Genomic DNA, 57,671 nt, shown 5'->3' with positions numbered 1-57,671 from the left:
CTGGCAGCGCTGGGTACGGCGCTTTTTTTACGTGGAAGGTGATGCGCGATGAATGAAGTTCCAGCCAACCCCCTGGCTTGGGTCAACGGCAGCGATGCCCCGGAAAAGAGCGCAGTCGACCTGGGTTTCATGGCCTTGAGTGACTGTGCCCCAGTCGTGGTGGCCGCCACCCAGGGCTTCGCCCAACCCTATGGCCTGACCCTGAACCTCAAGCGCCAGACGTCCTGGGCCAACCTGCGGGACAAGCTGGTCAGTGGTGAAATCGATGCCGCCCACAGCCTCTACGGCCTGATCTACGCCGTGCACCTGGGGATCGGCGGCGTCGCGCCGACCGACATGGCCGTGCTGATGGGCCTGAACCAGAACGGCCAGAGCATCAACCTGTCCCATGGCTTGCAGGCCCAGGGCGTGACCAGTCCTGAGGCACTGGAACAGCACGTGCACCAAACTCGCCCGAAACTGACCTTCGCCCAGACCTTCCCCACCGGCACCCATGCCATGTGGCTTTATTACTGGCTCGCCGCCCAGGGCATCCATCCCTTGTCGGATGTCGACAGCGTCGTGGTGCCGCCGCCGCAAATGATCGCGCACCTGCAAGCCGGACGTATCGACGGTTTTTGCGTCGGTGAACCCTGGTGCGCCAGCGCGGTGAAGCAGAACCTGGGTTTTACCCTTGCGACCACCCAGACCATCTGGCCCGATCACCCGGAAAAAGTCCTGGGCTGCACCCGCGCATTCGTCGAGCAGTACCCCAATACCGCCCGGGCCCTGGTGATGGCGATCCTCGAAGCCAGCCGCTTCATCGAACAAAGCAGCGAAAACCGTCGCAGCACCGCACAACTGTTGAGCGCGCCCGAATACCTCGACGCGCCACTGGACTGCATCGAGCCGCGCTTGCTGGGGATCTATGCCGATGGCTTGGGCAACAGTTGGCAGGATCCCCACGCCATGCGCTTCCACGGCAATGGCGAGGTGAACCTGCCGTACCTGTCCGACGGCATGTGGTTCATGACCCAGTTCCGTCGCTGGGGCCTGTTGCGCGAAGACCCGGATTACCTGGCCGTGGCCCAGGACGTCCAGCAGCTCAAGCTGTACCGTGAAGCCGCTGGCGCACTGGGCATCGCGTCCCCGCGCCAGGACATGCGCAGCAGCCAGTTGATCGATGGCACCACCTGGGACGGTTCGGACCCGGCCAAGTATGCCCGCAGCTTCAAACTGCACGCCTTGAGCGATGCGGCTCCCCTTTTCGCCAGCCGCTGACAGGAGCCTCGACCATGCTGCGTATCCTGCTGATCAACGACACCGCGAAAAAAGTCGGCCGCCTCAAAGCCGCCCTGATTGAAGCCGGATTCGAAGTCATCGATGAATCCGGATTGACCATCGACCTGCCGGCGCGCGTCGAAACGGTGCGTCCGGACGTGATCCTGATCGATACCGAGTCACCCGGACGGGATGTCATGGAGCAAGTGGTGCTGGTCAGCCGCGACCAACCACGACCGATCGTCATGTTTACCGACGAGCACGACCCGGACGTGATGCGTCAGGCGATCAAGTCGGGCGTCAGCGCCTACATCGTCGAAGGCATCCACGCCGCACGCCTGCAACCGATCCTCGACGTGGCCATGGCCCGCTTCGAAAGCGACCAGGCCCTGCGCGCCCAGCTCCTGGCCCGCGACCAGCAACTGGCCGAGCGCAAGCGCATCGAACTGGCCAAGGGCATGTTGATGAAGATGAAGGAATGCAACGAGGAGCAGGCCTACACCCTGATGCGCCGCCAGGCCATGAGCCGCCAGCAGAAGCTGATCCAGGTGGCGGAGCAGATCATTGCCATGAATGAGCTGCTGGGCTGAAAGCCTTGTAGCGCCTGCCTTACCGCCCTACTGATGATCGTTCCCACGCTCTGCGTTGGAATGCATCCTGTGACGTTCTGCGTCACCTTGTGAAGCGGAACGCGGAGCGTCCCTGGCGCGGCATTCCCGCGCAGAGCGTAGGAATGATCGTGACAGACTTGGCACAGATCTCGCTTAAGCAAACCCACAGGTAACCAACGGCGGTTGCCCCACCTACGACAAAGACGTCGCACACCCTCCTTGCCTCTCTGGCGATCCGGGTTGCGGCGTTTTTTTGTTTTGGCCCCTCGGGGCCGGTGGTGCGACCACAGGCGGCGCACTGCTCAAAGCACTGACTCATTTCTCGAGACTTTTACAGCTGAGGTGCGCGATGAATTCAAGCTTCTGGAAATCCGGCCATACCCCGACACTGTTCGCGGCCTTCCTCTACTTCGACCTGAGCTTCATGGTCTGGTACCTGCTCGGTCCACTGGCGGTACAGATCTCTGCCGACCTGCACCTGACCACCCAGCAACGCGGCCTGATGGTCGCGACGCCGATCCTGGCTGGCGCCGTACTGCGGTTGTTCATGGGCCTGCTGGCCGATCGGATTTCGCCGAAGACTGCTGGCATGGTGGGCCAGGTGATTGTGATCGGTGCGCTGTTCTGCGCCTGGAAACTGGGCATCCACAGCTACGAGCAAGCGTTGTTGCTAGGCCTGTTCCTGGGCGTGGCCGGCGCGTCGTTCGCCGTGGCCTTGCCGCTGGCGTCCCAGTGGTATCCACCACAGCATCAGGGCAAGGCCATGGGTATTGCCGGTGCCGGTAACTCGGGCACCGTGCTCGCGGCGCTGATCGCTCCGGTCATGGCGGTGGCCTTCGGCTGGAGCAACGTGTTCGGCTTCGCGCTGATCCCCCTGGTGCTGACCCTGGTGCTCTTCGCCTGGTTGGCCAAGAACGCCCCCGAGCGGCCAAAAGCCAAATCCATGGCCGACTACCTCAAGGCCCTGGGCGACCGCGACAGCTGGTGGTTCATGTTCTTCTACAGCGTGACCTTCGGCGGCTTCATCGGCCTGGCCAGCGCCCTGCCCGGCTACTTCAACGACCAATATGGCCTGAGCCCGGTCACCGCTGGCTACTACACCGCCGCCTGCGTCTTCGGTGGCAGCCTGATGCGTCCATTGGGCGGCGCCCTGGCGGACCGTTTCGGCGGCATCCGCACCTTGCTGGGCATGTACACCGTCGCGGCCGTCTGCATCGCCGCAGTGGGCTTCAACCTGCCGAGCTCCTACGCCGCCCTGGCCCTGTTCGTCTGCACCATGCTCGGTTTGGGTGCAGGCAACGGCGCGGTGTTCCAACTGGTGCCACAACGCTTCCGTCGCGAGATCGGCGTGATGACCGGGCTGATCGGCATGGCCGGCGGCATCGGCGGCTTCGCCCTGGCGGCGGGCATGGGCGCGATCAAGCAGAGCACCGGCAGCTATCAACTGGCACTGTGGTTGTTTGCCAGCCTCGGTGTCCTGGCCTGGTTCGGCCTGCACGGCGTCAAGCGCCGTTGGAGGACCACTTGGGGTTCGGCCGCCGTCACTGCGGCTCGGGTATAAATAGCCTCCATGAGCCTGCAACTGAGTTTCGCCGAAGCCAGTGCCATCGGCCCGCGGGAGGAAAACCAGGACGCCCTGCGCCTGGTCACCCCCGCCCCGGCCCTGGCCGCCAGCAAGGGATACCTGTTCGCCATCGCCGACGGCGTGAGCCAATGCGCCGATGGCGGGCTGGCCGCCCGTTCGACCTTGCAGGCCCTGGCCCTGGATTACTACTCCACGCCACAGACCTGGGGCGTGGCCCAGGCATTGGACCGGTTGCTGTTGGCGCAGAATCGCTGGCTGCAAGCCAACGGTGGCGGACAGCCGCTGCTCACCACCGTCAGCGCCCTGGTCCTGCGGGGTCGGCGCTTCACCCTCGCTCATGTCGGCGATTGCCGGGTTTACCGCTGGCACGCCGATCATCTGCAACGGGTCAGCGAAGACCACGTCTGGGAACAACAGGGCATGCAGCATGTGCTCAAGCGTGCCCTGGGCCTGGACCAACACCTGATCCTCGACTTTCTTGACGGCGAACTGCGCATCGACGAAACCTTCGTGCTGCTCAGCGACGGCGTCTGGGCAGTGCTGGGCGACACGGCCATTGCCGGCATTCTTCGGGATCAACCGGACCTGGACGTCGCCGCCCAGACCCTGGTCAACGCCGCGCACCTGGCCGGCAGCCAGGACAACGCCAGTGCCTTGCTGGTGCGGGTCGATGCGGTGGGCGAAGCGAGCATCGGCGATGCGCTGATCCAGTTGCAGCAATGGCCCCTGCCGCCTGCGCTGAAACCGGGCCAGGTGTTCGAGGGCTGGCAGATCGAAAGCCTGCTCGGCCACAGCCAGCAATCGTTGCTCTACCGGGTACACGATGGTCAGGGCCAACCTTGGCTGCTGAAAACCCTGCCCGCGCAACTACGGGACGATAGCCGCGCGGGGCAGGCGTTGCTCTCGGAGGAGTGGTTTCTCAAGCGCGTCGCCGGGCGGCAGTTTCCCGAGGTCCATGGCGTTCCCCAGCGTCAGCATTTGTACTACGTGATGCGTGAATATCCGGGCGCGACCCTGGCCGAGCTGTTCAACCAGGGCGGGCCACTGCCTCTGGCCCAGTGGCTGGACCTGGCGCAGCGGCTGGTACGGGCAGTAGGCCTGTTGCATCGAAGGCAGATCTACCACCGCGACATCAAGCCGGAAAACCTGCACCTGGGGGATGACGGGGAATTGCGTTTGCTGGATTTCGGCCTGGCCTACTGCCCGGGCCTGTCCGAGGACCAGGCCAACGTCCTGCCCGGCACGCCCAGCTACATTGCCCCGGAAGCCTTCGCCGGCACCGCACCGACGGCGCAACAGGACTTGTACTCGGTCGGCGTGACCTTGTACTTCCTGCTGACCGGGCATTATCCCTACGGCGAAATCGAAGCCTTCCAACGCCCGCGCTTTGGCGTACCGGTCAGTGCCAGTCGCTATCGACCGGACTTGGCCGAATGGCTCGGGCAAAGCCTGGAACGCGCCGTCGCCGCAGACCCGGAGCAACGCTTTGAAACCGCCGAAGAGTGGTTGTTGCTGCTGGAGCAGGGTGAACGCCGCAGCTTGAACGTCAGGCCCCGGCCACTGCTGGAGCGCGAGCCGCTGAAGGTCTGGCGGACCTTGGCGCTGGTGTCCCTGGTGGTGAACATCGTGCTGCTGTTTTTGGTGTTTCACTCATAACAACCGTGGCGAGGGAGCTTGCTCCCGCTGGGGCGCGCAGCGACCCTAGAACCCGGCGACACGGTGGATCAGGTTGATTGAGTGAGCTTGAGAGGGGGGGCTGCTGCGCAGCCCAGCGGGAGCAAGCTCCCTCGCCACATAAAATGCCTCGTCGCTCGACAACGCTCCATTACCGGGCAACACGCTTTGATTCGGTGCAATAAATCCCCTTCTCTCTCGTTCACCCGGTCTTTCCCCCCAATAAACCCGCACCTTCAAGCCACTTGGCACAACCACTGCATAACCTCTCTCACCATACATAAAGCAACGCCTCCAACGATGAAGGCGGTGCTTCCCGAGAGAACGGGACCAGGACAAAGGCGTCCTCGCTAGCTTGCTAGCGGGACGCCTTTTTTTGTTTTCGTAAAAATTGCCGAGCCAGTCCGATCACCGTGATAAAGCGGACCTGAGCTTGCGGAGAACCCTGATGAAAAAACTCAAACTGGTAATGATCGGCAACGGCATGGCCGGGGTTCGAACCCTCGAGGAACTGCTCAAGCTGAGCAACGAGCTGTACGACATCACAGTGTTCGGCGCCGAGCCACACACCAACTACAACCGCATCCTGCTCTCGCCGGTGCTGGCCGGTGAGCAGACGTTCGAGGAGATCGTGCTCAACGACCTGAGCTGGTACCTGGACAACAACATCAAGCTGCTGCTCAACCGCAAGGTGGTGGAGATCGATCGGGTCAAGCGCCGGGTTATCGCCGAAGACGGCAGCGAAGCCGAATACGACCGCCTGCTGATCGCCACCGGCTCCACGCCTTTCATCCTGCCGATTCCCGGCAACACCCTGGACGGCGTGATCGGCTACCGCGACATCGCCGACACCCAGGCGATGATCGACACCGCCAAGACTCACAAGCACGCCGTGGTCATCGGCGGCGGCCTGCTCGGCCTGGAAGCCGCCAATGGCTTGAAGCTACGGGGCATGGACGTGACCGTGGTGCACCTGGGCGAATGGCTGCTGGAACGGCAACTGGACAAGACCAGCGGCCAATTGCTGCAGACCGCCCTGGAAAACCGGGGCTTGAAATTCCGCCTCAGCGAGCAGACCCAGGCCTTGCACGACGCCGGCAATGGCCGGGTCGGCTCGGTGCAGTTCAAGAACGGCGACATCATCCCCGCCGACCTGGTGGTGATGGCCGCCGGCATCCGGCCCAATACCGAATTGGCGGAAAAATCCGGCATCCCCTGCAACCGCGGGATCCTGGTCAACGACACGATGCAAACCTACGACCCGCGCATCTACGCCATCGGTGAATGCGCCAGCCACCGTGGCACCGCTTACGGCCTGGTGGCGCCGTTGTTCGAACAGGCCAAGGTCTGCGCCAACCACCTCGCACAACTGGGCTTCGCCACCTACAAGGGTTCAGTGACCTCGACCAAACTCAAAGTCACCGGCATCGACCTGTTCTCCGCCGGGGACTTCATGGGCGGCGAAGGCACCGAGACCATCACCCTCTCCGACCCGATCGGTGGCGTCTACAAAAAGCTGGTGATCAAGGATGACGTGCTGGTCGGCGCCTGCCTGTACGGCGATACCGCAGATGGCGGCTGGTACTTTCGCCAGATCCGTGAGAACCACGCCATCAGCGAGATCCGCGATCACCTGATGTTTGGCGAGAACGCCTTGGGCGACGTCGGTCACCAAGGCCAGGACAAAGCCATGAGCATGGCCGACAGCGCCGAAGTCTGCGGTTGCAATGGCGTGTGCAAGGGCACCATCGTCAAGGCGATCCAGGAACACGGGCTGTTCAGCGTCGATGACGTGAAGAAACACACCAAGGCCGCCAGCTCCTGCGGTTCCTGCGCCGGCCTGGTAGAGCAGATCCTGATCAACACCGTCGGCGGCGCGGCGGACGTCAAGCCGAAAAGCGAAAAAGCCATCTGCGGTTGCAGCGACCTCAACCACGGCCAGATCCGCCAGGCGATCCGCGACCAGCACCTGCTGACCATCGCCGGGGCCATGAGCTACCTGAACTGGCGGACCCCGAACGGCTGCGCCACCTGCCGCCCGGCACTGAACTACTACCTGATCTCCACCTGGCCCGGCGAAGCCCAGGACGACCCGCAGTCGCGCCTGATCAACGAACGCGCCCACGCCAACATCCAGAAAGACGGCACCTACTCGGTCGTGCCGCGGATGTGGGGCGGCGTGACCAATCCTTCGGAACTGCGGCGCATCGCCGACGTGGCCGACAAATACAACGTACCCATGGTCAAGGTCACCGGCGGCCAGCGCATCGACCTGCTGGGCATCAAGAAGCAGGACCTGCCCGGCGTGTGGAAAGACCTCGACATGCCGTCCGGCCACGCCTACGGCAAATCCATCCGCACCGTGAAAACCTGCGTGGGCAGCGAGTTCTGCCGCTTTGGCACGCAAAACTCGACCCAACTGGGTATCGAACTGGAGCACGACCTGTTCAACATGTGGTCGCCCCACAAGGTCAAGCTGGCCGTTTCCGGTTGCCCGCGCAACTGCTCGGAAGCCGGCATCAAGGACGTCGGCATCATCGGTGTCGACTCCGGCTGGGAGATGTACATCGGTGGCAACGGCGGGATCAAGACCGAGGTCGCCGAGTTTTTCGTCAAGCTCAAGACCGCCGAGGAAGTGCGTGAATACAACGGTGCCTTCCTGCAGCTGTACCGCGAAGAAGCCTTCTACCTCGAACGCACCGTGCACTACATGCAGCGGGTCGGCATGGAGCACATCAAGAAAGCCGTGCTTGAGGACCCGGAACGGCGCAAAGCCCTCCATGAACGCCTGAAGTTTTCCCTGTCGCTGGAACAGGACCCTTGGAAACAGCGCCTGGAACAACCCCAGCTGAAGAAAGAGTTCGAGGTCATCCCCGTGAAAAACCTGGAGGTGCCGGCATGAACTGGCTGGATATCTGCGCACTGGAAGAGATCAATATCCTGGGTTCGCGCATCATCAATGGCCCGAAAGGCGATATCGCAATTTTTCGGACCAGCGACGATGAAGTCTTCGCCCTCGATGACCGTTGCCCGCACAAGGGTGGCCCGCTGTCCCAAGGCTTGGTCTATGGCAAGCGCGTGGCCTGCCCGCTGCACAACTGGCAGATCGACTTGGAAACCGGCCAGGCCCAGGCCCCGGACGTGGGCTGCGCCCATCATCATTCGGCGCGGGTCGAGAACGGTCGGGTGATGCTGGCCCTGCGGGACGCAAGCTGATGAACCGCCAGATCACTGCCTCGACCTGCTGTTATTGCGGGGTCGGTTGCGGCGTCCTGATCGAGCATGACGTCGAGCGCATCCTCGGCGTCAGCGGCGATCCCGCCCATCCGGCCAACTTTGGCAAACTGTGCAGCAAGGGCTCCACCCTGCACCTGACCGGCGACCTCGCCGCTCGCGCCCTCTATCCCGAGTTGCGCCTGGGCAAAGGCCTGGCCCGGGCCCGCAGCGACTGGGACAGCGCCCTGGATCACGCCGCCAGCGTCTTCGCCGAGACCATCGCCGAGCACGGCCCGGACAGCGTGGCGTTCTACATCTCCGGGCAACTGCTGACCGAGGACTACTACGCCTTCAACAAGCTCGCCCGGGCATTGGTCGGCACCAATAACATCGACAGCAATTCGCGGCTGTGCATGTCCTCCGCCGTGGTGGGCTACAAGCGCAGCCTCGGCGCCGACGCCCCGCCCTGCAGCTATGAAGACCTGGAGCTGAGCGACTGCGTAATGATCGTCGGCAGTAACATGGCCTACGCCCACCCGATCCTGTTTCGCCGCCTCGAAGAAGCCAAATCCCGCCGGCCGCAGATGAAAATCATCGTCATCGACCCCCGGCGCACCGACACCTGCGACCTGGCGGACCTGCACCTGGCGATCCTGCCCGGCACCGATGTCGCCCTGTTCCATGGGATTTTGCACCTGCTGCTGTGGGAAGACTGGGTCAACCGCGATTTCATCAAGGCCCACACTGAAGGCCTGGCAGACCTGAAAAACCTGGTACGCGACTACACGCCGAGCATGGTCGCCCAACTGTGCGGTATCAGCGTCGAGCAACTGCACCAGTGCGCCGAATGGGTTGGCACGTCGCCAAGCTTCCTGTCGCTGTGGTGCATGGGCTTGAACCAGTCCACCGCCGGCAGCGCCAAGAACAGCGCTTTGATCAACTTGCACCTGGCCACCGGACAAATCGGCCGGCCAGGTGCGGGGCCTTTCTCTCTGACTGGCCAGCCCAATGCCATGGGCGGACGGGAAACCGGCAGCCTGTCGAACCTGCTGCCAGGTCATCGCGAAGCAGCCAACCCGGCGCATCGCGCCGACGTCGCCCGTTATTGGGGCGTCGAGCAATTGCCCGCCACCACGGGCTTGAGCGCCATCGAATTGTTCGAGCAGGTTCGCAGCGGCAAGATCAAGGCCTTGTGGATCGCCTGCACCAACCCCGCCCAATCAATGCCGGACCAGACCGCGGTACGTGAAGCCCTGCAAGCCTGCCCGTTCGTGGTCCTGCAGGAGGCGTTCCGGACCACCGAAACCGCCGCATTCGCCGACCTGCTGCTGCCGGCGGCTAGCTGGGGCGAGAAAGAAGGTTCGGTGACCAACTCCGAACGGCGCATTTCCCACGTCCGCCGGGCAATCGGCGCGCCGGGTGAAGCACGGCCGGACTGGGCAATCACGGTGGATTTCGCACAACGCCTGGAGAAACGCCTGCGGCCCGGCCAGCCCAGCCTGTTCGCCTTTGAAACCCCGGCCCAATTGTTCGATGAATACAAGCAATTGACCCGGGGTCGCGACCTGGACTTGTCCGGCATCAGCCACGCGTTGATCGATCAACTCGGTCCGCAGCAATGGCCCTTCCCGGAAGGCGCGACCGTCGGAACGGCGCGCCTGTACGTGGACGGGATTTTTCCCACCGACAGCGGCCGCGCCCGGTTCGTGGCCGACCCGTATCGCGCCGCCAAGGAACTGCGTGACGCCCGCTACCCGCTAACCCTCAACACCGGTCGGCTACGCGACCAATGGCACGGCATGAGCCGCACCGGCACCGCCGCCCAGTTGTTTGGTCATGTGAACGAAGCGGTACTCAGCCTGCATCCCGACGAACTGCAGCGCCATCGCCTGCAAGCGGGCGACCTGGTCAGCCTCAAGAGTCGTCGCGGCAGCGTGATCGTGGCCGTGGACAGCGACGACAGCGTGCGTCCCGGCCAGGCGTTCCTGCCCATGCACTGGGGCGACCGGTTCCTCAAGGGTGGGGTCAATACCCTGACGCAACCTGCCTTCGATCCCTTGTCGAAACAACCGGAACTCAAGCACAGCGGTGTGCGCCTGGAAGCGGTGAACCTGCCTTGGCAGCTTTTCGCCTTGATCGAAGGCGATGTTCAACAGCATCTGGAGGCCCTGCGCCCCCTGTGCGAGGCGTTTTCCTACGTCAGCCTGAGCCTGACTGGCCGTGAGCGTCCCGCATTGCTGATTCGCGCTGCCAGCGCCGTTGCCCCTGAACCGCAACTGCTCCAGGCCATCGACGAACAATTGGGTCTGATTGATGGGCCGGTGCTGGCCTATGACGATCCGCGTCGCTCCATCGGTAAGCGGGTGCGCATCGAAAACGGCCGCATCACCGCTATTCGCCTGGCCGGCGAAACCCTGGCCCGACACTGGTTGCAGAACCTGTGGCTGGAAGGTCGTGCCGATGAACAACTGCGGCGCTGGCTGCTGGCACCTTTGAGCGCGCCGCCGGGCAATGTCGGCGCAGCAACGGGTGGCAGCAAAACGCTGTGCAACTGCATGAACGTCAGCCAGCGTGCGATCTGCGCAGGTATTGAACGTGGCCTGGACTTGCAGGGGCTCAAACAGGAGCTGGGCTGTGGCACGCAATGCGGCTCCTGCGTACCGGAAATCAAGCGCCTGCTGGTTGCCACTGCGCAACCGCTGGCGGCTATCTCGTGAGGAAAACACTATGAACGCAAAAGTCTGGCTGGTGGGTGCAGGTCCTGGTGACCCTGAATTACTGACCCTCAAAGCCGTGCGCGCCCTGCGCGAGGCCGACGTGGTGTTGATCGACGATCTGGTCAACGCAGCGGTGCTGGAACATTGCCCCGATGCGCGCATCATTGCCGTGGGCAAGCGCGGCGGGTGCCGCTCCACACCCCAGGCCTTCATTCATCGATTGATGCTGCGTTATGCCCGCCAGGGCAAATGCGTGGTGCGCCTCAAGGGCGGCGACCCCTGCATCTTCGGCCGCGGTGGTGAAGAGGCGCAGTGGCTGCGCGAGCAGGGTGTCGAAGTGGAGATGGTCAATGGCATCACCGCCGGCCTCGCGGGGGCGACCCAATGCGATATTCCACTGACCCTGCGCGGGGTTGCCCGGGGCGTGACGCTGGTGACGGCCCACACCCAGGACGGCAGTAGCCTGAACTGGCAAGCCTTGGCGCAAAGCGGCACGACGCTGGTGGTGTACATGGGTGTGGCGAAGCTGAGCGAGATCCGCGAACAGTTGCTGGCCGGTGGCCTGGCGGCAAACACGCCTGTCGCCATGATCGAAAATGCGTCCCTGCCCCATCAACGTGACTGCCGCAGCGACTTGGCCTCGATGGAAGCCGATGCGAACGCCTTTCAACTCAAGAGCCCGGCGATCCTGGTGATTGGTGCGGTGGCAGCGGCCGCTGAACTCGCCGGATCGCAGCCTGCGTGGGTCCAGGCGTCGGCGCTATAACAAACCACACCGAACCTGTGGGAGCGAGCCTGTTCGCGATAGCGGTGGGTCTGCATCATTGATGTTGACTGATACGCCGCCATCGCGAGCAAGCCCGCTCCCACAGGTATTGTTTTGTCTGGCACAAGCTGCGTCCCACAAATCGCAGACAAAGAAAAGCCCGGCCTAGGCCGGGCTCTTCCAAAGCTGTGGGCTAATTACTTAGCTTGGGCTTCAACCTGCGCTTCTACGCGACGGTTAACTGCACGACCAGCTTCAGTGGCGTTGTCGGCAACTGGGCGGGATTCGCCGTAGCCAACAGACTGAACGCGGGACGATTCAACACCGTACTGGTTGGTCAGAACTTTCTTGACGGCGTCTGCACGACGCTCAGACAGTTTCTGGTTGTAAGCGTCAGGACCGACGGAGTCAGTGTGACCTTCAACAGTGGTGCTGGTGGATGGGTACTGCTTCATGAAGTCAGCCAGGTTCTTGATATCGCCGTAGCTGTTAGGCTTGACGACCGACTTGTCGAAGTCGAACTTCACGTCCAGCTCAACACGTACGACTTCAGCAACTGCTGGGCAGCCATCAGCGTCAACGGTTACGTTGGCTGGGGTGTCAGGGCACTTGTCGACGTTGTCGCACACGCCATCGTTGTCGCTGTCGGAGCAGACTTCAGCCGGAGCTGGAACTGGAGCAGCAGCAGGCTTGGAGCCGCCACCGAAGTTCACACCGATACCGACGCTTGGAGCCCACTCGGTGTCGCCCTGGTCGATGTTGTACTGAGCTTCAACGCCGGCACGGGCGTAGAAGTTCTCGGTGAAGTACAGCTTGGCGCCGCCACCAACGTTGGCGAAGGTGGAACGGTTACGACCGTTGCTGCCATTCTGGTCGATGCTCTGGTCGGAGAAACCGGCAGAGACGTAAGGACGCAGCATGTCGCCTGGGTTGTTGAAGTGGTACAGAGCGTCCAGAGCGGTGTTGGCGCCTTTGACGTTGGTGCCGTCGTCAGTACGGGCGTTGTGCACTTCGTCGTAGGCCAGACGCAGTTCAACGTCGTCGGTCAGGAAGTAACCAACCGAACCGCCGAACAGGTTGCCGTTGTTCTTGAAGTTACGAGCGCTGTCGAATTGTTCTTTCTTGGCGAAGCCTTCGATTTCAACTGCGCCTTGGCCTTGTGCCAGAGCGCCGAACGAAGTGGCAGCAATCAAAGAACCAATGGCAAAGCCCAAGGTGTTTTTCAGTTTCATCCGTTAAATCCCCATCTGGTGATTGTGAAGCAGTCCCGCAAACCGGGGGACAACTCGGCGGCAAGTCTATCAGAACTTGCCTACACGTAAGAGATATTTGCGCCGAACTTAAGTTTCAGCAATGCCCGCAAATTTCTCACGCAATTTGTCGAGCGCGCGCTTGTAACGCATTTTTGTCGCGCTCAAACCCATATGCATTATGTCTGCGATCTCCTGGAATTCCAGCTCTGCGACAAATCGTAGCACCAGAATTTCCCGATCGATCGGGTTCACATAGACCAGCCAGCGATCGAGTCCCCCCTTCTCCTCGGGCTTGGGCGCCTTATCTTCCGACGCTTCCTCCAGAGGATCCAGGCTCAAAGCGTCCATCAAGCGACGCTTTCGCCGTTCCTTGCGATACTGCGTGATGCATTCGTTGTAGGTGATGCTGTAGAGCCAGGTCTTGAACTTCGATTTCCCCTCGAAGTTCTTCAGGCCATACAGCACCTTCAACATCACCTCCTGACAGACATCATCAGCATCGCGATCGTTCCCAAGATATCGTGCACAAACGTTAAATAATGTTCTCTGGTAACGGCGCATCAATTCTTCATAGGCGCGCGTTACGTGAAACAGCTCGGTATGCGCGCGCGCGACCAACTCCTCATCGGAGAGATCACGGGGGTCGTAGCGCGTAGATAGCGATTGGGGTTTGTTCAAAACAAGTCGGGCCGACAGTCTAGGTCAATGTGCGCCGCAGCCTGCGATAGCAGGCATTTTGCGGCGGCATACATTAGCAGGATTTGCCGGGTTAGCGGCTACTCACATGCTGTTCCAGCAGGATCCGATTGGAAAGCGACACCAGCTCGCCCTCCTCGGTCAGCAATGTGGTCTTCACCGTGCCAATCTCTTCGATCTGGCCTTCGACCTCGCCTACACGCACTTGTTGCCCAACCTCATACAATTCACGCACATAGATTCCCGCCAGTATCTGACCGGCGATTTCACGACTCCCCAATCCCATTGCCAGCGCAACCGCCAGACCAACGGTAATCAAAACGATCACGATCACGTGGTTGAGCAGGTCTGTCTTGACCTCCAACTGGCTGATCGCCACCGAAATACTGATGATGATCACCAGGCCCTGGGCAATTCGCCCTACGCCAGCGGCGTAGTCCAGCCCCACGCCCTCGGCCGCGCCGCGCACCAGCCCATTGGCCAGTTGCGCCAGCAGAACGCCGACCAGCAATACCAGCGCAGCACCAAAAACCTTCGGCAAATACAATGCGAGCATATCGAGCGTCGCCGAAACTCGCTCAAGGCCAAGGGATTCTGCTGCGGAAACCAGGAAAATCAGCAATACAAACCAGTACACGATCTTGCCGACCAGGGTCGAGATCGGTACCTGGATGCCGCCACGGGACAGCAACTTGGTCAGGCCGGTGCCGCCCATCAGGCGATCGAGGCCCAGCTTGGCGAGCAACTTGGACAGCAGCGTGTCCAGCAGCTTGGCCACGACAAAGCCCAACAGCAGCACCACCAGGGCGCCGAAGAGATTCGGGATGAAGTTAGCTACTTTGGTCCACAACGCAGTCATCGCCGTGACGAGGCTCTGGGTCCAGAGATCAAGTTCCATATTCAATCAGCCTTATCAGCGGTGCGAGTAACAGGTTTACGGCGGGAAACCGGCGAGAGATGGGCCGATCCGTTATTCAGGGCAATCATCAGCGCGGGCAACCAGCGGCCCAGCAGGCTGAACAGATCGCCGGCGCCGACCTGGCGGTTGGCGGTTTTCAGTACACGTCCCAGGCATGCATCGTCGTCCCGGCTGGACGGCGAAGCCTTGAGCATGTCGCGCAAAGACTGTTCAAACGGATCGTGCATACGCACCTCTCGTGATGTCTGTGGAAGACGCGATCAAATTTCGTCGGGTCACATGAAACCCCATCACACCCAGCGCAAACGACGGAACAACCACCACTGCCCCAGCGCCACGCAGATCATCAGCAAGCACGCGACCATAAAACCGTAGGGGCTTTCGGAAAACGGAATGCCGCCGACGTTGATACCCAGAAGGCCGGTGAGAAAACTCATCGGCAGGAAAATCCCGGTGATGATGCCGAAGCGGTACATGGTGCGATTCATGCGCACCGAAAGGCGCCGGTCTTCGGCCTCCAGCACAAGCCCCACGCGCTCTCGAGTCAATTCCAGCTCCTCGAGGTAACGGGTCAGGCTGTTGTTCAATTCGTTCCAGTAGTCGCCGTCATCGTCGCAAAACCATGGCAGTTTGAGCCGCGTCATCTGGCCGAAGATGTCCCGCTGTGGCGCCAGGAATCGCTTGAGCCCGGCAGCCCGTCGACGGATGTGCAAAATGGCGTCGTGCTCGGGAGTATACCGTTCGTCGGTATCGAGTTTTTCTTCCTCGCCATCGACGATTTCGGAGAGGCAGGTGACCAGGTCCTGCACCTTATTGGTGAGGTATTGCGCCATGTAGAGGATGAGTTCGGACGCCGTCTTCGGGCCCTTGCCCTCGGCCAGTTGCGCCAGTAGCTCATCGGTGGCGCGCAACGGACGCAGGCGCAGGGAGATCACCCGCTGGGCGGACGCAAAGATCCGTACCGACACCATATCTTCAGGTTCGGCGCCCGGGTTGAGATTGATCCCCCGCAGGAACAGCAGCAGCTCGGCATTGGGCAACGGCAACAGCCGCGGCCGGGTGTTTTCTTCGAGCAGCAGGTCGCAGTTGAACTCGCTCAGGCCACTGGATTTGCGCAACCAGGTGTGGGTTTGCGGATGACTGCGATCCCAGTGCAGCCACAGGCTTTCATGGGCCTGCAACTGCAAATCGTCGAGTTCGGTCCGGGCTATGGAACGCGCGCCGCCTTTACCGTCCAGCACCAGGGCATGCACCAGCCCCCACTGCGCGTTTTCTTCCTCGAACATCCTCATCCCTTATGGCTGTACTGCTTCATTCAGGCATTTTCAGCGGGCTTGGCGAGACGATCACGCCGTTATTGTCCGCATAGACATACTCGCCCGGACGAAACGTCACGCCGGCAAAGGTCACCGGCACATTGAGTTCGCCAACGCCGCGCCGGTCGGTCTTCATCGGGTGACTGGCCAGGGCCTGGACCCCGAGGTCCGTCTGGGCAATGATGTCGACGTCGCGGATGCAACCGTAGACCACCAGCCCTTCCCAGCCGTTTTTCGCGGCTTTTTCCGCCAGCATGTCTCCCAGCAGCGCCCGACGCAGGGAACCGCCGCCATCGACCACCAGCACCTTGCCGTTGCCCTTGAGTTCAACCTGCTCCTTGACCCGCGAGTTGTCCTCGAAGCACTTGATGGTCACGATTTCGCCGCCGAAGGAATCGCGGCCGCCGAAATTGCTGAACATCGGCTCCAACACCTGCACCAGTTCCGGGTAGGCGTCGCACAGGTCGGGCGTGAGGTAATGGTTCATCGAACAACTCCTGAAAGGCTGGAACGTCGGACTGAATGAGCAACCGTTTGTGACTGGAACCGCTTGAAGCGTCATATCTTAGCCGCAAGCCGACCAGAGCGAAATGCCCTTGTCAGAGCCTTCGCCTCAAACCGCCTCGGCCAACTGGGGCTGTTCCGCCAGCAAAGGGGCCTGCTGATCCTTGAGCCAACGCACCACCAGCGGCCAGACTTCAAGATGCGCGGCCTTGCTCACCAGCATCTCGACGTGACCAAAGTCTTCGGTGAACCCCTGTCCCCGGCCCAGGCAGACAAACTGCTTGTGCTCGGAACCGATCTGATCGAAGAGTTTGCGGCACGCCCAGGTCGGGTCCTGGTGATCGCCTGCGGCACTCACGGCCAACACCGGTAACTGGACATCGGCCAACCCGGCCCACCAGTTCTTCTCGGCATCGCCGAAACGTCCGAACAGGCCGTACCAGCGCATGCTTTCCAGGGCCAGGCCGATGGGCTCGTCCTCGGGGCCGCGCTTGAGCCTTGAACCGGACAATTGGGCAAAACGCTTGAGAATGAAGCGACCGCTCCACTCCACTGGCGGAATCTTCAGCGGCCAGTAGGTACGGCTGACCTGGGCACCAAAAAACGCCGCCGAAGCCACCGCCGGCTTGCCCAGGTAATGGCCGCCCAAGGCGGCAGCCAGGGTGATGCCCCCCAGGGAATGACCGATCCAGTGAGGCACTTGCCCGCTCTGCTCACGCACGAAGGCGCCAATGGCCGGCAAGTCGTAGCGGGCGTAGTCGGCCACGCGATTGTTGCGATAACCCTGGTTGCGCTGGGACAACCCATGGCCGCGCATCTCGGGGATCCAGACATCGAACCCCAGGCGTGTCAGGTACGCGCCCAGGCCCAGGCCCTTGGGGGAATACCAGAAGCGCCGATTGGAAAAACTGCCGTGCAACAGGATCACCGGGACCCCGCGGGTTTCGCAGGCGTCGGCCATGCCCAGCCGGGTGACGGCCAGTTCGACGCTGGCGTCCGGGCTGTTGCCGGGTTTCAAGCGATAGACGTCTTCGCTCAGATCACCGCGCCGCTCGGCGCTGATCAGGGCGACAGGAAAGAGGTTGCTGCTGCTTTGCATAATGTTCTTGCACAAAAAAGGGCGGCATCTGTCAGGAGCCCGCCCTACTTCAATCAAAAAGGGGTCGTGTAACTGTAACGCTGCTCATTGAAGAGGATAAGTGAAACCGTGGCGAGGGAGCTTGCTCCCGCTTGAGTGCGAAGCGCTCACAAGAAAGGGACTGCTACGCAGTCCAGCGGGAGCAAGCTCCCTCGCCACAATGAACTTCACCAGCCTTTAAACAGTATTACCGTTGACCGCCCCTTCACTCGATCAGACCGCCGCCTGACCCTCAGCCAGGAAGAACCAGGTTTCCAACACGGAGTCCGGGTTCAACGAAACGCTTTCGATGCCCTGCTCCATCAGCCACTTGGCCAGGTCCGGGTGGTCCGAAGGGCCCTGGCCGCAGATGCCGATGTACTTGCCGGCCTTGTTGCAGGCGGCAATGGCGTTGGCCAGCAGCTTCTTGACCGCCGGATTACGTTCGTCGAACAGGTGCGCGATGATCCCGGAATCGCGGTCCAGGCCCAGGGTGAGCTGGGTCAGGTCGTTGGAACCGATGGAGAACCCGTCGAAGAACTCAAGGAATTCTTCCGCCAGGATCGCGTTGGATGGCAGCTCGCACATCATGATCACGCGCAGACCGTTGTCGCCCCGGGCCAGGCCGTTTTCGGCCAGCAGATCGACGACCTGGCTCGCTTCGCCCAGGGTCCGGACGAACGGCACCATGATCTCGACGTTGGTCAGGCCCATTTCGTTGCGCACACGCTTGAGGGCGCGGCATTCGAGCTCGAAGCAGTCGCGGAACGATTCGCTGATGTAGCGCGAAGCACCACGGAAGCCCAGCATCGGGTTCTCTTCTTCCGGCTCGTAGAGCTTTCCGCCGATCAGGTTGGCGTATTCGTTGGACTTGAAGTCCGACAGGCGCACGATGACCTTTTTCGGCCAGAACGCCGCCGCCAGGGTGCTGATGCCTTCCACCAGCTTCTCGACGTAGAAACCGACCGGATCGTTGTAACCGGCAATGCGCTTGTCGACGCTGTCCTTGATGTCCTGCGGCAGGCCGTCGTAGTTCAGCAGTGCCTTGGGGTGCACGCCGATCATGCGGTTGATGATGAACTCCAGGCGGGCCAGGCCCACGCCAGCGTTCGGCAGTTGCGCGAAGTCAAAGGCGCGATCCGGGTTGCCGACGTTCATCATGATCTTGAACGGCAGGTCCGGCATGGCGTCCACGGAGTTCTTCTTGATGTCGAAGCCCAGTTCGCCCTCGAAGATGTAGCCGGTATCGCCTTCGGCGCAGGAAACGGTCACGCCCTGGCCGTCTTTCAACAACTGGGTGGCGTTGCCGCAACCCACCACGGCCGGGATACCCAGTTCACGGGCGATGATCGCCGCATGGCAGGTGCGCCCGCCACGGTTGGTGACGATGGCGCTGGCGCGCTTCATCACCGGTTCCCAGTCCGGGTCGGTCATGTCGGAGACCAGTACGTCGCCGGCCTGGACCTTGTCCATCTCCGAAACGTCGTTGATGATCCGTACCTTGCCGGCGCCGATGCGCTGGCCGATGGCACGGCCTTCCACCAGCACGGTGCCGGTTTCCTTGAGCAGGTAGCGCTCCATGACGTTGGCCTGGGTGCGGCTCTTCACGGTTTCCGGACGGGCCTGCACGATGTACAGCTTGCCGTCGTCACCGTCCTTGGCCCATTCGATGTCCATCGGGCACTTGTAGTGCTTCTCGATGATCATCGCCTGCTTGGCCAACTCGCTGACTTCGGCGTCGCTCAGGCAAAAACGCGCGCGCTCGGCCTTGTCCACGTCGACGGTCTTCACCGAACGACCGGCCTTGGCTTCGTCGCCGTAGATCATCTTGATGGCCTTGCTGCCCAGGTTGCGGCGCAGGATGGCCGGACGACCGGCTTGCAGCGTGCCTTTGTGGACGTAGAACTCATCGGGGTTCACCGCGCCCTGCACGACGGTTTCACCCAGGCCGTAGGCGCCGGTGATGAACACCACGTCACGGAAGCCCGACTCGGTGTCGAGGGTGAACATCACGCCGGCGGTGCCGGTTTCGGAGCGGACCATGCGCTGCACGCCGGCGGACAGGGCAACCAGCTTGTGGTCGAAGCCCTGGTGCACGCGGTAGGAAATGGCACGGTCGTTGAAAAGGGAGGCGAAGACTTCCTTGGCGGCACGGATGACGTTTTCCACGCCACGGATGTTCAGGAAGGTTTCCTGCTGGCCGGCGAAGGAGGCATCCGGCAGGTCTTCGGCGGTGGCCGAGGAACGCACGGCGACGGCGATGTCGGGATTGCCTTCGGACAGCTTGGCGAAAGCGGTGCGGATCTCGGCGTTCAGTTTTTCGGGGAACTCAGCTTCCATGATCCATTGGCGGATCTGGGCGCCAGTCTTGGCCAGGGCATTGACGTCATCGACGTCCAGGGCATCGAGCGCATCGTGGATCTGCTTGTTCAGGCCGCTCAGTTCCAGGAAATCACGATAAGCCTGGGCGGTCGTGGCGAAGCCACCTGGTACCGATACACCGGCACCGGCGAGGTTGCTGATCATCTCGCCCAGGGATGCGTTCTTGCCCCCCACATGCTCCACATCATGGACGCCGAGCTTATCGAGGGAAACTACGTACTCTACCAAGGTGATCTCTCCACTAACTGTGTTGGAAAAGCTCAAGGCACCGGTGGCCCCAGGGGAGCGATGACCGGCGATATGGCCTGGACCTGGAAAATAAGTGAGAATGCGGACCACTGGCGGCCAGCAAATCGCGCCTATCATATCCAAGAATCGTCACTAGCTCACTAGCTTAAGGCCCAAGGCGCAAATGAAACGATCTGCTTTCTTTATCTCCGACGGCACCGGCATTACGGCCGAAACGCTAGGCCAAAGCCTGTTGGCACAGTTCGAAAACATTACCTTCGCCAAGTTCATACGGCCGTACATCGACAACGTCGACAAGGCGCGGGCCATGGTACAGCAAATCAATAAAGCCGCCGAAACCGACGGTTTCCGCCCGATTATCTTCGATACCATCGTCAATCAGGACATCCGTGAGATTCTCGCAACGTCCAATGGTTTCATGATCGACATTTTTTCCACGTTCCTGGCGCCCCTGGAACAGGAACTGAGCGAGCATTCCTCCTACTCGGTCGGCAAGTCCCACTCCATTGGCCACAACTCCAACTACATGGAGCGGATCGAGGCGGTCAACTTCGCGCTGGACAACGATGACGGGGCCCGCACGCATTATTACGACAAGGCCGACCTGATCCTAGTGGGGGTGTCGCGCTGTGGTAAGACGCCGACGTGCCTGTACATGGCGATGCAGTTCGGCATCCGTGCCGCCAACTATCCGCTGACCGAAGACGACATGGAGCGCCTGCAACTGCCCAGCGCCCTGCGCGCCCACCAGCACAAGTTGTTCGGCCTGACCATCGACCCGGACCGCCTCACCGCGATCCGCAACGAGCGCAAGCCCAACAGCCGCTATTCGAGCTATGCCCAGTGCGAGTTCGAAGTGCGCGAGGTGGAAAACCTGTTCCGGCGGGAGAATATTCCGCACATCAATTCCACACATTTTTCCGTGGAAGAGATTTCGGCGAAGATCCTGGTGGAGAAAGGGGTGGAGCGGCGGTTCAAATAACCAGACGGCGTGCCGGAAAGCCTGTGGGAGCGAGCTTGCTCGCGATGACGGAGTGTCAGCCAACATTGATCTTGCTGACCCACCGCAATCGCGAGCAAGCTCGCTCCCACAAGGGATAGGAAGCCTTCCGGCCTATGGTTTCAACCGCTTGAGCAACGCCTGCCCCACCTCCAGCGCCGACGCCGGGTTCTGGCCGGTAATCAGTTCCCGATCCTTCACCACATGGGACGTCCATGGCGCGGTATTGCTGCTGTAGCGCCCGCCCGCCTGCTCCAGCGCGGTCTGTGGATAGAATTTCATGGTCCCGCCGCCCAGCAACCCCTTGGCGAGTTCTTCCTCCTGGTTGCTGATCACCGTCATGTTGTACCCCTTGTAGATCCAGTCGGACGGGGGCGAGGCCTGGCCTTTGCTGGCCAACCGACCGACGAAGCCCTTGGCATCAGGCAAGGTCGACAGCAACGCGATCGGGCCGTGGCAGACCAGCGCGGTGGTCTTGCCCTTGTCATGGAAATGCGTCAACACCCGCCCCAGCGGTGCGCTCGTGAGCAAATCCTGCATGGGCGCATGCCCGCCGGGAATGTACAGGGCATCGAACTGTTCCAGACCGATCTGCTCGACACGGGCCAGGCTGATCACCGGTGAGTCCTTGGCCGAAGTGATATTCAGTTGAGCCAGTAACGCCTGGTAACGCTCCAGCTCCGCCGGGTCATTATTGAAGTACATCTTGTCCACCGAGGACCGGTCCAGCGTCGGCGCCTTGCCCTCCGGGGTGGCGAACGTCACTTGGTGACCGGCATCGAGCAACAGCTTCACCGGCTGCAGCAATTCGTTGAGGTAAAACCCGGTGGAGAAGACCTTGCCATTGTTCAGATCCAGATGATCGGAATCCGACAGGACCACCAGCACGTTATCGGCATGGGCCGCGACGCCAATACCCGCCAGAACGACAGACGTTGCCAAGGTCGTGAGCTTTTTCATGATGACTCCAGGATGTTTCGATAAAAGATGCGCTTACTGTATTGATGCCCTGACCGGCGATAAACTGACGCGCCGGAACATCACTTGGCCCCTGGAGGCAACAATGGCACGCCGATTCGATTATCTGGCCGACGTGGAAGCCTTCGTCACGGTCGTGGAAAAAGGCACCCTCAGCGCCGGTGCCGTGGCACTGGGGACCACGCCTTCGGTATTGAGCCGGGCCATCTCCCGCCTCGAAGCCCGGCTCGGCGTACAGCTGCTGCGACGCACTACACGGCGGCTGAACCTCACCGACGCCGGCACGTTGTACCTGGAACAGTCACGCTCGGCCTTTGCCCTGATTGACGACGCCGAGCGGCGAATCCAGGGCCAGGACGGTGTCTTGACCGGTCGCGTGCGCTTGAGCGTGCCGACCACCTACGGTCATTACCGCCTGCCCTCGCTGCTGTCGCGTTTCGCCGAGGCTTACCCGCAAGTTCGGGTCGAGTTGAGTATCACCAACCGCAACGTCGATCTGGTGGCCGAGGGGTATGACCTGGCGATCCGCCTTGGGCCGCTGCCGGACAGCGGCCTGGTCGGGCGCAAGCTCGAAGACGCTCGCCTGTGCCTGGTGGCCGCGCCGCATTACCTGGAACGCGCCGGAACGCCCCGGCACGTCGATGAACTGGCTGCCCACGCCTGCCTGCCTTTCGTAATGCCCAGCAGCGGACGCATCGCACCCTGGCTGTTTCGCGACAATCATGAAGACCGGGAATGGCTGCCGGCGGGCAATGTGCAAGTGTCCGATGATGTATTGGGTATCGTGTCCCTGGCACAGGCCGGGATGGGGATCTGCCAGACCTATGAGTTCATTGTCCGAGAGCGAATCGAGCGCGGGGAATTGATGGCTTTGCTGGAGGACTTTGGCGGGCGCAGCCGACCCTTTTCAATCATCTACCCGCCCCATCGGCAATTGCCGGCGGCGGCGAGGGCGTTGATTGATTTTTTGATCGAGCAATAGCGGGTAATGTCGGCCTTTGTGGGAGCGAGCTTGCTCGCGAGTGCGGAGTGTCAGCCGGCATTGATGTTGCCGATCCACCGCTATCGCGAGCAAGCTCGCACACGGGGTTCTGATGTGGCTGCAAGATTTGTGTTCTCCCGCAGCCTTCCTGTGGAAAGCTTTCTTGCTGCCACAGGCTCTACATTTAGTGGGCCGCAGCCGCCTGCTCTTCCATCTTCTTGCGCAGGCTCAGCGGGCGCATGTCGGTCCAGACTTCTTCGATGTAGGCCAGGCATTCCTTCTTGAACCCGCTTTTGCCGACGGTACGCCAGCCTTCGGGGACGGCCTTGTAGTCTGGCCAGATCGAATACTGTTCTTCGTGGTTGACCACGACCTGAAAGACGATGTCCTCGCGGTCGAATACTGAAGTCATGGGTGTCTCTCCATCTTTGCTCGAGGTTCGCTGCGTCACATGCGCAGCCAGGATATGAAAGGAACGTACGGGGCCGGGTGAAAATTAGCTGTCGGTGACCGCCGCATGCAGGGCTCGCCCGAAAATCTCGGCGACCCGGTCGATTTCGGCCCGGGTGATGATCAACGGTGGCAGGAACCGCACCACGCCGCCCTGCCGGCCACCCAGCTCCAGGATCAGCCCGCGCTTGAGGCATTCACGTTGCAGCCGTGGCGCCAGCCATGCGTGCACCGGCGGATGGCCCAGGGCGTCCGGCTTCCCCGTCGGGTCCACCAGTTCAACACCGAGCATCAACCCGCGACCGCGGATATCGCCCAATTGTGGGAAGTCCCGCTGCAGGATGTGCAGGTGCTCGCTCAGGCGTTCGCCCATGGCGGCGGCGTGGGCCGGCAAGGCGTGTTCCTGCAGATAGCGCATCACCGCGGAACCGGCGGCCATGGCCATCTGATTGCCACGGAAGGTGCCGGCGTGAGCACCCGGCAGCCAGGTGTCGAGCCAGTCGCGATAAACCACCACCGCCAGCGGCAGGCTGCCACCGATGGCCTTGGACAGCACGACCACGTCCGGGATGATCCCGGCGTGCTCGAACGCAAACATCTTGCCGGTACGGCCAAAGCCGCTCTGGATTTCGTCGACGATCAACGCCACCCCCGCCTGCTCGGTGATCCGCCGCAAACCGCGTAGCCAGTCCAGATCAGCGGGAATCACCCCGCCCTCGCCCTGCACCACTTCGACGATGACGGCTGCCGGCAATTGCACGCCAGCCTCGGGGTCATTCAGCAGGTTTTCCAGGTAATGCAGATTGGCCTTGACGCCCGCCACACCGCCCAGCCCGAACGGGCAGCGGTAATCGTAGGGGTACGGCATGAATTGCACGCCATTGCTGAGCAAGGCGCCCAAGGGTTTCTTCGGCCCCAGGCTGCCCATCAGGCTCAACGCCCCTTGGCTCATGCCGTGATAACCACCCTGGAACGAAAGCACGGTGCTGCGGCCGGTGGCGGTGCGCACCAGCTTGAGGGCGGCTTCCACCGCGTCGGTACCGGTGGGGCCGCAGAACTGGATCTTCGCCTCGGCGGCAAGCGCCGCCGGCAACAAGCCGAACAGGTCCTGGACGAAACGGTCCTTGACCGGCGTGGTCAAGTCCAGGGTATGCAACGGCAGCTCATCGGCCAGCACCTGCTGGATCGCCTCGATCACCACCGGATGGTTATGCCCCAGCGCCAAGGTGCCGGCGCCGGCCAGGCAGTCGATGAAGGTGCGACCCTCGACGTCCTCGACATACAGCCCCTTGGCACGCTTGAGGGCCAAGGGAATCCGCCGTGGGTAGCTGCGGGCATTGGACTCCTGCCGACTCTGGCGGGCCAGCAGCGGCGACTCATTGAACTGGTAGAGCGTCTCGACCGGCGCAGGGCTGACCCGTGCCGGCTGTGCTTCGATAAGGCTGTTGGCGACTGACATCTCTCGACCCCCGCAATCCACTGTAAGTAGCGACCCAAATGGCACACCGCACAGGTGCGTATCCGGTCGGGCGCACATGCAGGTTTCCTGTTGAGGAAACGCATCAGCGCGGCAAGGATTTACTCCCGGGCCGTGCAATCGTGTCTCGATACCGCGCATTGCCTGGGGATTGTCCATGTTCTTGGGGGTTGGCCTGGATCATTGTGGCGAGGGAGCGAGCACGGTCGGCATCACCTGGCTGACCCATCGCTTTCGCGAACAGGGATAGGGGAAACCGCGATTGTGTGTCCAGCCCAATCCCTTGTGGCGAGGGAGCTTGCTCCCGCTGGACCGCGAAGCGGGCCCAAATCCGTCGCCCGGAACCGTCAGACTCACCGCGCCCCCTGGTTCTGGGGCTGCTGCGCAGCCCAGCGGGAGCAAGCTCCCTCGCCACGGAACCACTCACTTGAGCAGGGGCTGCTGCACCGGCACCGTCAACTCGACCCGCAGCCCATCCGGGCGCGTGTCGAAATGCAGGCCGCAACCGCAACGCTGGACGATGGCCTGGACGATCGCCAGCCCCAGCCCGCAGCCGGTGCTCTGGCCGTTGCGCCAGAAGCGCTGGGTCAGGTGTTGGATGTCGTCGGCGGCGATGCCGGGGCCGTGGTCGCGGACCTGGAAGCGCACGCGCTGGCCGACCATCTCCAGGCTCAGCTCCACCTCGGTATCGTCCGGAGTATGGCGCAGGGCATTATCCAGCAGGTTGCGCAAGGCGGCGATGGAGAGCACCGCCGGCATCTGCACCGGTGCATCGGACAACCCTGGGGATACGTGCAACCTGATCCGCCGGGAATCACTGCTGGCGGCATCCTGGATCGCCAGCCGGGCGACCTGCTCGGCGTTGCATTGCACGCCATCGTCGAACGACAGGCTACCTTCTACCCGCGCCAGCAGCAGCAACTGTTCGAGCGTGCGATGCATGCGGTCGGTGCCCTCCTCGGCCCGGGCCAGGGATTGGTCGCGGGCGGCGCCCTCGGTCATGCGCGCCACTTGCAGGTGCGTCTTGATCGCGGTCAGCGGGCTGCGCAGCTCGTGGGCGGCGTCGCCGGTCAGCCGTCGCTCGCGCTCGATGGTCTTGCCGATGCGCTGGAACAGCTGGTTCTGGGTCTCCAGCAGCGGTCGTAATTCGCTGGGCAGTGGATGGATCTGCAAGGGCTCCAGGGAATCGGCGCTACGCCGCATCAGCGCATCGCGCATGCGATTGAGCGGCGCCAGGCCCTGGCCGATGCCCAGCCACAACAGGCACAGGCAACCAAGCAATGCCACGCCCACCGGCACCGAGGCGGCCAGCAGTATCGACATGTTCAGGGCTTCGCGTTCGATCTGGCGGTCGGCGGTGGTGATGCGCAAGTCACCCCGGGCCAGGGTGAAGCTGCGCCAGGGCGCGCCATCGATCATCTGGTCGTGGAAACCCATTTTCTCGGCTTCCAGGGTTTGCTCTGGGGTGCCGTGGCTGCGGGCCAGAATCTCGCCGCGCAAGGAGCTGACCTGACAGGCCATGCCGCCAGGAATGCTCAATTGCTCGGAACTCAAATGCGTGCCGTCGCCCTTGCTGGGCAGCGGCGGCATCTGTTCAAGCAACCCGGCAACCATCCGCGCCGAGGCCACCAGGCGCTGGTCGAGGGAGAACATCATCTGGTTGCGCAGGTCACTGAGCATCCACGCCGCGGCCAGGGCCCAGATCAGGGCAAAAGCCGCGCCGAGGGTCAGGCTCAGGCGCAGTCGCAGGCTCATCACTTGGAGGGCTCTCCACCTTCGGCCGGCCCCAGGCGATAGCCCAGGCCCCGCACAGTCTCGACAATCCCGTTGCCCAACTTGCGCCGCAGGTGATGGATATGGACATTGAGGGCGTTGCTTTCCAATTCGTCGTTGAAGCCGTAGACGCTGTCCTTGAGTTGTTCGGTGGACAGCACCCGGCCGCGACTGTGCAGCAGCGCCTGCAACAGCGATTGCTCGCGCCGGGACAGATCCACCGGCTGGCCGTCCAGGGTGGTTTCCCGACTGCTGGGGTCGTAGGTCAGGCGACCGTGCTCGATCAGGTTGACGCTGCGCCCCGCCACGCGCCGCAGCAACGTGTGCAGGCGCGCCGCAAGCTCGCGCAGGTCGAAGGGTTTGAGCAGGTAGTCATCGGCGCCGGCCTGCAAGCCGTCGACCCGGTCGGTTACCGAGTCTCGGGCAGTGAGGATCAGCACCGGCGTCTGCATCCCCTGCTGACGCAGTTGCCTGAGCAGCTTGAGACCGTCCTCGTCGGGCAATCCCAGATCCAGCACCATGACGTCGAATTCCGCCACCCCGACCATCGCCCGCGCCGCCGATGCGGTGGCGACGTGCTCGACAGTCAGGCCCTGCGCCGTAAGGCCGGCAACGATCCCGCTGGCAATCAACTCATCGTCTTCGCAGACCAGTACGCGCATGGTAAGCCCCGTGGAAAAAGGTACATTAGGCCGCCGGCCGATTAAGCCGACATTATGCGACGAGTACGGCCAACATGGGCGATCATTGCTGCCTGCCGGTCGTCGCCGGGTTAATCGACGGTTAATCGCCAGCCGCCATTGTGTTTTCCACTTGCTTCGTTCTAAGGCTTTATCCATGCGTCGATTGTTTTTGCTGTGGCTGTTCCTGATCTCGGGCCTGGCCCAGGCCGCCAATCCCTTCGAAACCAAACCCGATTTCCTGCCGGTGGAAAAGGCGTTCGTGTTTACCTCCGAACGCCTGGACTCCGGTGAAACCCAGCTGTTCTGGCAGATCGCCGATGGGTACTACTTGTATCAGCAGCGGCTCAAGTTCGATGGCCTGGCCGAGGCGCAAAAACCCAAGCTGCCGGAGGGTGAAGCCCACAGCGACGAGTTTTTCGGCGACCAGCAGGTCTATCGCCAGGCGCTGGAGCTGAAGATTCCGGCCGGTGCCACGGGCAAGATCAAGGTCGGCTTCCAGGGCTGCGCCGACGCCGGCCTGTGCTATCCACCCCAGACCCAAGTGGTCGACCTGGGTGGCAGCGCACCGGTGGCGGCCAGCGGCGAGGCGCCGGACCAGGCCCTGGCCAGCGGCCTGCAACAACGGGCCTTGGGCTGGAGCCTGCTGGTGTTCTTCGGCTTGGGCCTGCTGCTGGCGTTCACCCCCTGTTCGCTGCCGATGCTGCCGATCCTGGCCGGGCTGGTGGTGGGCAGCGGCGCCGGGCCGAGACGCGGCCTGGCCTTGGCCGGCAGCTACGTGATCAGCATGGCCCTGGTGTACGCCGCCATGGGCGTGCTCGCCGCGCTGCTGGGCGCCAACCTCCAGGCGCTGCTGCAACAACCGTGGCTGCTGGGCAGCTTCGCGGCGGTATTCGTGTTGCTGGCGCTGCCCATGTTCGGCTTCTTCGAATTGCAATTGCCGGCCGCCCTGCGTGACCGCCTGGAAAACGCTGGGCGCCAGCGCCGCGGCGGCAGCCTGGTGGGTGCCGGGATCCTCGGGGCGCTGTCCGGCCTGTTGGTGGGCCCGTGCATGACCGCGCCGCTGGCCGGCGCGCTGCTGTACATCGCCCAGAGCGGCAATGCGCTGCACGGCGGGCTGATCCTGTTCACCATGGGCATCGGCATGGGCCTGCCACTGTTGCTGTTGGTGACCGTGGGCAACCGCTTCCTGCCCAAGCCCGGCGCCTGGATGAACCTGCTCAAGGGCGTGTTCGGCTTTCTGTTCCTGGGCACCGCGCTGCTGATGATTCGCCCGATCATCGACGGTTCGTTGTGGGTCGGCCTGTGGGGCGTGCTGTTGTTGATCGCCGCCTACAGCGCCTGGCGCCAGACCGAAGGGTTCGGCCGCATCGCCTATGTCTGCGGCAGCGCTTCGTTGCTGTTCGGCCTGTGGGGCAGCCTGCTGGTAATTGGCGCCGCGGGCGGCGGCGATGATTTCTTCCAGCCCCTGAAGGTCTACGCCGGCACCGAGGGCCGCGCGACCGTCAGTGCCCACGATGCGTTCGTCACGGTCAGCGAGCCCACCGCCCTGCAGCGGGAACTGGACGCCGCCAAGGCCCAGGGCCAGTGGGTGCTGCTGGACTACTACGCCGACTGGTGCGTGTCCTGCAAGATCATGGAAAAACAGGTCTTCGGTCGCAGCGAAGTGCTCGACGCCCTGAACGGTGTGCGCCTGCTGCGCCTGGACGTCACCGCCGACAGCCCCGCCAGCCGGGAACTGCTGGGCCGTTACCAAGTGCCGGGGCCGCCGAGCCTGCTGTGGATCGGCGCCGACGGTGAAGAACGCCGCAGCCAGCGGATCACCGGGGAAGTCGACGCCAAGGCGTTCCTGGAGCGCTGGAACCTCACCCGGGACGCGCTCTGATGCTGACGTTCACCTTGGGCACCTTTGCCATCGCCCTCAACCACCTGTTGCTCATCAGCGCCCTGGCGCTGGCGACCTTCGTGGGCTGGCGGGTGGCCAAGCGCGGGGGCGAAAACCCCGAGTCGGTACTGTTCGTGCTGTTTCTACTGGGCCTGCTGGCCGCACGGATCGGCTTCGTCGTCGCCTATTGGCAACATTACCGGGACGACCCGTGGCAGATCGTCGACCTGCGCGACGGTGGCTTCCTGGCCTGGCCGGGCATCGTGGCGCTGCTGATTGCCGCCTTGTTGTGGGCACGACGCCGCCCGCCCCTGCGCCGACCATTGGGCTTCGGCGTCGGCAGCGGCTTGCTGTTCTGGCTGGTGGCGACCCTGTCGTTGACGATTTATGAACAAGGCACCCGGCTGCCAGACATCACCCTGCGCACCGCCGACGGCGAGACCGTGAAACTCACCGATTACCAGGGCGGCCCCCTGGTGATCAATCTATGGGCCACCTGGTGCCCGCCCTGCCGGCGTGAAATGCCGGTGCTCGAAGAAGCCCAGCAACAGCGTCCGGACCTGACCTTCCTGTTCGTCAATCAGGCCGAAAGCATGCAAAGCGTCAGCACCTACCTCGCCACCCAAGGCCTGAGCCTGGACAACGTGTTGTTCGATGGCAGCGGCCGCCTCGGCCAGGCTGTCGGCTCCATGGCCCTGCCGACCACCCTGTTCTACAGCGCCGATGGCCGCCTGCTGGGCAGCCACCTGGGGGAATTGTCGGAAGCGAGCCTGGCTCGCGCCCTGGAAAACTTCGAAACGCCGGACTCGTCCACAACGCCTCACTCCGCCACAAGGAAAACGCCATGCCCCGCCTCCGCCACCTGCTGACCCTGGCCGTCGCCACCGCACTGTCGCAGGCCCCGCTGCTCCAGGCCGAAGAATTGCCTGCAGCGATCAAGAAGATCGAAGCCAAGGGCGCGAAAATCATCGGCACCTTCGACGCGCCGGACGGCTTGCGCGGTTACGCGGCGCAATACCAGAACCGTGGCATGGCGCTGTACCTGACCCCGGATGGGCAGCACGTCCTGCTGGGCAACCTGTACGACGCCGACGGCAAGGACCTGAGCGCCGAGCCACTGCAAAAACTGGTTTATGCACCGATGGCCAAGGCCATCTGGGCGAAGATGGAGGGCAGCAACTGGATCGCCGACGGCAACAAGGACGCACCGCGCACGGTGTACCTGTTCAGCGACCCGAACTGCCCGTACTGCAACATGTTCTGGGAACAGGCTCGGCCCTGGGTCAAGGCCGGCAAGGTGCAGTTGCGCCACATCATGGTGGGCATCATCCGCGAAGACAGCCCAGGTAAATCCGCCGCCTTGCTGGCGGCCAAGGACCCGGAAAAAGCCCTGGCCGAGCATGAAAAGGCCGGCAAGGGCAGCCCGCTCAAACCGCTCAAGGACATACCGCCGGCCATCCAGGCAAAACTGGACGCCAACCAGCAGTTGATGGACGAACTGGAACTGTCCGCCACCCCGGCGATTTTCTATCTGGATGACAAAGGCGAGCTGCAACAGCAGCAAGGCGCGCCGTCGCCGGACAAGCTGGTGAAAATTCTCGGGCCGAAGTAAAGCCCTGGACAAACACCTGTGGCGAGGGGATTTATCCCCGCTGGGGCGCGAAGCGGCCCCAATGCTGTCGACTTGGTTTGTCAGGTTCACCGAGGTGTCAGGTTTCAGGGCTGCTTCGCAGCCCAACGGGGATAAATCCCCTCGCCACAATTTCAGTGCTTGCGCGTCAGGAACTCCAGCAACGCCCCGGTCACGAATTCCGGATTCTCCAGATTGGAAATATGCCCCGCCTCCGGAATCGACACATGGGGGCAACCGATCAGCTCGGCCATTTCCAGCGACTCGGACGGCGGACGCGGTTTGTCCTGGTCGCCGCACATCACCACTGTGCCCTTGGCATCCAGCGCATGCAGGCGTGGCAAGATATCGTCCCGACCGAAAATGATCCGCCCCAGCGGTACGATGCTGGCGCGCAGGCGATCGCTTGGCAGCGCGGCCAATGTGGCGCGAAACTGCTGGTAGAGCGCCGATTGCGGGTCGATACCCGGTCGGAAGAAGATCGGCACGACAATGTCCAGCAACGGCTCGGGAATGCTGCCGCTGGCTTCGATCTTGTCGAACAGTGAAAAGTAGTACTGACGGGTCTGTTCTGGCTCGACGCCCACGTAAGTGTCCATCAGCACCAGCGACTGGATCCGCGTGGGCGCCGCCAGCGCCAGCCGCGCCCCCCACATCCCGCCCACTGAAAGCCCCACCAGGTGGAAGCAGTCGATGCTCAAGTCATCCAGCAGCTCCATCATCTGGCGGGCCAGATCGTTCAGCGAACTCATGCCCTCCGGCATTTGCCCCGACTGGCCATGGCCCCAAAGGTCCGGAGCGATCACCCGGTAATGCCTGGACAACACCTCGATCTGCGGCGCCCACATGGCGTGGTCCCACAGATAGCTGCCGCCCAGCAGCACCACCGGGCCCTGACCCTGGTCCAGGTAGTAAAGGGGTTGTCCGTCGATCATTGCAATTGGCATCGAGAAACTCCTTGTCTGAATGTGCAAAGCCCCGGCAGCCTGACCCGATAAACGGCCAATCGTCAATCGCCACAGCTATCCCTACCTGAACGGACCTGTAAAGTCTGACAGTAGATTTGCCGCAGCGCCGGCGATAGCTTGGACACTCGGAACGACAGCGGATGGAGAATCCTCATGACTAAAGCTGAGCTTCAAGCGTTCGCCCAAGAGCAAGTTGATCTCCTGAAGCCCAAGGCTGCCAACACGGACAAACCGTCCGGCCAGCGAGCCAAGGGGAAACTGCAATTCTTCGAGGCGATTCTGGCCGCGTATGACAACTCCCAGACCCCGGAACAGTTCGGTTTGCTGGATGCGGTCAATGACAGCCTCCAGAAGATTGGCGCATTTGCCTCCGGCGTGACCTTTTTCAGTAAACCGGAAGAGTGTTGCAAAAAATAAAGTCATCGCAAGCAAGCTCGCACAGAAGATTCGCGTCGTACACAAACCACTGTGGGAGCGAGCTCGCTCGCGATGAGGTCTTCATAGACGCCGCAAAACTACATTCCTTCCAACTCCGCCATCAAATCATTCAACCGATCTACCTTCTCCTCGGTGATCTCGCTGGCCGCCAGCCCATCGATGTAGTCGGCCAGTTCCTGCACCGTGCTGCATTCGAACATCGCCCGCAGCGGTACGTTGCGTTGCAGGGCCTTTTGCACCCGTGAGGCGATTTGCGTCGCCAGCAAGGAATGCCCACCCAGTTCGAAGAAGTTGTCCCGCACCCCCACCCGCTCGACTTTCAGCACCTGGGCCCAGATGTCTGCCAGGATCTGCTCCAGTTCATTGCCGGGGGCTTGGTAGTCCTGGCTTTGCAACTGGCCGATCTCCAGGGCCGGCAAGGCCTTGCGGTCGAGCTTGCCGTTGGCGTTGAGCGGCAGGCGCTCGAGCCACAGCCAGTGCAGCGGCACCATGTATTCCGGCAATTCGGCCCGCAGGCGCTGCTTGATGCGTTCCAGGCGTTCGGCGGGTTTGAGCGCCGAGTCGGTGGCAACGAGATAGCCCACCAGATGTTTGCCATTGACGCCCTCCTGCACACCCACCGCCCCATCACGCACTTCCGGCTGTTCATGCAAGCGCGCCTCGATTTCACCCAGCTCGATGCGGTAGCCGCGGATCTTCACCTGATGGTCGATGCGCCCGACGTACTCCAACACCCCATCGCTGCGCCGCCGCGCCAGGTCGCCGGTACGGTACAGCCGCTCCCCCGGCGCGCCGAATGGGTTGGGCACAAAGACCGGGGCAGTACGCAGGGGATCGCTGACATAACCGCGGCCAACCCCGATGCCCGCCACGCACAACTCACCCACCGCGCCCAGCGGCACCAGGTCCAGCGCGCCGTCGAGCAGGTACAGGCGATTGTTGTCGGTGGGCGTGCCAATCGGCAGATACGTACCACGGGTCGAGGCCAGGTCCACCCGGAAGAACGCCACGTCGTCGGAACACTCCGCCGGGCCGTAGGCGTTGACCAGACCGATGTCCGGGTAACGCAACAACCACTGGTGGGCCAGTTCCGGCGGCATCGCTTCGCCGGTGGGCAGCATCCAGCGCAAGCCGTCCAGACCGATGCGTTCCTGGGCAAGCATGCCCTGGATCAGCGACGGCACGCTTTCCAGCACGGTGATGCCCTGCTGCTGCACATGCTCCAGCAGCCCTTGCGGGTCGTGGGCGATGGCGTTGGGCACGATGTCGACCCGGGCACCGAACAACGGCGCGGCCAGGAACTGCCAGACCGAAATATCGAAGCTCTGGGACGCCGTCTGGGCAATCACATCCACCTCGCTCAGCGCCAGGTACGGCACTTTGCTCAGTTGGTTATTGAGCATCCCTCGCTGCTCCACCATCACGCCTTTGGGCAGGCCGGTGGAACCGGAGGTGTAGATCACGTAGGCGAGGTTATCCGGCCCGCTGTAGACCCCTGGGTTTTCCAGCGAAAGAGCGCTGGCCTGGACGGCTTCCCACACCAGCAACTTCGGTCGTCCGGAGCAGGCGAACTCGTCCAGCAACGCCTGCGCCTGGGCCTGGCAGGCCTGGGTGCAAACCAGTAACGGCGTGCGACTCAATTCGATGATACGGCCCAGGCGCTGGCTCGGCAGGCCGGGATCCAGCGGCAGGTAGCCGGCACCGGCCTTGAAGCTGCCGATGATCATACCCAGCAGCTCGGCATCCCGTTCGGCCAGCAGCGCTACGGGCTGATCCAGGCCGACACCGGCAGCGATCAGGGCGTGGCCGAGGCGGTTGCTGCGTGCATTCAGCTCGGCGTAGCTGTAGCTCGTGTCCAGGCAACTGACCGCAGAGCGGTGGGGATGAGCCGCGACCCGCGCCTCGAACAGCTCGACGTAGCTCTGTTCCAACGGATAGGCATGTTCGCTCTGGTTGCAGCCTTCAATCAGGAAATCCTGCTCTTGGGCACCGATCAGCGGCAACTCGCTCATGTCACCGTGCAAGCCCTCCATCAGCGCCAGCAGCAGCCGCTTGAACTCACTCAGCAAGCCCTGGACGGTGGCCTCATCGAAGTAGCGCTGGTCGTAGGAAAGGTGCAGCCCCAGGTCATCGCCCGGGTAGCAGACCGCCGTCAGCGGGAAGTTGGTGTGGGTGCGGCCCGAGTCCGAAGTGGCGTTGAGGCTTTGGGCGCGGTCCAGCACCGAGACCTCCACGGGCGCATTCTCGAACACGAACAAACTGTCGAACAGCGGCTGGCCCTTGGGCAGTTCGCTGGCCTCCTGGATGCTCACCAGCGGCAGATATTCGTATTCGCGCAGTTGCATATTGTGGTCCAGCAAATCGCTGAGCCACTGGCGCACGCTGCAACGTTGATGGTCCTCGGGCATCTGCACGCGCAAGGCGATGCTATTGATGAACAGCCCCACAGTGCGTTGCATCTGCGGCAGTTCCACCGGGCGCCCGGCCACGGTGACGCCGAACAGCACGTCGCGGTCGCCGCTGCCCCGCCGCAGGACCAGGGCCCACGCCGCTTGGGCGAAGGTGTTGACCGTCAGTTGATGGGCCTGGGCCAGTTCCCGCAGCCGTGCGCCGTCCCGGGCATCGAGACGGGTGTAGCAGTCGCCGACGATCATGCCGCCGCTGTCACCGGCGTGCTCGCGCAGGAACGGCCGGTCGCCAGGGATCGGCGTGGTCCGCTCGAAACCTTGCAGGTTGCGCTGCCACCACTGGCGGGCTTCGGCCAGGCTCTGGCGCTGCAACCAGCCGATGTAGTCGCGATAGCGCGGCGGCACGGTCAACTGCGGTTCGCGGTTTTCACCCAGGGCGGTGTAGATCTCGAAGAAGTCGTCCATCAGCAGCGAACGGCACCACGCATCGATGAGAATGTGGTGGTTACTCATCATGAACCAGTAGCGTGCCGCGCCGACCCGAATCAGCCGCAGATGGAATGGCGCCTGGTTCAACAGATCGAAACCGGCCTCTCGCTCGTTCTTGAGCAGTGCCTGGAGCTTGGCTTCCTGGGCGTCTTCGGGCACCTCGGACCAGTCGAGATAATCCACCGGCGTGCTGCCGGGCCGGTGGATAATTTGCAGCATGTCTTCGCCAACGTTCCAGCAGAACGACGCGCGCAAGGCTTCATGCCGGGCGATAACCGCCTGCCAGGCCTGGGCAAAACGCTGCGGGTCCAGTTCGCTGTTGATGCGGTAGCGATCCTGCATGTAGTACAGGCCCGTGCCCGGTTCCAGCAAGGTGTGCAGAAGCATGCCTTCCTGCATCGGCGTCAGCGGGTAGACGTCTTCGATCTGCGCGGCCGGCACCGGCAGGCTGTCGAGCTGGCCCTGGGTCAGCTTCGCCAAGGGGAAGTCCGATGGTGTCAGGCCGCCCGCCTCGTCTGTCAGGCAGTGCTCGATCAGGCGTTGCAACTCATCGAGGTAGGCATCGGCCAGGGTCGCGATGGCCTGACGATCATGCCGTTCGCGGCTGAACGTCCAGCGCAGCACCAACTCGCCACCGCTGACCTGGCTGTCGATACTCAGCTCATTGGGCAGCGGCGCATCGGGATCGTGGATCGCCCCCAACGGCGCCTCCAGCGGCTGGAACAGCGCATCATGACCCAAGGTCTGGTCGAGCTGGCCCAGGTAGTTGAAGGTGATCGCCGCATGCGGCAGGTTGGCCATCGTCTGGCGAGTCGCGGCGTCGGCCAGGTAGCGCAATACGCCATGGCCGAGGCCCTTGTGGGGCACTGCGCGCAATTGTTCCTTGATGGCCTTGATAGACGCTCCGAAGTCTTCGGCCGCTGGGCTCAGGCGCACGGGATAGACACTGGTGAACCAGCCGACGGTGCGGGTCAGGTCAATGTCGTCGAACAGCGCTTCGCGGCCGTGGCCTTCAAGCTGGACCAGGGCCGAGGCATGGCCGCTCCAGCGGCACAGCACACGGGCCAGGGCGGTAAGCAGCAGGTCGTTGACTTGGGTGCGGTAGGCGCTCGGCGCCTGTTGCAACAGTTGCCGGGTGCGCTCGGCGTCCAGGCGCACGCTGACGGTTTCAGCATGACGTTCCAGGAGCCCGCCCTCGGGATTTGCGCACGGCAGCGGCACCTGCGTGCCGCTCAACTGTGCTTGCCACCACGCCAGTTCTTCGCGCAGAGATTCGCTGCCGGCGTAAGCCTGCAAGCGCGCGGCCCAGTCCCGCATTGGGCTGGTCTTGGCTGACAATTGCGCCGCCTGCCCGATGGCGAGCGGGCGGTAGACGGTTTGCAAATCGTCCATCAACACCCGCCACGACACACCGTCGACCACCAGGTGATGGATGACGATCAGCAACCGTTGCTGGCCGTCGGGGAACTGCGCCAGCACTGCGCGCAGCAATGGCCCGGTGGCCAGATTGAAACGGCTCTGCGTCTCGGCAAACAACGCTTCGCAATCCTGCGCGGTGTCCACGGACACGTGCCGCAACAGCGCCGCGTCAGACAACGGCTGGTGCTCGGCCTGCCAGTGCCCGGTGCTTTCGTCGAAGCCCAGGCGCAAGGCATCATGGTGCTGGAGGAGGCTGCGCAGTGCCTGTTCCAGCGGTTGCGGCGCCAGCGCCGTAGTCGGCTCCAGCACCAGCGCCTGATTCCAGTGATGCCGGTTGGGGATCGGGCGCTCGAAGAACCAGTGCTGGATCGGCGTCAGCCCGGACTCACCCTGCAACAGGCCCTGCTCGGCAAGCACCTGCTGGCTGCGCGTGGCAACCGCGGCCAAAGTCTGCACGGTCTGGTGCTGGAACAAGTCCCGGGGGGTGAAATGAATGCCCTGCTGCCGAGCGCGGCTGACCACCTGGATGGACAGGATCGAATCGCCGCCCAGCTCGAAGAAATTATCGTTGAGGCCCACCTGCGTCACGTTCAGCACGTCGCACCAGATCGCCGCCAAGGTCTGTTCCAGGGCATTGCTCGGCGCCACGTAGTGTTGGCGATTGAGTTCGGGATCGGGCATCGGCAAGGCGCGGCGGTCGAGCTTGCCGTTGGCGGTCAGCGGCATGCTCGCCAGCAGGATCAGGTGCGTGGGCACCATGTAGTCCGGCAACTGGGCCTTGAGGTGGTTTTTCAAGGCGTCGCGCAGGGCCGCTTGTCGCCCGTCGTCCTGGCTGGCGACGTCGCTCACCAGATAGCCGGCCAGTTGCTTGCCCCCCGGCGTGTCGAGGGCCAGTACCACGGCCTCGCGCACCGCGTCATGTTCCAGCAAACGGGTTTCGATTTCCCCCAGCTCGATACGGAAGCCGCGGATTTTCACCTGATGGTCGATCCGTCCCAGGTACTCCACCAGCCCATCGGCACGCTGGCGCACCAGGTCGCCGGTGCGATACAGGCGCCCACCGTCGGTGGCGAACGGGTCGGCGACGAAACGCTCGGCGGTCATCCCCGGACGCTGGTGATAACCCTGGGCCAGACCGGCGCCACCCACATACAACTCACCGGTGGCGCCTGGCGGCACCAACGCCAGGTCGGCGTCGAGGATGTACGCCATGCGGGCGCCAATCACGCTGCCAATCGGCACACTGGCCGCGCCCTCCTCCAATTGCTCGGGGGCCAGGCTCGCCAGAGGCATGACCACGGTTTCGGTCGGACCATAGGCATTGAAGAACAGGCTCGGGTTGAACGCCGCGCGAATGCGCTGCAAATGCTCGCCCGTCAGGGCTTCGCCACCGGTGATGCACATGCGCACCGGCAGGGTCTGTCCCTGGGTCGCCAGCCACTGCGCCAACTGGCTGCCGTAGCTGGGGGTGAAGCCAAGAATGTTGATGCGATGCTGGCGAATCAGCCCGCAGATTTCCTCGGCGTCCCATTGGCCCTGGGCCCGCAGCACCACGTGGGCGCCACTGAGCAATGGCACCAGCAGACGTTCAGTGGCCGCATCGAAGTTGATGGAATAGAAGTGCAGCTCGCAATCGTCCGGGCGCATGCCGAAACGCTGGATCACTGCCTGGCAATGCATGGCGATTTCACCATGGGACACCACCACGCCCTTGGGCTTGCCGGTGGAGCCGGAGGTGTAGATCAGGTAGGCCTGGTGTTGCGGCAGATTGATCAACGGCAGCGCGTGATCCGGGTACTGCGCCAAGGCCGGCGAATCATCTTCCAGGCACCAGCAGCCCACGCCGTCGGGCAATGCACCGAGGGCCTGGAGCATCGCCCGGTCGCTGAGCAACAGGCTGATGCCACTGTCTTCGATCATGTAGTGCAGGCGATCCAGCGGGTATTCCGGATCCAGCGGCACGTAGGCACCGCCGGCCTTGAGAATCGCCAGCAGGCCAATGACCATTTCCAGCGAACGCTCCAGGGCCAGGCCGACACGTACCTGCGGCCCGACGCCTCGCTCGCGCAGCATCCAGGCCAGACGATTGGCACTGCTGTCCAGTTGCGCATACGTCAAGGTCTGCCCGGCAAAAGTCAGGGCCGGCGCATCGGGACGCATCCGCGCCTGTTCGTCGAACAACTCATGGAGGCATCGATCCAGGCGATGCTCACCAGCCTCGACACCCAGGCTGTCGAGCAGTTGTTGCTGCTCGCGGGTGTCCAGCAACGGCAGTTCGCTCAGGCGTCGGGCCGGATCGTCCAGCAACGCTTCCAGCAGATTGCGCCAGTGCCCGGCCATGCGCGCGATGCGCGGTTCGTCGAACAGGTCGGTGCTGTAGGTCAGGCAGCAACCCAGGCGTTGGTCCAGGTCGGTGACTTCCAGGTTGAGGTCGAACTTGGTGGCCCGGGCGTCGTTGACCAGGTATTCCACCGTCATGCCGGCCAACGTGCGGCTCTGCTGGAACTCCCAGCGCTGCACGTTGCACATCACCTGGAACAGCGGGTTGTAAGCCGCACTGCGCGGCGGTTGCAGGGCTTCCACCAAATGATCGAATGGCAAATCCTGGTGGGACTGGCCTTCGATGACGGTGTGGCGCACCTGTTCGAACAGCTCGCCCACCGACATCTGCCCGTCGAGCTGGCAACGCAACACCTGGGTGTTGAGGAACGCGCCGATCAGCCCTTCACTTTCCGGGCGGATGCGGTTCGCCACCGGCGCGCCGATGCGCAAGTCGGTCTGGCCGCTGTAGCGGTAGAGCAACACGGCCAGGGCGGCGGTCATGGTCATGAATAAGGTCAGGCCCTGTTGCGCGTTGAAGGCACGGATCCGCGCGGCCAGCTCATCACTGAGGTCGAAACGGAACAGTTCGCCGCGATGACTTTGCACCGACGGACGCGGGCGATCGCCGGGCAGCTCCAGCAGCGGATGTTCGCGACCCAGTTGCGCGGTCCAATAGTCGAGTTGTCGCTGACGCTCGCCGGACTCCAACCACTGACGCTGCCAGACGCTGTAGTCCAGGTACTGCACCGGCAAGGGTTCCAGGGGCGATTCGCGATCGTCGATAAAGGCTTCGTACAGCGCGCTCAGTTCACGGGCGAAAATGTCCATCGCCCAACCTTCGGTGACGATGTGGTGCAGCGTCAGGACAAAGTAATGCTCATGCTCGGCGGTCTTGACCAGACAGGCCCGCAGCAGCGGTCCGGTTTCCAGGTCGAAGGGCTTGTGGGCCTCGCTGTCGGCCAGTTGCTGCACCCGCTGTTCGCGGACATCAAAGGCCAGCATCGAGAAGTCCTTCCAGTCCATGCGCAGGCCCGTCTCGCCGTGCACCTGCTGGTGGGCCACGCCGTCAACGCTCGGGAACGTGGTGCGCAGGGTTTCGTGGCGCAGGATCAACGCCTGCAAGGCCGCCTCGAAGCGCCCGACATCCAGCACCCCGCGCAGGCGCGCCATGCCACCGACGTTGTAGGCCGGGCTGTCCGGCTCCATCTGCCAGAGGAACCACATGCGCTGCTGGGAGTAGGACAGCGGCACCGGTTGGCTGCGGTCAACCTTCTCGATCGGTGGCTGGCGGTTGGCCTGGCCGCTGGCCTGGATCAAGCGCACCTGTTCGGCGAAGGCCCCCAGCTCACTGGCCTCGAACAAAGTGCGCAGCGGCAGTTCGACGTCGCAGGTTTGGCGGGTGCGGGAAATGATCTGGGTCGCCAGCAGCGAATGACCGCCGAGCGCAAAGAAATCGTCCCGCAGGCCGATGCGCGCAAGGCCCAGCACCTCGCGCCAGATGCCGGCGATTTGTTGCTCGAGGACGCTGGCCGGCTCGACGTGCTCGCGCACCTGCCATTGCGGTTCGGGCAAGGCGCGGCGGTCGAGCTTGCCGCTCGGCCCCAGGGGCATAGCGTCCAGGCGCAGCAGTTGGGTGGGTACCATGTAGTCGGGCAGTTCGGCGGCCAGGGCGGTTCTGAGTCGAATGTTCAACGCGTCCTGGTCCTGAGCGACATCCGGGGCGGTGTAATAGCCGATCAACTGCGGGCCAGCCGAGGTGTCGCGCACCAGCACCGCCACTTGGGCGACGCCGTCCTGGGCCAGCAGGCGCGCTTCGATTTCCTGCGGCTCAACCCGGAAGCCGCGCAGCTTGACCTGCTGATCGAGACGGCCAAGGTATTCGATCACGCCGTCGGCGTTCCAACGCGCACGGTCGCCGGTACGGTACAGCCGCGCACCGGACTGTCCCAATGGGTCGGCAACAAAACGCTCGGCGCTCAGGCCCGGACGCCCGAGGTAACCCCGGGCCAGGCCCAGGCCGCCAATGCACAGCTCGCCTGGCACACCGGCCGGCACGGGATTGAGGTCGCTGTCGAGTACCCGGCACAGGACATTGCCCAAGGGCCGGCCGATCGGCGAGCGCTCACCATCGGCCTCGGTGCAATGCCAATGGGTGACGTTGATCGCGGTTTCGGTCGGGCCGTAGCGGTTGTGTAATTGCACTGACGGCAGTTGCGCCAACACCCGGTTGCGCAGTTCGGCGGGCAAGGCCTCGCCACCAGAGAACAGCCGGCGCAGGCTGGTGCAGCGGGCGCTCAGTGGTTCATCGACAAACAGGCTGAGCAGCGGCGGTACGAAGTGCAGCGTGGTAACGCCAAACTGCTGCACCAACTGGGCGATGCGGTGCGGGTCACGGTGCTCGCCGGGGCCAGCCAGGACCAGTTGACTGCCGGTGATCAGCGGCCAGAAGCACTCCCAGACCGACACGTCGAAACTGATGGGGGCCTTTTGCATCAGCACATCGGTGGCATCCAGCCCATAGGTCGCTTGCATCCATTGCAGGCGCTCGGCCAGGGCCGCATGGGTGTTGCCGACGCCTTTGGGCTGGCCGGTGGAGCCGGAGGTGTAGATCACGTAGGCCAGGTGGTCGCCGTGCAGGTGCAGGCCCGGCGGGTTGCTCGGCCATTGTTCCAGGTGCAGGGCGTCCATGGCGATGACACTGACGCCGTCGCAGGCGGGTAAACGCTCCAGCAACGCGGTCTGGGTCAGCAGCAGGTCGACGCCACTGTCATGGAGCATGTAGGCCAGGCGTTCGGCCGGGTAGTCCGCATCCAGCGGCACATAGGCACCGCCGGCCTTGATGATGGCCAGCACACCGATGAGCAACTGCGGCGAACGCTCGGCGGCAATCGCTACGCACACGTCCGGGCCCACGCCCTTGTCCCGCAGGTAGTGGGCCAGGCGATTGGCCTGGGCGTGCAGCTCGGCATAATCGAGTTGACCACCGTCCCAGCGCAGGGCGATCCGTTGCGGCGTGCTGCGGGCCTGCTCGTTCAACAGCTCCGGCAGCCATTGGCTGGCCGACGCACACGGGGCCGCGCTCCACTGCTGCTGTTGGCTGTGTTCATCGGCGGTCAATAACGGTACATCGCCGATGGCTTGCTGCGGATCAGCACAGACCGCCCGTAACAGGTTGCAGTAATGCGTTGCCAACCGCTCGATGGTCGCCGCCTCGAACAGTTCGTCGGCGTAGTCGAACGACAGGGTCAACCGGCCATTGCGATCTTCTTCGCTGTGCAATTGCAGGTCGAACTTGGCTTCGCGGCTGTGCCACGACAATTCCTCGGCCAGCAGCCCCGGCAGACGGCGCAAGGCACCCAGGTCACGCTGCTGGTGGTTGAACATCACTTGGAACAGGCCTTGCTCGCGCGCCTCGGGAAACGCTTCGAGCAGTTGTTCGAATGGCAAGTCCTGGTGGGCCTGGGCCCCGAGCGTGGCTTCCCGGGCCTGGGCCAGCAGCGCGGCGAACGGTTGACGGGAATCGACCTGCCCGCGCAGCACCTGGGTGTTGATGAAGAAGCCGATCAGCCCCTGGGTTTCCAGGCGCGGACGGTTGGCGTTGGGCACGCCGATGCGAATGTCGGATTGCCCGGTGTAACGCTGCAACAGCGCCTGGAAGGCTGCTAGCAACAGCATGAACGGCGTCGCGTCATGGGCCTGGGCCACGTGGCGCAGGGCCTCGCCGAGGTCCTTGTCCAGGCGCAGGCTGTGCCGCGCGGCGCTGCGCTGGCGTTGCGCGCTGCGTGGGTGATCCGTGCCCAGCACCAGGGCCGATTGTTCAGCGCCCAGTTGCTGCTTCCAGTAGCTCAGTTGGCGCTCGGCCTCGCCCTGGGCGAGCCATTGACGTTGCCAACTGCCGTAGTCGGCGTATTGCAACGGCAATGGCGCCAGTTCAGCAACCTGGCCTTGGGAGGCGGCGGCGTACAAGCGGGAGAATTCTTCGATCAAGACACTCATCGACCAGCCGTCGGCGATGATGTGGTGCAACGTCACCAGCAGTTGGTGATCATCCTCGTCGAGGCGTAACAGGCTGACCCGCAGCAGCGGCCCTTTCTCCAGATCGAACGGCGTGGCCGCTTCGTCTTCTCGAACCTGCCGCGCCCGGGCTTCGCGCGAGTCGGCAGGCAGGTCGCCGAGGTCGATGACATGCAGCTTGAATTCCCCTGCTGGATCGATCTGTTGCAGCGCCACGCCATCGCGCTCCAGGAACCGCGTGCGCAGGGACTCATGACGCTCGATCAGTTGCTGGAAACTGGTGCGCAACGCGTCTTCGTCCAGCTCGCCGCGCAGGCGCAAGGCGCCGGGAATATTGTAGGCATGGCTCGTCGGGTCAAGCCGCCAGGTAATCCACAAACGGTTCTGGGCCAGGGATTGCGGCAACGCTTCGTCCCGCGACAATGCGCTGATCGCTCCTTGAGGCTGGCCGCCGTCCTGTTGCTGGTTCGCCACCGCTTCGGCGAACGCGGCCAGGGTCGGGGCTTCGAACAGCAGGCGCAGGTTCAGTTCCAGCCCCAGGATCTCCCGTAGTCGTGCGATCACCTGGGTGGCGGCGATGGAATTACCGCCCAACAGGAAGAAGTGATCGTCAGCCTGGACTTGTTCGACCTGCAGCTGCTCCCGCCAGATTTGGCCGATGAGCGTTTGCAGCTCGGAGGACGGCGCAGACTCATCAGCGTCTTCTACCTCGGCTGACGGGAACTGTGCATAACTGTCCAAGCTGCCGTCGGCCAATCGACTGCGACACGCCGAGCGCTGCAACTTGCCGCTGGAGGTCTTGGGCAACGCGCCGGGATTGAGCAGCGCCACCACGCTCGGGGCTTGCTGGCAGGCCTCGGCCACGGCCTGGCGAATGGCTTTGATCAAGGCTTCGGGCGGCAGGATTTTCTGCACGCTGCGGCTGATTTCCGCAGCGATGCCGATGCCTTCCTCGCCGTTGTCGTTGACCGCGAACGCCGCCACCCGGCCCTTGCGCACCACCTCCACTTCGCGCTCGATGGCTTGCTCGATGTCCTGGGGATAGAGGTTATGCCCGCGCACGATCAGCAGGTCTTTCAGGCGACCGGTGATGAACAGCTCGCCGTCGCGCAGGAAACCCAGGTCGCCGGTACGCAGCCAGGTCCGGCCATCGTGCTGGACAAAGGTCTTGGCGCTGGCTTCGGGGTTGCGCCAATAGCCCAGGGCGATGCTCGGGCCGGCAGCCCAGACTTCACCGACCTGATTGTCGGCCAACGGCTGCGCCGTAGCGGGCTCGACGATCAGCACCGCGTGCCCGGGCTGACTGACACCGCAACTCATCACCGCACTGCCCTGCCCCGGCTCGGCTCGGTTTTGCGCCAGTGCCGCATCATCCACCCGCAGCGAAGGAATGCCGTGGCGGCGTGGCGTGCCAGCGACGAACAGGGTCGCTTCGGCCAGGCCGTAGGAGGCCATGAAATTGTCCGGCGTGAAACCGCACCGGGCGAACTTCTCGGCAAACCGCTCCAGCGTGTCGAGGCGGATCGGCTCGGAACCGGAATAGGCCACGCGCCAGCCGCTCAGGTCGAGACGCTGCAGGGCCGAGTCACTGACCCGTTCGCTGCACAGCCGATAGGCGAAGTCCGGGCCACCGCTGATGGTGCCGCCGTATTCGCTGATCGCTTCGAGCCAACGCAGGGGGCGGGCCAGGAAGTAAGCCGGGGACATCAATACGCAGGGGACACCGCTGAACACCGGCTGCAACAGACCGCCGATCAACCCCATGTCGTGGTACAGCGGTAGCCAACTGACGATGACGTCATCAGGGTTCAGGTCGATGCCAAAGCCATGGCGGATCAGCAACTCGTTGGCCACCAGGTTGCCGTGGCTGACCTGCACACCCTTGGGCAACGCGGTGGAGCCGGAGGTGTATTGCAGGAAGGCAATGTCATCGTCCTGCAGCGTCGGCATCCGCCATTGCCCGGCGCGGGACGGGTCGAGGGTATCGACACACAACACCGGCGGCGCCGATTCGATGGCTTGCAACGGCTCGCGCAGATCACTGCGGGTGAGCAACAGGCGCGGTTCGGCGTCGGCAATGATCGACAGCAAGCGCTCTTGATGATGGCGACGGGTGGACTCCGGCGGATAGGCCGGCACGGCAATCACCCCGGCATAGAGGCAACCAAAGAACGCCGCGACGTAGTCAGGGCCGCTGGGGAACAGCAGCACGGCGCGATCACCCAGCGCGGCCTCGGCCTGCAAAGCGGCGGCGATGGTCCGGGCACGCAAGTCCAGGTCGCGATAACTCAACACCACACCCTGCCCGGGGGTGTCGGCAAGGAAGCGCAGGGCCACCCGGTCCGGCGTCAACGCGGCGCGGCGCTGGAGGGCATGAGCCAGGGTGCTGGGGAGTTCGAACGCGTCGGTCATGGGGGTTTCCTGCCTGAATTCGGCTTGCAAGTTGTCCCCCATGGAACGGATAACCGCGGCAAATAATTAGTCGGGCAGCCGACTCACCGAGGCCTGCTGCGAAGCAGCCAACTGCCAGGCACCGCGGCAATGGGTCGCGGTGCCGAGGCTGGACTTTATTGCATCAATAATTCTTCTTCTCAATTGACAATCATTATCATTAAGCCTAATTTGGCGCTCGATGTGTAGGACGGGTCCGGCATCCGGACGTCCTGCTAACTTTTTGCAGCAAGGTGAATTCCATGACGGAACAAGTATCCACAAGCAGGTGCGACTCACCGTTACTCCAGGCATTCGTGGACAACCGATTGATCCTGGTCAAGATCGCGGCACGCATTACCGGCTGCCGATCCCGCGCGGAGGACGTGGTGCAGGACGCATTTTTCCGGCTGCAATCGGCGCCCCAGATCACCTCCTCGTTCAAGGCGCAGCTCAGCTATCTGTTCCAGATCGTGCGCAACCTGGCGATCGACCACTACCGCAAGCAGGCGCTGGAACAGAAATACTCGGGGCCGGAAGAGGAAGGGTTGAACGTGGTGATCCAGGGTGCTTCGCCAGAAACCTCCCATATCAACTTTTCCACGCTGGAACACATCGCCGACGCGCTGACCGAACTGCCCAGCCGCACCCGCTATGCCTTCGAGATGTATCGCCTGCATGGCGTGCCACAGAAGGACATCGCCAAGGAACTGGGGGTCTCGCCGACCCTGGTGAACTTCATGATCCGCGATGCCCTGGTGCATTGCCGCAAGGTGTCGGGGGTTCGCGGGGATACCTTCGCCCGGCGTTGATTTTGCAGTGGCTTTGCTGGCCCCATCGCGAGCAAGCTCGCTCCCACAAGGGATTTGGGTGTTCACAACGTTGGTGTTCACCACAAATCCCTGTGGGAGCGAGCTTGCCCGCGATGGCGGCCTGATGACCGCCCCTACCCTTACATCAACCCACACCGATCAAAAAACCGCTCACGCCCCAGGATCATCAGCGCCGCGCGTTTGTGAGGGAAATCAAATTCCTTTTCACAGTGGAAACACTGGTTGTGCAGGTGCCCGATCATCCGGGCATTGTCGGCCCGGGGCTCGGCGACCACGCGCTGGGTGCGCGGATCGTCCAGGAACAGGTAATGCACCAGCGCCGACAGCCAACTGGCCACCTTGTGCGGCCCTCGGTGTTGCTCTTCACCCACCAACATGTGGATGCCGCGATCGTAGTTGCCGGCGTCATAGAACGGCGCGATCCGATCTTCCTTGGCCCAATAGGCTTCGAAATAAGCGAACGGCTGGTCATCGAAACAGCCGATCAGGGTCAAGACCCGGGGATCGGCCTGCAGCTTGCCCAGGTACTGGCGATGCTGTTCCAGGCTGCCCTCCTCCTGCCAGAAGCTCGCCACCCGCGGGCTGTTCTGCCAGCGGTTGAAACGTTCCAAGTCCTGCTCGATTTCCAGGGTGCGCAAGGACACCCAGGCCCCCAGCCGCGCATCGAAACGCCGATACACCTCGCCACGGGGTTTGATGGGCCGACGTGGATGGCGGCGGCCATCGGTGATGACCATCTGTTGCGGGTAACTGCCGTTGAACGACTCCCCCAGCCAGGGCTGCGGTAATTGCCAGAACATTGTGCGCTCGCAAAAGTACTCACCGGCACGTTCAGTGGCCGTCAACAAACCGCTGAGCAAGGCTTCGCCGGGGCGCTCGTCGAGGTGCCAGGTCAGGCGCTGGCAGTCGGGATGGCGAGCAAACAGCCAATAGCAGGCCGCCCATAGCGCCGGGCCTACTGGTCGGTCGTTGATCTCCTGCAAGTGCACGTGCAGCTCGGGACCTCGCGCAAGGCGCAGCCGGATCAGCGGCGCACCTTCGAGCATCAGGCTCAGGTGGCGTTCGGTTTCATCGGCGCCGAGGCGACGGCCGCCGGGCAAGGGCAACGTCGTCGGGTGGTTGAGGTTGGACATGGGAGGGGCTCGCGTATTCGTCGGTAGTCAACGTGGGACGTGAGCCAGGAAGGGAAATTTAGTGGCGCATTCAATGGGAATGCATGGGCACCAGATGAATCTGGTAGGGCTGGAAGATGTTCAGCAACTGACCGTTATCCCGCAGCATTTGCAGCAACTGTGCAAACGCCTCACTGGAAATGGGCGCCTGTGGCCGGATCAACGCGTAATGGTGGTAAACCTGATCGATGCGCTCAGACACCAGCAATTGCGGGCCGACTTCGGGATTGCGCAGCACGTAATCATTGAGGTACGAACGGGTCACCAGGGCGATATCCGCGCGCCCGCGCAGGACCATCAGCAGATTGCTATCGTGGGAATACGTCAGCGTGGCGTTGTATTGACCGGCGAGAAACTTGGGGTCGGCGTTGAATTCGGCAAAGGCGTAGTGATAACCGCTGAACAACGCCAGGCGCTTGCCCCTGAGGTCGGCGAAATAACTTTGCTGGCGTTCCGGTTGGCGCTGGGCGACGAAGACTTCCGCATCTTCCAGGCCCATGTCCACCGACGTGTGTGGCACATCCTGCCAACCCCATTCGGGATTCTCGAAAATCGCCATGTCGACCCGGCCCTGCTTGAAATCATTGAAGCGACGCGGGATCGATGTCGGCACCAGCACGAACTGATAGTCGGTTTGCGCCTGGTTCAAGGCCTCCACCATTTGCGGCAGCAGGCCGGTGTCGGCGCCGTTCTCAGGACGAACGGTATAAGGCGGAAAATGCGCCGCACCGATCCGTACCAGTTGCGCTGCCTCGGTCGGCAACACCAGGAAAACGGCCAGAGCAGCCAGCACCAGACGCGAGGTCATCCCCATCGGCGAAAACGTCAAGATAACCCACTCCCCAAAAGTCCCCATCAATAACAATCAAGCTAGGCGGTTTCAGTCACTTAGCCAGCCACGCACGGTCATTTAAGGTATTGCTCGATTATTGTTTTTCTTCAAGCACCAGGATCAGGGCTTGCTCGGCCAGCTCATCGAGGCTCAGGCTGCCTTCGGCGCGAAACCAGGTGGTGGTCCAGGACAACGCTCCCGTGAGGAACCGCCGGGTAATGAACACGTCACCGCGAATATACCCGGCCTCCTTGGCCTGGCCCAGGACCTCGAGCCACAAGTCTTCATAAATATCACGCAGGGCCAGCACGTGCCGCTGCCCTTCCTGCGATAACGAACGCCATTCATAGACCAGCACCGCCATGGCCTCGCCGGTACCGCCCATGATCGACTGCAATTCGCAGCGGATCAGCGCCAATACCCGCTCACGCACACTGTCTGCCTCGGCCAGGGCTGCGCGCATCAATGCGGTGTTGTAGCGGATGGTTTCTTCCATCACCGCCCGCAGGATGTCGTCCTTGCTCTTGAAATGGTGAAAAATGCTGCCCGACTGGATGCCCACGGCACTGGCCAGGTCACGCACCGTGGTGCGCTCGAAGCCTTTGTTGCGAAACAGGTGGGCGGCGGTCTGGAGCAGTTTGCCGCGAGCACTGTCCGGGTCGGTCAGTTGCCCGTTGTCGACCAGCTCCCGCATCACGCCCAGGGCTTTTTGCTCGTCCACCCATTCTCTCCTACAGTCGATCAACCAACGCGCGAGCAATTGCACACCAAACCATCAGTGGCGCGGGCAATTTAAGCTGACCGAGGCAACCAAGCAAGCGCTCGGCCAGAAGAACCAGCGGTCGTTTACAAACCAAGCGCTTGCTTGGTAGTCTCGAACCACCTTTGCCGGAGGGAACGCCATGCCCAAAACGATCCGTATCGGTTGTGCCAGCGCCTTCTGGGGCGATACCTGTACTGCGGCGGCGCAACTGGTCGAGGGCGGGGCGCTGGATTACCTGGTGTTCGACTACCTGGCCGAGGTGACGATGTCGATCATGGCCGGGGCGCGGCTGAAGGATGCTTCGAGCGGATACGCCACGAACTTCATCGAGGTCCTCACACCGTTGCTAGGGCGTTTGCATGACAACGGGATCCGTGTCATCAGCAACGCCGGCGGGGTCAATCCCCGGGCCTGTGCGAAGGCCCTGCAAGCGGCCTGCGACCAGCGGGGCGTGCCGTTGAAGATCGCCGTGCTGCTGGGCGATGACCTGCAACCGCAATTCGAACGGCTCGCCGCCCAGGGCATTCGCGAAATGTTCAGTGGCGAACCCCTGCCCTGCGCGTGCGTGTCTATCAACGCCTACCTCGGCGCGCCCGGCATCGTCGAGGCGTTGCGCCTGGGGGCTGATGTGGTGATCACCGGTCGCGTGGTGGACAGCGCCGTGGTCAGCGCCGCCCTGGTGCATGAATTCGACTGGGCCTGGGACGATTACGACCGATTGGCCCAGGCCGCACTGGCCGGGCACCTGATCGAGTGCGGCGCCCAGTGCACGGGCGGCAACTTCACCGACTGGCAGCAAGTGCCGGATTACGAGCACATCGGCTTTCCCATCGTCGAGGTCAGCGCCGACGGCCAATTCACGGTCACCAAAGCCGAAGGCAGCGGCGGATTGGTCACGCCATTGACCGTCGGCGAGCAGTTGCTCTACGAAATCGGCGACCCGCAAGGCTATCTATTGCCGGACGTGATCTGTGATTTCAGCCAGGTCAGGTTGATCCAGCAAGGCAAGCACGCCGTGCGCGTCCACGGTGCCAAGGGCTTGCCGCCCACCGATCAATACAAGGTCAGCGCCACCTGGCCGGACGGCTGGCGCTGCACCGCCACCTGCCTGATCGCCGGCATTGATGCGGTGGCCAAGGCCGAACGCATCAGCCAGGCAATCGTCGCCAAGACCTCACAGATTTTCAGCCAACGAGGCTGGTCGCCCTACAGCGAAGTGAACATCGAACTGCTGGGCAGCGAAGCCACTTACGGCCAGCACAGTCAGCGCCGGGACAGTCGTGAGGTGGTGATCAAGCTGGCGGTTCGGCACCCGGAGAAACAGCCGCTGGTGCTGTTTTCCAGGGAAATCGCCCAAGCCGCCACCGGCATGGCGCCAGGGCTGACAGGGCTGGTCGGCGGCCGGCCGACGGTGTCACCGTTGATTCGCCTGTTCTCGTTCCTGATCGACAAGGCCACCTGCCGGCTCGAGATTGAACTCGACGGCCAGCGTCACCCTTGTCCCCTGCCCGCTTTCAAACCGCTGCACACCATCGATCTGCCCGTCGCCCCGGACCTGCCCAAACCCCAAGGCCGGACCGATGCCAGCGTGCGGTTGGTCAAACTGGCGGTGGCGCGCTCCGGCGACAAGGGCAACCACAGCAACATTGGCGTGATCGCCCGGGACCCCGAATACCTGCCCTGGATCGCCGAGGCGCTGACCCCGGAGGTGCTGGTCGATTGGATGAGCCACGTGCTCGACCCGCTGCTGGGCCGGGTCGAACGCTGGTACCTGCCGGGCACCCACAGCTTGAATTTCCTGCTGGAAAACGCCCTCGGCGGGGGCGGTGTCGCCAGTCTGCGCATCGATCCCCAGGGCAAGGCGTTCGCCCAACAGTTGCTGGAGATCCAGATACCGGTGCCGCAGCACATTGCCGACCGGGTCGGCCAGGGAGAGTCGCCATGACCCGTGCCGCTCGGTCAAGCACATGCCCAGCAGCTTTTGTGTGGCGAGGGAGCTTGCTCCCGCTGGGTTGCGCAGCGACCCCGATTTTTGCGATTGCTGCGCAATCGAGCGGGAGCAAGCTCCCTCGCCACAGGGTTGTGCGCAGTTGTTCGAACATGAGGAACTCCAATGCCAGTCATCGAATCGCACCTTGACCCGCACTGCGCTGACTTCACGCGCAACCACGCGGCGATGCTGGCCGGTGTCGAACGGCTGCGCCAGCTCGAACAGGCCGTGCTGGAGAAAGCCGCCCAGGCCCAGGGCAAGTTCGACCAGCGCGGCCAATTGATGCCGCGCCAGCGCCTGAACCTGCTGCTGGACCCTGGCGCGCCGTTCCTCGAACTGGCGAGCCTGGCCGGCTACAAACTCCATGACGACAAGGACGGTAGCCAGGCCGGCGGCGGCCTGATCGCCGGGATCGGCTACGTGTCCGGGGTGCGGGTGCTGGTGGTGGCCAACAACAGCGCAATCAAGGGCGGCACGATTTCCCCCAGCGGCTTGTACAAGACCCTGCGCCTGCAACAGATCGCCATGGAAAACAAACTGCCGGTCATCACCCTCGCCGAAAGTGGCGGCGCCAATCTCAATTACGCCGCGCAGATTTTCGTCGAAGGCGCACGCTGCTTCGCCAACCAGGCACGCATGTCGGCCATGGGCCTGCCACAGATCACCGTGGTGCATGGCTCGGCCACCGCAGGCGGGGCTTATCAGCCAGGGTTGTCGGATTACGTGGTGGTGGTGCGCGACAAGGCGCGCTTGTTCCTGGCCGGGCCGCCGTTACTCAAGGCCGCGACCGGCGAAGTGGCCAGCGAGGAGGAATTGGGCGGTGCACAGATGCATGCGCAGGTGGCGGGCACCGCCGAATACCTGGCGGAGAACGACGCCGACGGCGTGCGCCTGGCCCGGGAGATTCTCAGCCTGCTGCCCTGGAATGCACAACTGCCACCGCAGCCCGAACGGAGCTGGCCGGAACCGCTCTACCCTGCCGACGAATTATTGGGACTGGTCCCCGACGACCCGAAGAAACCCTATGACGTGCAGGAAATCATCGCCCGCATCGCCGACGGCTCGAATTTCCTGGCCTTCAAAAGCGAGTTCGACGCCCAGACGATTTGCGGTCACCTGCACATTCGCGGCCATGCCTGCGGCCTGATCGGCAACAACGGCCCCATCACGCCGCAAGGCGCCAGCAAGGCCGCCCAGTTCATCCAATTGTGCGACCAGAGCCGCACGCCGTTGCTGTTTTTGCACAACACCACCGGGTTCATGGTCGGCACCGAGTCAGAGCGACAAGGGGTGATCAAGCACGGCGCCAAGATGATCCAGGCCGTGGCCAATGCCCGAGTGCCCAAGCTGACCGTCGTGGTGGGCGGCTCCTATGGCGCCGGCAATTACGCCATGTGCGGCCGTGGGCTGGACCCACGCTTCATCTTCGCCTGGCCCAACAGCCATACGGCGGTGATGGGCGGTGCCCAGGCCGGCAAGGTCCTGCGCATGGTCACCGAGGCCACGCAGATCAAGAACGGCCTGCTCCCCGACCCGAAGGCGCTGGACCTGCTCGAACAAACCACCGCGCAGAAACTCGACAGCCAGTCCACCGCCCTCTACGGCAGCGCCAGCCTGTGGGACGACGGGCTCATCGATCCGCGCGACACGCGCACTTTGCTGGGCTACCTGCTGGACATCTGTCACGAGGCCGAGCAGCGGCCACTGCAAGCCAACAGCTTCGGCGTGGCCCGTTTCTGAGGACGCTCCACGGCTCACAGGAGAACACTGAAAATGATCTTCACCCAGGAACACGAAGCACTGCGGCGCACCGTTCGCCAGTTTGTCGAGCATGACATCAACCCTTACGTCGACGAATGGGAGAAAGCCGGGCGTTTTCCCATCCATGAGGTTTTCCGCAAGGCCGGCGAGCTGGGCCTGCTGGGCATCTCCAAACCAGCGGCCTTCGGCGGCATGGGCCTGGACTACAGCTATTCGATCGTTGCGGCCGAGGAATTCGGCACCATTCATTGCGGCGGCGTGCCCATGTCCATCGGTGTCCAGACCGACATGTGCACCCCGGCCCTGGCCCGCTTCGGCTCCGATGAGTTGCGTGAAGCCTTCCTGCGCCCGGCCATCCGCGGCGAACAGGTGGGCTGCATCGGCGTCTCGGAGGTGGGCGCCGGCTCCGACGTCGCCGGCCTCAAGACCACCGCGCGCAAGGACGGCGACGACTACGTCATCAATGGCAGCAAGATGTGGATCACCAATGCGCCAAGCGCGGACTTCATCTGCCTGTTGGCGAATACCTCGGACGACAAGCCCCACGTCAACAAGTCGCTGATCATGGTGCCGATGCACAGCCCCGGCATCAGCCTTGGCCAGCACCTGGACAAACTCGGCATGCGCAGCTCGGAAACCGCCCAGGTGTTTTTCGACGACGTGCGGGTGCCACAACGCAATCGCATCGGCCAGGAGGGCGCCGGGTTCATGATGCAGATGCTGCAATTCCAGGAAGAACGCCTGTTCGGCGCGGCCAACATGCTCAAGGGCCTGGAGCATTGCATCGACAGCACCATCGAGTACTGCAAGGAACGCAAGACCTTCGGCGCGCCCCTGATCGACAACCAGGTGATCCACTTTCGCCTGGCGGAACTGGCCAGCGAGATCGAATGCCTGCGGGCGCTGGTCTACCAGGCCACCGAGCAGTACATCAACGGCCAGGACGTCACGCGACTGGCGTCGATGGCCAAGCTCAAGGCCGGACGCCTGGCCCGGGAAACCACCGACAGTTGCCTGCAATACTGGGGCGGCATGGGCTTCATGTGGGACAACCCGGTCGCCCGGGCCTATCGCGACGTGCGGCTGGTGTCCATCGGTGCCGGTGCGGACGAGATCATGCTGGGCATCATCTGCAAACTCATGGGGATTTTGCCGGGAAAGAAAAACTGAGTGCATCACCTGCCAGAGCGCCATCGCGAGCACGCTTTGCTCCCACAATGCCCAGTGAGTGCTTTCGCCTGTGGGAGCAAAGCTTGCTCGCGATGAGGCCCATACAGACACCGCAAGACGCCAGGAATGAACCCATGCCCGCCTTCAGCAAAATCCTCATCGCCAACCGCGGCGAAATCGCCTGTCGCATCCAGCGCACCGCCCAAGCCCTGGGTTATCGCACGGTAGCGGTGTTCAGCGAGGCTGACGCCGACGCGCTGCATGTGCGCATGGCCGATGAAGCGGTGTTGATCGGCCCAGCCGCGGCGCAGCAGTCCTACCTCAACCCCTCGGCCATTCTCGATGCAGCCCGGCGCTGCGGAGCCGATGCGATCCATCCCGGCTACGGCTTCCTTTCGGAAAATGCCGGGTTCGCCAAGGCCTGCGAAGCGGCCGACATCGTGTTCATCGGCCCCAGCCCCGAGGCCATCGACCTGATGGGCAGCAAGCGCCGGGCAAAAATCGCCATGATTGAAGCCGGCGTTCCCTGCATCGCCGGTTACCAGGGCGCCGCCCAGGACGACGACACGCTGCAGCGCGAAGCCGGGCGTATCGGCTACCCGTTGATGATCAAGGCCAGCGCCGGCGGCGGAGGCCGAGGCATGCGCCTGGTCCAGCGGGCCGAGGACCTGCTGGAGCAGTTGCGCGGCGCGCGCTCGGAGGCCCTGCACGGTTTTGGCAGCGACGAGTTGATCCTCGAACAGGCGTTGATCGATCCGCGGCATGTGGAAGTGCAGATCTTCGGCGACCATCACGGTCAGCTGATCCACCTGGGCGAACGGGACTGCTCGATCCAGCGGCGCCACCAGAAAGTCATCGAGGAAGCGCCCTGCCCGGTCATGACCACCGACCTGCGCCGGGCCATGGGTGACGCGGCGCTCAAGGCCGGACGCGCAGTGAATTATGTCGGGGCCGGGACCGTGGAGTTCCTGCTCGCTGCGGACGGTCGGTTTTACTTCCTGGAGATGAACACGCGCCTGCAGGTCGAACACCCGGTCACCGAGTTGATCACCGGCCTGGATCTGGTGGCCTGGCAATTGGACGTCGCCGCCGGCAGGGCGCTGCCCCTGCGCCAGGAGCAGGTGACGCTTAGCGGCCATGCCATGCAGGTGCGGCTGTACGCCGAGGACCCGGCAGCGGATTTTCTGCCCCAGACCGGGCGGTTGATCGGTTGGGAGCCGCCCATGCAGGACGGCGTGCGAATCGACCATGGCCTGCTGGAGGGCCAAGCCATCACCCCGTTTTACGACTCGATGCTAGGCAAGCTCATCGTCCACGGCGCCACTCGCGAGGAGGCCCGACGCAAATTATTGCGAGCGGTGGAAGATTGCGTCCTGCTTGGCGTCCAGAGCAATCAGCGGCTGCTCACCGGGTTGCTGGCACATCCGCGGTTCATCGACGGTGACTTCGGCAACGGATTCATCGGGCAGCACTTTGCCGATCATGCGGCGCTCCGGCCCCTTGAGCCCTCTGCCGAACAACTCGCCATCGCCACGGCAGCGTTTTATCAGGCCTCGCAGGCACGGCATGCTCAGGGCCTGGGCGGATGGCGCAACAGCATCGGCGCGCCGCTGCATTACCGGATCGGTGTCGGGGAGCACGACTGGACGCTGAGCCTGATGGCCGAAGCCGACGGCACATTTAACATCCGCGGTGCCGGGCGCTTGATCGAACTGAGGTTGCTCGACGCTACCCCCCATGGCGCAACATTGGTGATCGATGGGATTCGCCGGCGGCATGCGTGGCGCCTCGATGGCAACGATCTCTGGCTGTTCGCCTGCCCTGGTGGCCTGCACCTGCAAGATCGGACCCTGGCCCCCATCGCCGCCAAGACCAGCGCCAGCGACGGCACGCTCAAGGCGCCAATGGACGGCGCCATTGTCGAGCTGCGGGTCCGCGAAGGCAGCACCGTGCACCAAGGCCAGTTGCTCATGGTGCTTGAGGCCATGAAAATGGAGCACCCACTCAAGGCCGGCGTCGACGGCGTGGTCAGGCAATTGCAGGTCGCGCGGGGTGACCAGGTGAAAAAACGCCAGGTTTTGTTGCGCGTTGAAAGGGCCCACTAGTCGGATGCCGAGGGTTTGACTACGCTCAAACCCATCAGCACGCCGATACCGGGAACCCTGCAATGCCTCACTGGCTGGTGATTGATCTGGAGGCCACCACCGATGAAGGTGGCTGGCCGGTAACCGAAATGGAAATTATCGAAATCGGCGCCACGCTGGTGAATCGTGACGGCCGCGAAGTGGATCATTTCCAGCGCTTCGTGCGGCCCTTGAGGCGACCGCTGCTGACGCCCTTCTGTCGCGAACTGACCCACATCACCCAGGCCAATATCGACAGTGCCGCACCCTTGACCGAGGTCTGGCCGGTGTTCGAGCGCTGGCTGGCGCCGTATCAGTCGAAGCTGGAAAGCTGGGTCAGTTGGGGCGATTACGACCGCAAGCAACTGCTTCAGGAATGGCAGCACCAGCAATTGCACAGTGTCCTCGGCCAGGTGCCGCACATGAACCTCAAGCAACGCTTCGCCAAGGCCCGTCGACTGGAGCGACCGCTGGGGCTCAATGGCGCGCTGCAACTGGCGGGCCTGCAATTCTGCGGTCAACAGCACCGAGCGCTGGAAGATGCCCGCAATACCGCACGGTTGTTGCCCCTGGTGCTTCCGGGTTAAGCGGCAGCCACCTCCCAGCGCGGCAGATGACGAATGTTGCGGCCTTGTGCATACTGGCCGGCCTTTTTCAGCCCCTTTTTCGAGGAATCGCCCATGTTTAAAGTCAACGAGTACTTCGACGGCACCGTCAAGTCGATCGCTTTTGGCACTGCCGAAGGCCCTGCGACCATCGGCGTCATGGCACCGGGCGAATATGAGTTCGGCACGGCCCAACGGGAAATCATGCACGTGGTCTCCGGCGCCCTGACCGTGAAGCTGCCTGACAGCACCGACTGGGAAACCTTCGAAGCCGGCAGCCAGTTCAACGTTCCGGCCAACAGCAAATTCCAGCTCAAAGTGGCCGTCGACACCGCTTACCTGTGTGAGTATCGCGGCTGATTCTGTGGCATAGATACGCCGCTCATCTGTGGCGAGGGGATTTATCCCCGCTGGGCTGCGAAGCAGCCCCAGACCTGCCGCCCTCTGTGTATCAGGCTGATTGTGTTCAGCCTTTTTGGGGCTGCTTCACGCTCTGAGCTCTTCCGTCAACATGCTTTCGTTGCCTCCGGTGCTCTTATCAAAGGCGAGTCGTGGCGGGCCAAGGCTTGTAAATAGACGCTCTCGTCATACTGGGATCCAGCATTCCAGCACCGATAAACGATCCTGATCCATTTAAAAGCCAGTGCCCTCAGGGCTGCTTGATGAGAGCAGCCTTTGGCCTTCTGCTGGCGATAGTACGCCCCTGCCCATACCGATTGATTGATGCTGTGGGCAGCCCACTCGACAAATGTCTGGCGCAAAAAGGTTGAACATTGATAGCGCCAGCGAACGATTTTCTTCTTGCCACTGCGCT

39 protein-coding genes and 1 pseudogene are annotated in these 57,671 nt (G+C 63.1%); 21 read left to right on the top strand and 19 right to left on the bottom strand.

What is annotated here, in order from left to right; genetic code table 11:
- The first annotated feature begins 48 nt into the window (after positions 1-48).
- The 8 genes from BM300_RS16295 (at position 49) to cobA (ending at position 11,829) form a co-directional block, all read left to right on the top strand.
- Entirely contained in the window at positions 49-1,260 is a 1,212-nt protein-coding gene (locus BM300_RS16295) for a CmpA/NrtA family ABC transporter substrate-binding protein (RefSeq protein WP_092463321.1), read from the top strand.
- 14 nt (positions 1,261-1,274) lie between these two features.
- On the top strand, positions 1,275-1,850 hold the full coding sequence (locus BM300_RS16290; protein WP_025212689.1) for an ANTAR domain-containing response regulator: 576 nt from the start codon (positions 1,275-1,277) through the stop codon (positions 1,848-1,850).
- A 370-nt stretch (positions 1,851-2,220) separates the two neighbouring features.
- The gene (locus BM300_RS16285; RefSeq protein ID WP_039589025.1) at positions 2,221-3,432 is read left to right on the top strand and encodes a nitrate/nitrite transporter; all 1,212 of its coding nucleotides are present in this window, start codon (positions 2,221-2,223) and stop codon (positions 3,430-3,432) included.
- A 9-nt stretch (positions 3,433-3,441) separates the two neighbouring features.
- A complete protein-coding gene (locus BM300_RS16280; protein WP_092463319.1) occupies positions 3,442-5,112 on the top strand; it encodes a bifunctional protein-serine/threonine kinase/phosphatase in 1,671 nt (556 codons plus the stop codon).
- Between the two features lie 466 nt (positions 5,113-5,578).
- A complete protein-coding gene (gene nirB / locus BM300_RS16275) occupies positions 5,579-8,032 on the top strand; it encodes a nitrite reductase large subunit NirB (protein WP_092463317.1) in 2,454 nt (817 codons plus the stop codon).
- A complete protein-coding gene (nirD, locus tag BM300_RS16270) occupies positions 8,029-8,346 on the top strand; it encodes a nitrite reductase small subunit NirD (protein ID WP_072340736.1) in 318 nt (105 codons plus the stop codon). Before nirB ends, nirD begins: the two co-directional genes overlap by 4 nt.
- Complete coding sequence (locus BM300_RS16265) at positions 8,346-11,063, top strand: nitrate reductase (RefSeq protein ID WP_092463315.1); 2,718 nt, start codon at positions 8,346-8,348, stop codon at positions 11,061-11,063. Before nirD ends, BM300_RS16265 begins: the two co-directional genes overlap by 1 nt.
- Positions 11,064-11,073: 10 nt before the next feature.
- Positions 11,074-11,829 (top strand): uroporphyrinogen-III C-methyltransferase, encoded by a 756-nt coding sequence (gene cobA / locus BM300_RS16260; protein WP_063322263.1) that lies wholly within the window; start codon positions 11,074-11,076, stop codon positions 11,827-11,829.
- 197 nt (positions 11,830-12,026) lie between these two features.
- Here cobA and BM300_RS16255 read toward each other — a convergent pair whose 3' ends face one another.
- The 8 genes from BM300_RS16255 to ppsA form a co-directional block, all read right to left on the bottom strand.
- Positions 12,027-13,061: an OmpA family protein gene (locus tag BM300_RS16255; protein WP_072340730.1), complete on the bottom strand. Its 1,035-nt coding sequence runs from the start codon at positions 13,059-13,061 to the stop codon at positions 12,027-12,029.
- A 108-nt stretch (positions 13,062-13,169) separates the two neighbouring features.
- The gene (gene sigX, locus BM300_RS16250) at positions 13,170-13,760 is read right to left on the bottom strand and encodes an RNA polymerase sigma factor SigX (protein ID WP_003183614.1); all 591 of its coding nucleotides are present in this window, start codon (positions 13,758-13,760) and stop codon (positions 13,170-13,172) included.
- Between the two features lie 91 nt (positions 13,761-13,851).
- On the bottom strand, positions 13,852-14,676 hold the full coding sequence (locus BM300_RS16245; protein WP_003199523.1) for a mechanosensitive ion channel family protein: 825 nt from the start codon (positions 14,674-14,676) through the stop codon (positions 13,852-13,854).
- A 2-nt stretch (positions 14,677-14,678) separates the two neighbouring features.
- The gene (locus tag BM300_RS16240; RefSeq protein ID WP_003199521.1) at positions 14,679-14,924 is read right to left on the bottom strand and encodes a hypothetical protein; all 246 of its coding nucleotides are present in this window, start codon (positions 14,922-14,924) and stop codon (positions 14,679-14,681) included.
- Between the two features lie 63 nt (positions 14,925-14,987).
- Positions 14,988-15,983, bottom strand: a complete 996-nt coding sequence (locus BM300_RS16235; RefSeq protein ID WP_092144750.1) for a zinc transporter ZntB — start codon at positions 15,981-15,983, stop codon at positions 14,988-14,990.
- A 25-nt stretch (positions 15,984-16,008) separates the two neighbouring features.
- Complete coding sequence (gene rraA / locus BM300_RS16230) at positions 16,009-16,500, bottom strand: ribonuclease E activity regulator RraA (protein WP_003199517.1); 492 nt, start codon at positions 16,498-16,500, stop codon at positions 16,009-16,011.
- A gap of 126 nt (positions 16,501-16,626) precedes the next feature.
- Positions 16,627-17,616, bottom strand: coding sequence for an alpha/beta fold hydrolase (locus tag BM300_RS16225; RefSeq protein WP_092222989.1), 990 nt, complete (start codon positions 17,614-17,616; stop codon positions 16,627-16,629).
- A gap of 252 nt (positions 17,617-17,868) precedes the next feature.
- Positions 17,869-20,244 (bottom strand): phosphoenolpyruvate synthase, encoded by a 2,376-nt coding sequence (gene ppsA, locus BM300_RS16220; RefSeq protein WP_092144754.1) that lies wholly within the window; start codon positions 20,242-20,244, stop codon positions 17,869-17,871.
- A gap of 184 nt (positions 20,245-20,428) precedes the next feature.
- Between ppsA and BM300_RS16210 the strand changes: the two genes are divergently transcribed.
- A complete protein-coding gene (locus BM300_RS16210) occupies positions 20,429-21,247 on the top strand; it encodes a posphoenolpyruvate synthetase regulatory kinase/phosphorylase PpsR (protein WP_014337326.1) in 819 nt (272 codons plus the stop codon).
- 132 nt (positions 21,248-21,379) lie between these two features.
- Here the strand turns inward: BM300_RS16210 and BM300_RS16205 are convergent, their stop codons facing one another.
- On the bottom strand, positions 21,380-22,225 hold the full coding sequence (locus BM300_RS16205) for a type 1 glutamine amidotransferase domain-containing protein (RefSeq protein WP_092144756.1): 846 nt from the start codon (positions 22,223-22,225) through the stop codon (positions 21,380-21,382).
- A 103-nt stretch (positions 22,226-22,328) separates the two neighbouring features.
- Between BM300_RS16205 and BM300_RS16200 the strand changes: the two genes are divergently transcribed.
- The gene (locus BM300_RS16200; RefSeq protein ID WP_063322269.1) at positions 22,329-23,225 is read left to right on the top strand and encodes a LysR family transcriptional regulator; all 897 of its coding nucleotides are present in this window, start codon (positions 22,329-22,331) and stop codon (positions 23,223-23,225) included.
- Positions 23,226-23,409: 184 nt separating this feature from the next.
- Here BM300_RS16200 and BM300_RS16195 read toward each other — a convergent pair whose 3' ends face one another.
- The 4 genes from BM300_RS16195 to BM300_RS16180 form a co-directional block, all read right to left on the bottom strand.
- Complete coding sequence (locus tag BM300_RS16195; protein ID WP_063322270.1) at positions 23,410-23,637, bottom strand: MbtH family protein; 228 nt, start codon at positions 23,635-23,637, stop codon at positions 23,410-23,412.
- Positions 23,638-23,721: 84 nt separating this feature from the next.
- Positions 23,722-25,134, bottom strand: coding sequence for an aspartate aminotransferase family protein (locus tag BM300_RS16190; protein WP_092144760.1), 1,413 nt, complete (start codon positions 25,132-25,134; stop codon positions 23,722-23,724).
- Positions 25,135-25,575: 441 nt separating this feature from the next.
- Complete coding sequence (locus BM300_RS16185; RefSeq protein ID WP_092345840.1) at positions 25,576-26,910, bottom strand: ATP-binding protein; 1,335 nt, start codon at positions 26,908-26,910, stop codon at positions 25,576-25,578.
- Entirely contained in the window at positions 26,907-27,587 is a 681-nt protein-coding gene (locus BM300_RS16180) for a response regulator (protein WP_063322273.1), read from the bottom strand. Before BM300_RS16180 ends, BM300_RS16185 begins: the two co-directional genes overlap by 4 nt.
- 175 nt (positions 27,588-27,762) lie before the next feature.
- Here BM300_RS16180 and dsbD point away from each other — a divergent pair, with 175 nt between their 5' ends.
- The 3 genes from dsbD to dsbG are packed head-to-tail and all read left to right on the top strand — an operon-like array spanning position 27,763 to position 31,102.
- Positions 27,763-29,490, top strand: a complete 1,728-nt coding sequence (gene dsbD, locus BM300_RS16175) for a protein-disulfide reductase DsbD (RefSeq protein ID WP_092345838.1) — start codon at positions 27,763-27,765, stop codon at positions 29,488-29,490.
- Entirely contained in the window at positions 29,490-30,359 is an 870-nt protein-coding gene (locus tag BM300_RS16170; protein WP_092463312.1) for a TlpA family protein disulfide reductase, read from the top strand. Before dsbD ends, BM300_RS16170 begins: the two co-directional genes overlap by 1 nt.
- Positions 30,335-31,102, top strand: a complete 768-nt coding sequence (gene dsbG / locus BM300_RS16165) for a thiol:disulfide interchange protein DsbG (protein WP_092345834.1) — start codon at positions 30,335-30,337, stop codon at positions 31,100-31,102. Before BM300_RS16170 ends, dsbG begins: the two co-directional genes overlap by 25 nt.
- Before the next feature lie 152 nt (positions 31,103-31,254).
- On the opposite strand, the gene BM300_RS16160 is transcribed toward dsbG, so the two are convergent.
- The gene (locus tag BM300_RS16160; RefSeq protein WP_092345832.1) at positions 31,255-32,067 is read right to left on the bottom strand and encodes an alpha/beta fold hydrolase; all 813 of its coding nucleotides are present in this window, start codon (positions 32,065-32,067) and stop codon (positions 31,255-31,257) included.
- Between the two features lie 174 nt (positions 32,068-32,241).
- On the opposite strand from BM300_RS16160, the gene BM300_RS16155 reads away from it, so the two are divergent.
- The gene (locus BM300_RS16155) at positions 32,242-32,505 is read left to right on the top strand and encodes a hypothetical protein (protein ID WP_092144770.1); all 264 of its coding nucleotides are present in this window, start codon (positions 32,242-32,244) and stop codon (positions 32,503-32,505) included.
- Positions 32,506-32,603: 98 nt separating this feature from the next.
- Here the strand turns inward: BM300_RS16155 and BM300_RS16150 are convergent, their stop codons facing one another.
- Entirely contained in the window at positions 32,604-45,590 is a 12,987-nt protein-coding gene (locus BM300_RS16150) for a non-ribosomal peptide synthetase (protein WP_092345829.1), read from the bottom strand.
- A 281-nt stretch (positions 45,591-45,871) separates the two neighbouring features.
- On the opposite strand from BM300_RS16150, the gene BM300_RS16145 reads away from it, so the two are divergent.
- Positions 45,872-46,420 (top strand): RNA polymerase factor sigma-70, encoded by a 549-nt coding sequence (locus BM300_RS16145; RefSeq protein ID WP_024619408.1) that lies wholly within the window; start codon positions 45,872-45,874, stop codon positions 46,418-46,420.
- 140 nt (positions 46,421-46,560) lie between these two features.
- On the opposite strand, the gene BM300_RS16140 is transcribed toward BM300_RS16145, so the two are convergent.
- The 3 genes from BM300_RS16140 to BM300_RS16130 form a co-directional block, all read right to left on the bottom strand.
- On the bottom strand, positions 46,561-47,574 hold the full coding sequence (locus tag BM300_RS16140; RefSeq protein ID WP_092144774.1) for a GNAT family N-acetyltransferase: 1,014 nt from the start codon (positions 47,572-47,574) through the stop codon (positions 46,561-46,563).
- A gap of 70 nt (positions 47,575-47,644) precedes the next feature.
- Positions 47,645-48,421, bottom strand: a complete 777-nt coding sequence (locus BM300_RS16135; protein ID WP_092223099.1) for a substrate-binding periplasmic protein — start codon at positions 48,419-48,421, stop codon at positions 47,645-47,647.
- Between the two features lie 118 nt (positions 48,422-48,539).
- Positions 48,540-49,166 carry a TetR/AcrR family transcriptional regulator gene (locus tag BM300_RS16130; RefSeq protein ID WP_063322281.1) on the bottom strand — a complete coding sequence of 209 codons (627 nt, stop codon included), beginning with the start codon at positions 49,164-49,166 and terminating at the stop codon, positions 48,540-48,542.
- A 181-nt stretch (positions 49,167-49,347) separates the two neighbouring features.
- Here BM300_RS16130 and BM300_RS16125 point away from each other — a divergent pair, with 181 nt between their 5' ends.
- The 6 genes from BM300_RS16125 to BM300_RS16100 all read left to right on the top strand — a co-directional run bounded on the left by BM300_RS16125 (position 49,348) and on the right by BM300_RS16100 (position 57,217).
- A complete protein-coding gene (locus BM300_RS16125; protein WP_092345827.1) occupies positions 49,348-51,153 on the top strand; it encodes an acyclic terpene utilization AtuA family protein in 1,806 nt (601 codons plus the stop codon).
- A 168-nt stretch (positions 51,154-51,321) separates the two neighbouring features.
- On the top strand, positions 51,322-52,938 hold the full coding sequence (gene atuC, locus BM300_RS16120; protein ID WP_092345825.1) for a geranyl-CoA carboxylase subunit beta: 1,617 nt from the start codon (positions 51,322-51,324) through the stop codon (positions 52,936-52,938).
- 33 nt (positions 52,939-52,971) lie between these two features.
- Positions 52,972-54,129, top strand: coding sequence for a citronellyl-CoA dehydrogenase (gene atuD, locus BM300_RS16115; protein WP_092222970.1), 1,158 nt, complete (start codon positions 52,972-52,974; stop codon positions 54,127-54,129).
- A 134-nt stretch (positions 54,130-54,263) separates the two neighbouring features.
- Positions 54,264-56,234 carry an acetyl/propionyl/methylcrotonyl-CoA carboxylase subunit alpha gene (locus BM300_RS16110; protein WP_092463311.1) on the top strand — a complete coding sequence of 657 codons (1,971 nt, stop codon included), beginning with the start codon at positions 54,264-54,266 and terminating at the stop codon, positions 56,232-56,234.
- A 62-nt stretch (positions 56,235-56,296) separates the two neighbouring features.
- Complete coding sequence (locus BM300_RS16105; protein WP_063322286.1) at positions 56,297-56,839, top strand: 3'-5' exonuclease; 543 nt, start codon at positions 56,297-56,299, stop codon at positions 56,837-56,839.
- Between the two features lie 93 nt (positions 56,840-56,932).
- Complete coding sequence (locus BM300_RS16100) at positions 56,933-57,217, top strand: pyrimidine/purine nucleoside phosphorylase (RefSeq protein WP_014337306.1); 285 nt, start codon at positions 56,933-56,935, stop codon at positions 57,215-57,217.
- Between the two features lie 146 nt (positions 57,218-57,363).
- Here the strand turns inward: BM300_RS16100 and BM300_RS31185 are convergent.
- Positions 57,364-57,671: pseudogene (locus tag BM300_RS31185) on the bottom strand (IS110 family transposase); the annotation flags it as partial.

This window comes from Pseudomonas sp. NFACC46-3 (assembly GCF_900114515.1).
GTDB classification, from domain to species: Bacteria; Pseudomonadota; Gammaproteobacteria; order Pseudomonadales; family Pseudomonadaceae; genus Aquipseudomonas; species Aquipseudomonas fluorescens_Q.
The sequence above is the reverse complement of the archived record's forward strand: the minus strand, read 5'-3'. Positions and strand labels throughout refer to the sequence as shown.

Excerpts from the sequence above, each read along its gene's own strand:
- BM300_RS16295 (WP_092463321.1), top strand. The coding sequence starts at position 49 with ATGAATGAAGTTCCAGCCAACCCCCTGGCTTGGGTCAACGGCAGCGAT.
- BM300_RS16290 (WP_025212689.1), top strand. The coding sequence starts at position 1,275 with ATGCTGCGTATCCTGCTGATCAACGACACCGCGAAAAAAGTCGGCCGC.
- BM300_RS16285 (WP_039589025.1), top strand. The coding sequence starts at position 2,221 with ATGAATTCAAGCTTCTGGAAATCCGGCCATACCCCGACACTGTTCGCG.
- BM300_RS16280 (WP_092463319.1), top strand. The coding sequence starts at position 3,442 with ATGAGCCTGCAACTGAGTTTCGCCGAAGCCAGTGCCATCGGCCCGCGG.
- nirB (WP_092463317.1), top strand. The coding sequence starts at position 5,579 with ATGAAAAAACTCAAACTGGTAATGATCGGCAACGGCATGGCCGGGGTT.
- nirD (WP_072340736.1), top strand. The coding sequence starts at position 8,029 with ATGAACTGGCTGGATATCTGCGCACTGGAAGAGATCAATATCCTGGGT.
- BM300_RS16265 (WP_092463315.1), top strand. The coding sequence starts at position 8,346 with ATGAACCGCCAGATCACTGCCTCGACCTGCTGTTATTGCGGGGTCGGT.
- cobA (WP_063322263.1), top strand. The coding sequence starts at position 11,074 with ATGAACGCAAAAGTCTGGCTGGTGGGTGCAGGTCCTGGTGACCCTGAA.
- BM300_RS16255 (WP_072340730.1), bottom strand. The coding sequence starts at position 13,061 with ATGAAACTGAAAAACACCTTGGGCTTTGCCATTGGTTCTTTGATTGCT.
- BM300_RS16245 (WP_003199523.1), bottom strand. The coding sequence starts at position 14,676 with ATGGAACTTGATCTCTGGACCCAGAGCCTCGTCACGGCGATGACTGCG.
- BM300_RS16240 (WP_003199521.1), bottom strand. The coding sequence starts at position 14,924 with ATGCACGATCCGTTTGAACAGTCTTTGCGCGACATGCTCAAGGCTTCG.
- BM300_RS16235 (WP_092144750.1), bottom strand. The coding sequence starts at position 15,983 with ATGTTCGAGGAAGAAAACGCGCAGTGGGGGCTGGTGCATGCCCTGGTG.
- rraA (WP_003199517.1), bottom strand. The coding sequence starts at position 16,500 with ATGAACCATTACCTCACGCCCGACCTGTGCGACGCCTACCCGGAACTG.
- BM300_RS16225 (WP_092222989.1), bottom strand. The coding sequence starts at position 17,616 with ATGCAAAGCAGCAGCAACCTCTTTCCTGTCGCCCTGATCAGCGCCGAG.
- BM300_RS16210 (WP_014337326.1), top strand. The coding sequence starts at position 20,429 with ATGAAACGATCTGCTTTCTTTATCTCCGACGGCACCGGCATTACGGCC.
- BM300_RS16205 (WP_092144756.1), bottom strand. The coding sequence starts at position 22,225 with ATGAAAAAGCTCACGACCTTGGCAACGTCTGTCGTTCTGGCGGGTATT.
- BM300_RS16200 (WP_063322269.1), top strand. The coding sequence starts at position 22,329 with ATGGCACGCCGATTCGATTATCTGGCCGACGTGGAAGCCTTCGTCACG.
- BM300_RS16195 (WP_063322270.1), bottom strand. The coding sequence starts at position 23,637 with ATGACTTCAGTATTCGACCGCGAGGACATCGTCTTTCAGGTCGTGGTC.
- BM300_RS16190 (WP_092144760.1), bottom strand. The coding sequence starts at position 25,134 with ATGTCAGTCGCCAACAGCCTTATCGAAGCACAGCCGGCACGGGTCAGC.
- BM300_RS16180 (WP_063322273.1), bottom strand. The coding sequence starts at position 27,587 with ATGCGCGTACTGGTCTGCGAAGACGATGAGTTGATTGCCAGCGGGATC.
- dsbD (WP_092345838.1), top strand. The coding sequence starts at position 27,763 with ATGCGTCGATTGTTTTTGCTGTGGCTGTTCCTGATCTCGGGCCTGGCC.
- BM300_RS16170 (WP_092463312.1), top strand. The coding sequence starts at position 29,490 with ATGCTGACGTTCACCTTGGGCACCTTTGCCATCGCCCTCAACCACCTG.
- dsbG (WP_092345834.1), top strand. The coding sequence starts at position 30,335 with ATGCCCCGCCTCCGCCACCTGCTGACCCTGGCCGTCGCCACCGCACTG.
- BM300_RS16160 (WP_092345832.1), bottom strand. The coding sequence starts at position 32,067 with ATGCCAATTGCAATGATCGACGGACAACCCCTTTACTACCTGGACCAG.
- BM300_RS16155 (WP_092144770.1), top strand. The coding sequence starts at position 32,242 with ATGACTAAAGCTGAGCTTCAAGCGTTCGCCCAAGAGCAAGTTGATCTC.
- BM300_RS16150 (WP_092345829.1), bottom strand. The coding sequence starts at position 45,590 with ATGACCGACGCGTTCGAACTCCCCAGCACCCTGGCTCATGCCCTCCAG.
- BM300_RS16145 (WP_024619408.1), top strand. The coding sequence starts at position 45,872 with ATGACGGAACAAGTATCCACAAGCAGGTGCGACTCACCGTTACTCCAG.
- BM300_RS16140 (WP_092144774.1), bottom strand. The coding sequence starts at position 47,574 with ATGTCCAACCTCAACCACCCGACGACGTTGCCCTTGCCCGGCGGCCGT.
- BM300_RS16135 (WP_092223099.1), bottom strand. The coding sequence starts at position 48,421 with ATGACCTCGCGTCTGGTGCTGGCTGCTCTGGCCGTTTTCCTGGTGTTG.
- BM300_RS16125 (WP_092345827.1), top strand. The coding sequence starts at position 49,348 with ATGCCCAAAACGATCCGTATCGGTTGTGCCAGCGCCTTCTGGGGCGAT.
- atuC (WP_092345825.1), top strand. The coding sequence starts at position 51,322 with ATGCCAGTCATCGAATCGCACCTTGACCCGCACTGCGCTGACTTCACG.
- atuD (WP_092222970.1), top strand. The coding sequence starts at position 52,972 with ATGATCTTCACCCAGGAACACGAAGCACTGCGGCGCACCGTTCGCCAG.
- BM300_RS16110 (WP_092463311.1), top strand. The coding sequence starts at position 54,264 with ATGCCCGCCTTCAGCAAAATCCTCATCGCCAACCGCGGCGAAATCGCC.
- BM300_RS16105 (WP_063322286.1), top strand. The coding sequence starts at position 56,297 with ATGCCTCACTGGCTGGTGATTGATCTGGAGGCCACCACCGATGAAGGT.
- BM300_RS16100 (WP_014337306.1), top strand. The coding sequence starts at position 56,933 with ATGTTTAAAGTCAACGAGTACTTCGACGGCACCGTCAAGTCGATCGCT.